The sequence below is a fragment of the Ensifer sp. 1H6 genome, assembly GCF_001976035.1.
GTDB lineage: Bacteria > Pseudomonadota > Alphaproteobacteria > Rhizobiales > Rhizobiaceae > Ensifer > Ensifer canadensis.
In genome coordinates, this window is sequence record NZ_MOAI01000005.1 from 114,834 (window position 1) to 172,504 (window position 57,671).

47 protein-coding genes and 4 pseudogenes (2 of these 51 cut by a window edge) are annotated in these 57,671 nt (G+C 62.7%); 21 read left to right on the top strand and 30 right to left on the bottom strand.

Annotated features, from left to right (window positions below):
- The 5 genes from BKP54_RS07860 to BKP54_RS07880 form a co-directional block, all read right to left on the bottom strand.
- Positions 1-798 carry the 5' portion of an ABC transporter ATP-binding protein gene (locus BKP54_RS07860; RefSeq protein ID WP_025428560.1) on the bottom strand. The gene continues 15 nt to the left of window position 1, outside the view, so only the first 798 of its 813 coding nucleotides appear in the window; the start codon lies at positions 796-798; the stop codon falls past the left edge of the window.
- Positions 795-1,646, bottom strand: a complete 852-nt coding sequence (locus tag BKP54_RS07865; RefSeq protein ID WP_057211290.1) for an ABC transporter permease — start codon at positions 1,644-1,646, stop codon at positions 795-797. Before BKP54_RS07865 ends, BKP54_RS07860 begins: the two co-directional genes overlap by 4 nt.
- Positions 1,643-2,593 carry an ABC transporter permease gene (locus BKP54_RS07870; protein WP_256435857.1) on the bottom strand — a complete coding sequence of 317 codons (951 nt, stop codon included), beginning with the start codon at positions 2,591-2,593 and terminating at the stop codon, positions 1,643-1,645. The genes BKP54_RS07865 and BKP54_RS07870 overlap by 4 nt, the downstream gene beginning before the upstream one ends.
- Positions 2,594-2,914: 321 nt before the next feature.
- Positions 2,915-4,459 (bottom strand): ABC transporter substrate-binding protein, encoded by a 1,545-nt coding sequence (locus tag BKP54_RS07875; RefSeq protein ID WP_057211286.1) that lies wholly within the window; start codon positions 4,457-4,459, stop codon positions 2,915-2,917.
- A 209-nt stretch (positions 4,460-4,668) separates the two neighbouring features.
- On the bottom strand, positions 4,669-5,349 hold the full coding sequence (locus BKP54_RS07880) for a YoaK family protein (protein ID WP_025428564.1): 681 nt from the start codon (positions 5,347-5,349) through the stop codon (positions 4,669-4,671).
- A 250-nt stretch (positions 5,350-5,599) separates the two neighbouring features.
- Here BKP54_RS07880 and BKP54_RS07885 point away from each other — a divergent pair, with 250 nt between their 5' ends.
- From BKP54_RS07885 to BKP54_RS07915, 7 genes are all read left to right on the top strand, one after another.
- The gene (locus tag BKP54_RS07885; RefSeq protein ID WP_082523803.1) at positions 5,600-6,703 is read left to right on the top strand and encodes a LacI family DNA-binding transcriptional regulator; all 1,104 of its coding nucleotides are present in this window, start codon (positions 5,600-5,602) and stop codon (positions 6,701-6,703) included.
- Positions 6,700-7,722, top strand: coding sequence for an ABC transporter substrate-binding protein (locus BKP54_RS07890; protein WP_025428566.1), 1,023 nt, complete (start codon positions 6,700-6,702; stop codon positions 7,720-7,722). The genes BKP54_RS07885 and BKP54_RS07890 overlap by 4 nt, the downstream gene beginning before the upstream one ends.
- Positions 7,723-7,832: 110 nt before the next feature.
- Positions 7,833-8,660, top strand: coding sequence for an ABC transporter permease (locus tag BKP54_RS07895; RefSeq protein ID WP_025428567.1), 828 nt, complete (start codon positions 7,833-7,835; stop codon positions 8,658-8,660).
- Positions 8,657-9,436, top strand: coding sequence for an ABC transporter permease (locus tag BKP54_RS07900; protein WP_025428568.1), 780 nt, complete (start codon positions 8,657-8,659; stop codon positions 9,434-9,436). Before BKP54_RS07895 ends, BKP54_RS07900 begins: the two co-directional genes overlap by 4 nt.
- Complete coding sequence (locus BKP54_RS07905) at positions 9,429-10,457, top strand: ABC transporter ATP-binding protein (protein WP_057211284.1); 1,029 nt, start codon at positions 9,429-9,431, stop codon at positions 10,455-10,457. Before BKP54_RS07900 ends, BKP54_RS07905 begins: the two co-directional genes overlap by 8 nt.
- 6 nt (positions 10,458-10,463) lie before the next feature.
- Positions 10,464-11,387, top strand: coding sequence for a nucleoside hydrolase (locus BKP54_RS07910; protein WP_057211283.1), 924 nt, complete (start codon positions 10,464-10,466; stop codon positions 11,385-11,387).
- Entirely contained in the window at positions 11,384-13,165 is a 1,782-nt protein-coding gene (locus tag BKP54_RS07915) for an adenine deaminase (protein WP_128090387.1), read from the top strand. The genes BKP54_RS07910 and BKP54_RS07915 overlap by 4 nt, the downstream gene beginning before the upstream one ends.
- Before the next feature lie 358 nt (positions 13,166-13,523).
- Here BKP54_RS07915 and BKP54_RS07920 read toward each other — a convergent pair whose 3' ends face one another.
- Positions 13,524-14,705 carry a M20 aminoacylase family protein gene (locus tag BKP54_RS07920; RefSeq protein ID WP_057211281.1) on the bottom strand — a complete coding sequence of 394 codons (1,182 nt, stop codon included), beginning with the start codon at positions 14,703-14,705 and terminating at the stop codon, positions 13,524-13,526.
- Positions 14,706-14,898: 193 nt separating this feature from the next.
- Between BKP54_RS07920 and BKP54_RS07925 the strand changes: the two genes are divergently transcribed.
- On the top strand, positions 14,899-15,579 hold the full coding sequence (locus tag BKP54_RS07925; protein WP_057211279.1) for a phosphoribosyltransferase: 681 nt from the start codon (positions 14,899-14,901) through the stop codon (positions 15,577-15,579).
- Positions 15,580-15,605: 26 nt separating this feature from the next.
- Here the strand turns inward: BKP54_RS07925 and BKP54_RS07930 are convergent, their stop codons facing one another.
- The 11 genes and pseudogenes from BKP54_RS07930 to BKP54_RS07975 all read right to left on the bottom strand — a co-directional run bounded on the left by BKP54_RS07930 (position 15,606) and on the right by BKP54_RS07975 (position 24,701).
- Complete coding sequence (locus BKP54_RS07930; protein ID WP_225906303.1) at positions 15,606-16,031, bottom strand: DUF411 domain-containing protein; 426 nt, start codon at positions 16,029-16,031, stop codon at positions 15,606-15,608.
- Positions 16,032-16,151: 120 nt separating this feature from the next.
- The gene (locus BKP54_RS07935; RefSeq protein WP_057211277.1) at positions 16,152-16,424 is read right to left on the bottom strand and encodes a copper-binding protein; all 273 of its coding nucleotides are present in this window, start codon (positions 16,422-16,424) and stop codon (positions 16,152-16,154) included.
- 26 nt (positions 16,425-16,450) lie between these two features.
- Positions 16,451-16,935, bottom strand: a pseudogene (locus tag BKP54_RS07940) (plastocyanin/azurin family copper-binding protein).
- A 38-nt stretch (positions 16,936-16,973) separates the two neighbouring features.
- Positions 16,974-18,323 (bottom strand): copper oxidase, encoded by a 1,350-nt coding sequence (locus tag BKP54_RS07945; RefSeq protein ID WP_057211386.1) that lies wholly within the window; start codon positions 18,321-18,323, stop codon positions 16,974-16,976.
- A gap of 14 nt (positions 18,324-18,337) precedes the next feature.
- Positions 18,338-19,787: pseudogene (locus tag BKP54_RS07950) on the bottom strand (TolC family protein).
- Positions 19,784-20,014 carry a hypothetical protein gene (locus BKP54_RS34960; RefSeq protein WP_063963374.1) on the bottom strand — a complete coding sequence of 77 codons (231 nt, stop codon included), beginning with the start codon at positions 20,012-20,014 and terminating at the stop codon, positions 19,784-19,786. The pseudogene BKP54_RS07950 and the gene BKP54_RS34960 overlap by 4 nt, the downstream one beginning before the upstream one ends.
- A gap of 92 nt (positions 20,015-20,106) precedes the next feature.
- Positions 20,107-20,535 (bottom strand): hypothetical protein, encoded by a 429-nt coding sequence (locus tag BKP54_RS07955; RefSeq protein WP_113567519.1) that lies wholly within the window; start codon positions 20,533-20,535, stop codon positions 20,107-20,109.
- A 90-nt stretch (positions 20,536-20,625) separates the two neighbouring features.
- Positions 20,626-21,096 (bottom strand): Cu(I)-responsive transcriptional regulator, encoded by a 471-nt coding sequence (cueR, locus tag BKP54_RS07960; RefSeq protein WP_025428581.1) that lies wholly within the window; start codon positions 21,094-21,096, stop codon positions 20,626-20,628.
- Between the two features lie 108 nt (positions 21,097-21,204).
- Positions 21,205-23,642, bottom strand: a pseudogene (locus BKP54_RS07965) (heavy metal translocating P-type ATPase).
- Positions 23,643-23,837: 195 nt separating this feature from the next.
- Complete coding sequence (locus BKP54_RS07970) at positions 23,838-24,353, bottom strand: DUF4396 domain-containing protein (protein ID WP_057211269.1); 516 nt, start codon at positions 24,351-24,353, stop codon at positions 23,838-23,840.
- 150 nt (positions 24,354-24,503) lie between these two features.
- A complete protein-coding gene (locus BKP54_RS07975; RefSeq protein ID WP_057211267.1) occupies positions 24,504-24,701 on the bottom strand; it encodes a heavy-metal-associated domain-containing protein in 198 nt (65 codons plus the stop codon).
- 433 nt (positions 24,702-25,134) lie between these two features.
- Here BKP54_RS07975 and BKP54_RS07980 point away from each other — a divergent pair, with 433 nt between their 5' ends.
- Positions 25,135-26,427, top strand: coding sequence for an NCS2 family permease (locus tag BKP54_RS07980; protein ID WP_025428585.1), 1,293 nt, complete (start codon positions 25,135-25,137; stop codon positions 26,425-26,427).
- A gap of 131 nt (positions 26,428-26,558) precedes the next feature.
- On the opposite strand, the gene BKP54_RS07985 is transcribed toward BKP54_RS07980, so the two are convergent.
- Together BKP54_RS07985 and BKP54_RS07990 are read right to left on the bottom strand one after the other, a co-directional pair.
- On the bottom strand, positions 26,559-26,879 hold the full coding sequence (locus BKP54_RS07985; RefSeq protein WP_025428586.1) for a 2Fe-2S iron-sulfur cluster-binding protein: 321 nt from the start codon (positions 26,877-26,879) through the stop codon (positions 26,559-26,561).
- A gap of 68 nt (positions 26,880-26,947) precedes the next feature.
- Positions 26,948-28,201 (bottom strand): cytochrome P450, encoded by a 1,254-nt coding sequence (locus BKP54_RS07990; RefSeq protein WP_057211383.1) that lies wholly within the window; start codon positions 28,199-28,201, stop codon positions 26,948-26,950.
- Between the two features lie 112 nt (positions 28,202-28,313).
- Here BKP54_RS07990 and BKP54_RS07995 point away from each other — a divergent pair, with 112 nt between their 5' ends.
- Entirely contained in the window at positions 28,314-29,162 is an 849-nt protein-coding gene (locus BKP54_RS07995) for an AraC family transcriptional regulator (RefSeq protein ID WP_057211266.1), read from the top strand.
- Between the two features lie 71 nt (positions 29,163-29,233).
- On the opposite strand, the gene BKP54_RS08000 is transcribed toward BKP54_RS07995, so the two are convergent.
- Genes BKP54_RS08000 through puuE form a run of 3 tightly spaced genes read right to left on the bottom strand, consistent with a single transcriptional unit; the run spans position 29,234 to position 32,196 of the window.
- The gene (locus BKP54_RS08000; protein WP_057211263.1) at positions 29,234-29,719 is read right to left on the bottom strand and encodes an ureidoglycolate lyase; all 486 of its coding nucleotides are present in this window, start codon (positions 29,717-29,719) and stop codon (positions 29,234-29,236) included.
- A 29-nt stretch (positions 29,720-29,748) separates the two neighbouring features.
- Entirely contained in the window at positions 29,749-30,771 is a 1,023-nt protein-coding gene (gene alc, locus BKP54_RS08005; RefSeq protein ID WP_084814347.1) for an allantoicase, read from the bottom strand.
- A gap of 9 nt (positions 30,772-30,780) precedes the next feature.
- Complete coding sequence (puuE, locus tag BKP54_RS08010; RefSeq protein WP_084814348.1) at positions 30,781-32,196, bottom strand: allantoinase PuuE; 1,416 nt, start codon at positions 32,194-32,196, stop codon at positions 30,781-30,783.
- A gap of 170 nt (positions 32,197-32,366) precedes the next feature.
- Between puuE and uraH the strand changes: the two genes are divergently transcribed.
- From uraH to xdhC, 4 genes and pseudogenes are all read left to right on the top strand, one after another.
- On the top strand, positions 32,367-32,738 hold the full coding sequence (gene uraH, locus BKP54_RS08015) for a hydroxyisourate hydrolase (RefSeq protein ID WP_025428592.1): 372 nt from the start codon (positions 32,367-32,369) through the stop codon (positions 32,736-32,738).
- 6 nt (positions 32,739-32,744) lie between these two features.
- Positions 32,745-34,226 carry a xanthine dehydrogenase small subunit gene (gene xdhA / locus BKP54_RS08020; RefSeq protein WP_057211257.1) on the top strand — a complete coding sequence of 494 codons (1,482 nt, stop codon included), beginning with the start codon at positions 32,745-32,747 and terminating at the stop codon, positions 34,224-34,226.
- 12 nt (positions 34,227-34,238) lie between these two features.
- The gene (xdhB, locus tag BKP54_RS08025; RefSeq protein ID WP_057211255.1) at positions 34,239-36,590 is read left to right on the top strand and encodes a xanthine dehydrogenase molybdopterin binding subunit; all 2,352 of its coding nucleotides are present in this window, start codon (positions 34,239-34,241) and stop codon (positions 36,588-36,590) included.
- 5 nt (positions 36,591-36,595) lie between these two features.
- Positions 36,596-37,460 (top strand): annotated as a pseudogene (gene xdhC / locus BKP54_RS08030) (xanthine dehydrogenase accessory protein XdhC).
- Between the two features lie 3 nt (positions 37,461-37,463).
- Here xdhC and BKP54_RS08035 read toward each other — a convergent pair.
- Complete coding sequence (locus BKP54_RS08035) at positions 37,464-37,841, bottom strand: helix-turn-helix domain-containing protein (RefSeq protein ID WP_025428596.1); 378 nt, start codon at positions 37,839-37,841, stop codon at positions 37,464-37,466.
- 99 nt (positions 37,842-37,940) lie between these two features.
- On the opposite strand from BKP54_RS08035, the gene BKP54_RS08040 reads away from it, so the two are divergent.
- Positions 37,941-38,921 (top strand): zinc-binding dehydrogenase, encoded by a 981-nt coding sequence (locus BKP54_RS08040; protein ID WP_025428597.1) that lies wholly within the window; start codon positions 37,941-37,943, stop codon positions 38,919-38,921.
- 34 nt (positions 38,922-38,955) lie between these two features.
- On the opposite strand, the gene BKP54_RS08045 is transcribed toward BKP54_RS08040, so the two are convergent.
- Positions 38,956-39,870: a LysR family transcriptional regulator gene (locus BKP54_RS08045; protein ID WP_025428598.1), complete on the bottom strand. Its 915-nt coding sequence runs from the start codon at positions 39,868-39,870 to the stop codon at positions 38,956-38,958.
- 147 nt (positions 39,871-40,017) lie between these two features.
- Between BKP54_RS08045 and BKP54_RS08050 the strand changes: the two genes are divergently transcribed.
- Together BKP54_RS08050 and guaD are read left to right on the top strand one after the other, a co-directional pair.
- Complete coding sequence (locus BKP54_RS08050) at positions 40,018-41,256, top strand: urate hydroxylase PuuD (protein ID WP_025428599.1); 1,239 nt, start codon at positions 40,018-40,020, stop codon at positions 41,254-41,256.
- Positions 41,253-42,608 (top strand): guanine deaminase, encoded by a 1,356-nt coding sequence (gene guaD, locus BKP54_RS08055; protein WP_057211253.1) that lies wholly within the window; start codon positions 41,253-41,255, stop codon positions 42,606-42,608. The genes BKP54_RS08050 and guaD overlap by 4 nt, the downstream gene beginning before the upstream one ends.
- A gap of 107 nt (positions 42,609-42,715) precedes the next feature.
- Here the strand turns inward: guaD and BKP54_RS08060 are convergent, their stop codons facing one another.
- Entirely contained in the window at positions 42,716-43,537 is an 822-nt protein-coding gene (locus tag BKP54_RS08060) for an IclR family transcriptional regulator (RefSeq protein ID WP_025428601.1), read from the bottom strand.
- Positions 43,538-43,706: 169 nt separating this feature from the next.
- On the opposite strand from BKP54_RS08060, the gene gcl reads away from it, so the two are divergent.
- From gcl to BKP54_RS08080, 4 genes are all read left to right on the top strand, one after another.
- On the top strand, positions 43,707-45,491 hold the full coding sequence (gcl, locus tag BKP54_RS08065; protein WP_025428602.1) for a glyoxylate carboligase: 1,785 nt from the start codon (positions 43,707-43,709) through the stop codon (positions 45,489-45,491).
- Positions 45,492-45,517: 26 nt separating this feature from the next.
- Positions 45,518-46,333 (top strand): hydroxypyruvate isomerase, encoded by an 816-nt coding sequence (gene hyi, locus BKP54_RS08070; RefSeq protein WP_057211251.1) that lies wholly within the window; start codon positions 45,518-45,520, stop codon positions 46,331-46,333.
- A 5-nt stretch (positions 46,334-46,338) separates the two neighbouring features.
- On the top strand, positions 46,339-47,223 hold the full coding sequence (glxR, locus tag BKP54_RS08075) for a 2-hydroxy-3-oxopropionate reductase (protein ID WP_057211249.1): 885 nt from the start codon (positions 46,339-46,341) through the stop codon (positions 47,221-47,223).
- 123 nt (positions 47,224-47,346) lie between these two features.
- Positions 47,347-48,615 carry a glycerate kinase gene (locus tag BKP54_RS08080; protein WP_057211247.1) on the top strand — a complete coding sequence of 423 codons (1,269 nt, stop codon included), beginning with the start codon at positions 47,347-47,349 and terminating at the stop codon, positions 48,613-48,615.
- 39 nt (positions 48,616-48,654) lie between these two features.
- On the opposite strand, the gene hpaH is transcribed toward BKP54_RS08080, so the two are convergent.
- From hpaH to BKP54_RS08105, 5 genes are all read right to left on the bottom strand, one after another.
- Positions 48,655-49,470, bottom strand: a complete 816-nt coding sequence (hpaH, locus tag BKP54_RS08085) for a 2-oxo-hept-4-ene-1,7-dioate hydratase (protein WP_057211245.1) — start codon at positions 49,468-49,470, stop codon at positions 48,655-48,657.
- Between the two features lie 146 nt (positions 49,471-49,616).
- A complete protein-coding gene (locus BKP54_RS08090; protein WP_025428607.1) occupies positions 49,617-50,228 on the bottom strand; it encodes a LysE family translocator in 612 nt (203 codons plus the stop codon).
- A 148-nt stretch (positions 50,229-50,376) separates the two neighbouring features.
- Positions 50,377-51,036 carry a response regulator transcription factor gene (locus BKP54_RS08095; RefSeq protein WP_057211243.1) on the bottom strand — a complete coding sequence of 220 codons (660 nt, stop codon included), beginning with the start codon at positions 51,034-51,036 and terminating at the stop codon, positions 50,377-50,379.
- 317 nt (positions 51,037-51,353) lie between these two features.
- The gene (gene pbpC, locus BKP54_RS08100) at positions 51,354-53,435 is read right to left on the bottom strand and encodes a penicillin-binding protein 1C (RefSeq protein WP_057218119.1); all 2,082 of its coding nucleotides are present in this window, start codon (positions 53,433-53,435) and stop codon (positions 51,354-51,356) included.
- 8 nt (positions 53,436-53,443) lie between these two features.
- Positions 53,444-57,671: the 3' portion of an alpha-2-macroglobulin family protein gene (locus BKP54_RS08105; protein WP_084814354.1), read on the bottom strand. 1,223 nt of this gene lie beyond the right edge of the window; the window shows 4,228 of its 5,451 coding nt (coding positions 1,224-5,451); its start codon lies off the right edge, out of view; it ends in the stop codon at positions 53,444-53,446.

Below are 57,671 nucleotides of genomic sequence, written 5' to 3' on the forward strand. Positions count from 1 at the left end.
TCCAAGGGCCTCGTCGAACATGCGCGCGGCATCGACAAGCGTCTGCGTATAGTCGTGCGACGGGTTGCTAAACACGTCGACAACGGCGCCCTCTTCAAGCGCGATGCCGTCGCGCAGCACCATCACACGCTCGACCACTTCGGCAACAACAGGCAGGTCATGGCTGATGAAGAGCAGCGCCATTCCCGTTTCACGCACAAGCCCGTCGAGCAGCTTGAGGATTTCGGCCTGGGTGGTGACGTCGAGCGCGGTCGTCGGCTCGTCGGCGATCAGAAGTTTTGGGCGGCAGGCAAGCGCCATGGCGATCGCAACACGTTGGCGCTGGCCGCCCGACACTTCGTGCGGATAGGCGTTGGCAATGCGCTCCGGTTGCGGCAGGGCGACCTTGTCGAGCAGGTCGAGCACTTCGCGGTCGACCGCTGAACGCGTCGCGCGTCCCTGTTCGCGCACGAGCCTGCGGCGCACCGGCTCGGCGATCTGCTTGCCGATTCTCATCAGCGGATCGAGGGCTGTCAGCGGCTCCTGAAAGACGACGGCGGTTGCGACCCCGCGCAGCCGGTTCAGGCGCTTGTCTTCAGTGCCGACCACCTCCTGGCCATCGAGCACGATCGAGCCGGTGACGGAGATGTTCGCCGGCAAAAGGCCGGTAATGGCCATAGCGGTCATCGACTTGCCCGAGCCGGATTCGCCGATCAGTCCCATTCGCTCGCCGGAGCCGATGGAGAACGACAGGTCCGAGACCAATGTCTTGCCGCTAGCGCGGACGGTCAGGCCCTGAACGGAAAGCAAGGCGCTCATCGCGATCTCCCGCGTGTCGGGTCGCCGACGTCCCGCAGGCCGTCGGCAAGCAGGTTCATGCCAATGACCAGTGCGACGAGGGCAATGCCGGGTGCAATCGCGCCGACGGGGGCGGTATAGACCGTGCCCTGTGCCTCCTGCAGCAGCCTGCCCCAGGATGCGTTCGGCGGCGGTGCGCCCAGGCCGAGATAGGAGAGCGACGCTTCCGCGATCACTGCCAGGCCGAATTGCAAGGCGAAGTTCACCGAGAGCGTCGGCCAGATGTTGGGCAGTACATGGCGCACGACGACGCCGGGCCACGAGGTGCCGGAGGTCCGGGATGCGACGATGTAGTCCTGGCGCAGCACACGCTTGGCAAGGATCCGCGTCAAGCGGGCGACGATCGCCGAAATCGCCAGGCCAAGTGCCAGGGTCGCCGACCACAGGCTAGCACTGTCGCTGGCCGCGACCACCAGCATCGCCAGCAGCAGCGTCGGGAACGCGATCAGAATATCCAGGGTGGCGGCCATGACATCGTCGAGCAGGCGCGTCGCGAAAGCGGCGAGGATGCCGAGCGTCACGCCGATCGAGGCGCCGATCGCAACAGCGCCAGTACCGACGATCAACGCCGTGCGCGCGCCGATCATGATTTGCGTCAGGTAATCGCGGCCGAGCCGATCCGTTCCGACCCAATGCAGCAGCGACGGCGCTTCGAGCCGGCCGCCGGAGGCATTGAGCGGGTCATAGGGTGTCCAGAACAGGGTGAGGAGTGCAACCGCGACATTGAGGCCGACAAGGGCAAGCCCGATGGAAAGCGACAGCGAGTGTCTGCGGGCGGGTCTACCCGTCGAAAGGTCAAGCGCGGTCATGGCGCAGCTCCTGTCGCCCGTTCGCGCAAGCGGGGATCGATCAGCCGCTGAAGCAGATCGGCGGCAAAGCCGATCAGCAGCACCAGCAGGGTGGAGATGAACAACACGCCCTGGACGTTGGGGTAATCGCGCTGTTCGATCGCCAGCAGCAGCATCGAGCCAAGGCCGGGCAGGGCGAACACCCGCTCGACCACGACCGCGCCAAGCAGGGTCGTTGCAAGCTCGATGCCCAGGATCGAGACGATCGGCACGGCGCCGTTGCGAATGCCGTGCCGGATCAGCGCCTGCGAGAAACTGGCGCCGAGCGCACGCGCCGTCCGCAGATAGTCGCTGCCGAGAACATCTTGGGTTGCGGATCGGATGTAGCGGATCAGCGAGGCGGCCATGACCAGCCCGATCGTCAGCACCGGCAGCGCGAGCGCATAGAGAACCTGGCCCTCGTTCTGCCAGCCGCGCCGGGGATAACCGCCCGACGGAAAGATCCGAAGATTGACCGCAAAGACGGTGACAAGCAGGATTCCGACCCAGAAGACCGGGATGGCGATGCCAAGCTGCGACACGGTCGATATGGCCGCGCCGTACCAGCGGTTGGCCTTGACTGCCGAAACGATCCCGAGCGGCACGGCGATCATAACGGCGAGCCCAAAGCCCAGCAGCGCCAGCGGCACCGTTACGGTTAGACGGGCGGCGATTTCCTCGATAACGGGCTTGCCGCTGACGAAGGACGTTCCGAGATCGAAGCGCGCAAGGCTGCCGACGAAGCGCAGGAACTGCTCCCAGAGCGGTAAGTTGGAGCCGACCTGTTCGCGCGCGGCCTCGATCTGCTGCTGATCGGCGCCGACGGAAAGCAGGGCGTTCGCCGGGTCGCCCGGCAGCAGGCGCAACAGCACAAACAGCACCACCGCCGCAATCAGCAGCGACAGGATCAGGATGGCGAGGCGGCGCAGGACATAGGCGAGAATGGTCGGCTTCCTTTCGTCCGACGGGTGTAATACCCGGGGCCGGAGCGCTGGCTTTTGCACAAAATCAACGAGGAGGCTACTGCATAATCCCTTATACCCTCATCGATTTCACGGGAATGATGCAGCACGTTTCGAACGCTGATGCGTCCTTGGCGCGCCATGACTGTCGTGTTGCTTGGAAAAGATCTGACGTAGCGTTGTCGACGCAATGAATCGCCGTCAGCTGCAAGGCAAAGGGAGCCCCCAACTCGCTCGGGGGCTCCTTACATGTACGCGACTATAACGGATCGCTTGGGAAACGAGCGATCAGTTCCCGCTCTTCTTGATGTTGTAGGCGAAGAACTGTGAGTTCAGGCCGTTGACGGGGTAACCGGTGACGGCGGAACTCGAAACCACGATCTGCGGATAGAGATAAAGCCAGTTGCTTGCCGCGTCCTCGGCGATGATGCGGTTTGCCTCCGTCAGCTTGGCGGTCTGCTCGTCGGTGTTGGCCGCAGCTTCCGATTCCTTGATCAGGTCGACAACCTTCGGGTTGTTGTATCCCCAGTAGAAGTCGGGATTGCCGTAGAACACGATGTCGCGGTGGTTGACGTGTTCCTGCAGCGTCGCCTGGAAGTCATGCGCCTTGTAGACCTTGGTGTACCACTCGTTGGCGGTGATGATGTTGATTTCGACCTTGATGCCGACCTTCGCCAGTTCGCTCTGCAGGAACTGGGCAACGATCGGATGCGGATCATAGTTGGGCGTGTCAAGCTTGAACGAGAAGCCATCGGCAAAACCGGCTTCCTTCAAAAGCGCCTTGGCGCTTTCGACGTCATAGGCATCGACGCCGGTCAGGTCGACGTACCACGGATCGGTCGGCGGCACGAAGGAACCGATCAGCGTGCCGTATTCGCCCCAGATCGACTGCAGCAGCTTCTTGTCGTCGATGGCGCGGGCGATGGCCTTGCGAACCTTGACGTTGTTGAACGGCTCGACCCTGTCGTTGAACGCCAGAAGCTCCTTGGTGGTCGACTGGCCGGCGGTCACCGTGTAATCAGGATTGTCCTTGAACTGGGCGATCGAATCCGGGCTCTGGACGCTGGTGATGACATCGACGGCACCGGTCAGGAGCGCATTGTTCAGCGCAGTGGCATCGGTGAAGTACTGGAAGACGACTTCGCCATTGGTCGGCGCCGTGCCCCAGTATTTGTCATTGCGGGTCAGCGCCAGCGAGGAGCCGCGGCGCCATTCGTCCAGGCGGTAAGGGCCTGTGCCATCTTCGCCGGCGTTCAGGTCCTTCGCCGCGTCGTTGACGATCCAGACGTAGCTGAGGTTATAGGGCAGCGAGATGGAGCGGGCGGAGAGCTTGACCACCACCGTCTGGTCGTCGGGGGTCTGGATCTCGCTGATCGTCGCCAGGCTCTTCTTGCGCGAGCTCTTGGAATCCGGTGCCACGACGCGCTCGATGCTGTGCTTCACATCCTGTGCCGTCAGCGGGTCGCCGGAATGGAAGGTCACGTTCGGCCGAAGCTTGAACGTATAGGTCAGGCCGTCTTCGCTGACCGCCTGCTCGGCCACGAGGCCGGGAGCGACGTCGCCCGCGTCGGTCAGCGTGAACAGGGCCTCGTAGACATTGCCGTTGAACGCCTCGTTGATGCCCTGGCCGGCGCCGGCGGTGTTGTCCAGGTTCTGCGGTTCATAGAGCGAGCCGATGACGATGGAGGCATCCGGATCGAAGTTTGCGAACTGCGCGAGCGCTGCCGTGCTCGTTGACAGAACCATGGCCAAGGCCGCGGTGGCGAGGATCGAACGCCTGCCTTTCCGGCCCGGTCCTGAAAGTCTGCCAAAGTCGATCGTGTTGCCAGTCATTTCCCTAACTCCTGCATATATGCTCATCACGCGAGGTCGCGCTTGCCATCCGAATGTACACATCGGGCGGTTGCGGAGCATCATACAAATTCCCTACCAATTTAGTGGGAATTTTGGTTCGTTTTGTTTGGCGAAGTTGAAATTTGCACCCGCTGTTGGCATCGGCAAGCGAAGGGCGTTCCTAAAACCGGAGGGCCGCTCCCGCCGGTTCAGCGCTGCGCATATCGCTGCGACCACCGCCGCGGAATCATCAACACCAGCGTGAACAACAGACCGGAGAGGATTGTCGGGGCCCAGAGCGAGAGCTGTCCGAAGCGGTACTCGAGCATGGCGCCGACGATCGCCCCGCCAAGCATGCCGATCCAGGGCACGATCTGGATCGTCCATTGTATGTTGCCTGTGCCGATGATCCACCGGCCCAAACCACGGCCGAAGCGGGACAGGGCGCCCGTTACATAGGTGAGACTGATCGGCAGGCCCTCGATATGCTCGACAGAGGCGTTCACGACGCCCATGGCAAGGACGATGAGATAGAAGCGCAGTTCGTTCGGCAGGTGGTCGCCACCGGCGGCGGTAAGGGCGAGGGTGACGGTGACGCCGAAAAGAACGCCGCCCGCACGAAACCTGCTTGAAACGATCGTTCCCATGGCATTGCCGACAACGAAGACCGCGAGCGAGCCGAGAAGGATGAGCGACCGCAGGATGTTGCCTTCGGCGACGGCTGTCGCGGCTCGTGTCGTGTTGCCGCTCATGAAAGAGACGAAGTCGCCGACTGTCAGCAGGCCGATGGCGTCGGTCATTCCGGCCAGAAAGGAAATGAGCGCGACCACGAGAAGCGCGGTCCCGGTTCGCTGGCGCCGCACGATCCGGCGCCTCCGCTGAAACGTCATGATGGTATCCTGCAGGGTTTTGCTGGGGCCGTTAAGTGATGTCGGTGAACAGGTGGCATTTGACCGCTTCGCTTTACTGTCAGCATTTCAGACTGAACCAATGGACGCGAGTCGGTGGCCGCTTGTCCACAGTCCACGGTCCGATTGGATCCACAATTTCATCCTGTGCCGGCAAAAGGATTCGACAGTTGCGGCATTCTGATATATCGCATGATTAATCGTTTAATCACCGATAACGGAAACCACGGCCTTGGCGCGTTCCGGACCAAAACTGACGAGGATTGCCAGAGCACTGGGCGTCTCCGCGGCGACGGTCTCCAACGCGCTCTCCGGTAAGGGGCGTGTCTCTGCCGAAATGGCCGAAAAGATCCGCGCGACGGCCGCCGAACTCGGTTATGTGCCGAGCCTCGCGGGCAGGGCGCTGCGCACCGGCCGCACCGCCGTCATCGGTCTGGTGCTTCCCGATATCGCCAATCCGCTCTTCCCGCAGATCGCGCAGGCAATCGAACTGGCTGCCTCTTCGGCCGGTTACGGCGTTCTGATCGCCGACTCCCGTGGGGACGTCACCACCCAGACCAAGGCCATCGAGCGGCTGATTGATCGCGATGTCGACGGCATGGTCATCGTGCCGCGGCGAGGGACCCGCATCGCCGATGTCGGCTGTCCCGTGGCGGTCATCGATACGCCGTCCACGCCAGGCAATACTGTTGCCGCCGACCATTGGGGCGGGGGCCGCCAGATCGCCGAGCATCTGAAAGCGCTCGGCCACCGGAGCGTGCTCGTCATCGGCAACAATCCGGCCTCCAACGTGCAGAATGACCGCATCGGCGGCATTCGCTCGGCGCTTGCCGAGGACGCATTCGTCGAAACCCTGTGGATCGAACCGCTCGAGCGCGAGCAGGGCAAGGGCTGTCCGCTCGGCCTTGCCGAGAAGGTCGCGCAAGGTTTTACCGCCTTTGCCTGCGTCTCCGATCTTCATGCGCTGAGGGCGCTGACCGAACTGCAGCGCGCCGGCATCAACGTTCCGGAGAGAGCAAGTGTTACCGGCTTTGACGATCTCATTTGGTCGCCTGTGGTAACGCCGGCACTGACCACGGCGCGCATGGACATGACGCGGATCGCCGCGATTGCCGTCGAAGCACTTGTAAAAGCGATCGGCGAGCGCGACCCGACCGATGCCGCCATCGGCGCACCGGTGACCGCCGCTAACGCCGAGGTGCCGATGCAGCTGGTCGTGCGCCAGTCGAGCGCCGCGCCGCCTAGAACACAGTTCCAGCCTGCCCAGACGATCGCCAACGCAAGTACGATTGCCGACGCCAGAACCTCAGCCCCCGAAGGAGAACACCAGCCATGAAGAAGATCCTGCTCGCCTCCAGCGCGCTTTTACTCGTCGCTGCACATGCCGCTTCCGCCCAGGAAAAGACGCTGACCATTTCCGTCTACGGTTTTGCCCAGGACGCTTTCAAGGAACTGGTCTACACGCCCTTCGAAGCCAAATGCGGCTGCAAGCTGGTCGTCGAGACCGGCAACAGCGTTGAGCGCCTCGCAAAGATGGAGGCCAACAAGGCAAGTCCGGTCGTCGATATGGCCGTCGTCTCCATGGCTGACGCTCTTTCGGCCTCGCGCGCCGGCCTGATCGAAAAGATCGACAACACGAAGCTCACGAACTTCAACAAGCTCTACGACCTTGCCAAGGACCCGAACGGCGACGGCATGAGCGTCGGCTACACCTTTTACGCAACTTCGATCGTCTACCGATCCGACAAGATGGAAGTGAACTCCTGGGCCGACCTGCTCGACGAGAAGAATGCCAGCCATGTCGCCTTCCCGAACGTCACCACAAACCAGGGCCCGCCAGCGCTCTACATGGTCGGTGAGGCGATCGGCAAGAATACGCCGGATCTGAAGGAAGCCATCGCCGCCGTCGGCGCGAAGAAGGACGAGATCGTCACGTTCTACGTCAAGTCTTCGCAGCTCGTGCAGCTGATGCAGCAGGAAGAAATCTGGGCAGCACCTATCGGTCGCTTCTCCTGGGAGGGTTTCACCAAGCTCGGCCTGCCGATCAAGTGGGCGACGCCGAAGGAAGGCCAGACGGGCGGCATGAACGTCATGGTTCTGACCAAGGGTGCCAAGAACCAGGATCTGGCGCTGGAATTCATGGACTTCTGGCTCTCGACCGAAATCCAGACGGCACTTGCCGAAAAGCTGGTCGACAGCCCGGCCAACAAGGACGTCAAGGTCGCGCCGGAAATCGCTGAAAACCTCACCTATGGCGAGGAAACCGTGAAGAGCCTCAAGCTCATTCCGTCGGCCGTCGCTCTCGACAACCGCGAAGCCTGGCTTTCCGAGTGGAACGCCCAGGTCGGCCAGTAACAGCCATCGACAAACGCCCCCATCGCCGTGATGGGGGCAGTTTTGCGGGTCGGCCGGCAACCTTTGAGCCGATCCCGCAGTGAATGAACGCGACGAAAGGAAGACCAGGGATGTTTCAGAACCGCGCCGAGGCACTGGCGCTCGCTTTGCCGGCGGCGGTCTTTGCGGCGATCGTCTTTCTGGCGCCCGTCGTCATTCTGCTCGCCGAAGGCTTTCGCAGCGCCGACAGCTGGTCGCTTACAGCGTATGTCGATTTCTTCACCGACCCGCTGAACCGCACGGTCTTCCTGCGCACGTTCCGGCTCGGTCTGATGGTGACTGCCGTCTCGGCCGTGCTCGGCTACGCCGCTGCCTTTGCGATCGTCAATCTTTCACCGCGCAGCAAGGGGCAGATGATCGGCCTTGTCGTGCTGCCGCTTATGATTTCGTCGGTCGCCCGCACCTATGCCTGGATCGTCATTCTCGGGCGCACCGGCATCGTCAACCAGGCGCTGCAGCTCATCGGCCTTTCGGACGAACCGATCCGCTTTCTCTTCACCGAGACAGCCGTGTTTATCGGCCTGTTGCAGCTGTTCCTGCCGCTGATGATCCTGTCGCTGATCAGCGCGCTCGAGAACATGCCGAAGGATGCCATTCCGGCGGCGCGCGTGCTGGGTGCCAACTGGTTCCAGGTGTTCTGGAAGGTCATTCTTCCGCTCACAAAGGAAGGTCTCGTCATTGGCGGTACCCTGGTCTTCACCGGTTCGCTGACTGCCTATATCACCCCGGCAATCCTCGGTGGCTCCAAGGTGCTGATGCTCGAGACGCTGCTCTACCAGCGCGTCACCGTCGCCAATGATTTCGTCTCGGCGAGCGTCATTGCCTTCATCCTGATCGTCATGAGCTTTGCCGCCAATCTACTCCTGAAACGGCTCGCCACCGCGAGGAACAAGCGATGACCCCCCGCGTCTTTTCTCCCCTCGTCCTGTTTCTGGTGATCGCCTTCCTGATCGGGCCGTTCTTCATCATCGTCGCGGCATCACTGTCGGGCGGCGAGACCCTGGCTTTCCCGCCACAGGGCTTCTCGCTGAAATGGGTCGCCAAGGTCTTCACCGTCGAAAGCTTCCGTGAAAGCTTCGCCGTGTCGATGTTCCTTGCCATCGGTGGTACCGCGATGGCGCTGGTGCTTGGCATTCCCGCTTCCTACGCGCTTTCGCGCTACAAGCTGCCCTTCGGCGAAACCATCCGCACGATCGTGTCGTTGCCGATCATCGTGCCTGGTATCATCGTCGGCCTGGCGCTGCTGCGCTATATCGTCGTACCTTTCGGCTTCAACATCACGCTGGCGCTCTTCCTTGCGCATACGGCGCTGGTGCTGCCCTATGCTGTGCGTGTCGTCTCAGCGAGCCTCAACAATCTGCGCTCCGATATCGAGGAAGCGGCAGTGCTGCTCGGCTCTTCGCGCGCCGGAGCCTTCTTCCGGGTGGTGATGCCGAATATTCGCAGCGGCATTCTCGCCGCCTTCATTCTCGGCTTCGTCACGAGCTTCAACCAGGTGCCGGTCTCGCTGTTCCTGTCCGGTCCTGGCGTTCGCACGCTGCCGATCGACATGCTCTCCTATATGGAGATCACCTATGACCCGTCGGTGGCCGCTCTTTCAGCGCTGCTCGCCTTCATGTCCATCGGCATCGTTTTCCTTGCCGAACGCTTCCTAGGATTTTCCCGCTATGTCTGACGCTTCCTTCCTCAGCCTCGAAAAACTCACGCTCGCCTATGGCGATACCGTTGCGGTGAAGGATCTCGACCTGTCGATCCGCAAGGGCGAACTGGTGGCGTTCCTCGGTCCATCCGGCTGCGGCAAGACGACGACGATGCGCTCGATTGCCGGGCTGCTGACGCCCGCCTCGGGCCGCATTAGCCTCGACGGTGTCGACATCACGCGGGTTTCCGCCAACAAGCGTTCGGTCGGGCTCGTCTTCCAGTCCTATGCGCTTTTTCCGCATCTGTCGGTTTTCGAAAACGTCGCCTTCGGCCTGCGCCTGAAGAAGCAGCCGGCAAACGACATCGAGACGCGTGTGACCGCCGGCCTCAAATCCGTCGGCTTGTCGAAGTTCGCCACGCGCAAGCCGGCCGAGCTTTCCGGCGGCCAGCAGCAGCGCGTCGCGCTTGCCCGCTCGATGGTGATGGAACCGAAGGTCCTGCTGCTCGACGAGCCGTTGTCGAACCTCGACGCCCGGCTGCGGCTGGAGATGCGCACCGAGCTGCAGCGTGTGCAGAAGGAAACTGGCGTGACGATGATCTTCGTCACGCACGATCAGGGCGAGGCGCTGTCGCTTGCTGACCGGATCGTGGTGATGCTCAACGGCGCCATCGAGCAGATCGGCACGCCCGAGGATATCTACAACCGTCCGGTTTCCCGCTTTGTTGCCGACTTCGTCGGCTTCGAGAACATTTTTGCGGTCGAACGCGGCAAGCTCAAAGCCGCAAACGGCCCGATCGCCCTTTCCGAATCCCTGCCGCCTGACACGGCAGGGCTTGCGTGGCGTCCGCGCATGGTGACCCTTGGTTCTGGTCCTTTCCAAGGCACTGTGCGCGGAGCCTCTTTCTCAGGCAGCACACGCGAATACCTGCTCGATACGCCGCTCGGCGCGATCAAGGCCGAGGAGGATGCCGGCCTCGCCGCGCATCAGCCGGGCACGGAACTTACCTTCGATTTGCCGGTCGCCAAGGCGGCCCGGCTCGAGCGGTTCGGGTAATCAGTAATGGGCATCTGGATCGATACGGATATGGGTTTCGACGACATCGCTGCGGTGCTCGTCGTTCTCCATGCCAATGAGACGATTGACGGCATCTCGCTCGTGTTCGGCAACACGCCGCTCGAGCAGGTCAAGCGCAATGCAGCGAGTGCGGCGATGGCATTCGGCTGGTCGTTTCCCATCCATGAGGGCCGCGCCTTGCCGGTGCTCGGCAAGCTCGAAACCGCGGAGCGGATCCTCGGGCAAACCGGCATGCCGACCGTCGGCCTGACGCTTCCGGCGGCCCCGCCGCTGCCGACGAGCGACGCCTTCGCCGCGCTCTGCCGCTGGTTGGAGGAAGCCGAGGGACCGCGTCGTATCCTGGCGCTCGGGCCGCTGACCAACCTTGCCGCGCTCTGCCTTGCCCGCCCGGATCTGGCCGCGAAGATCACCGACCTGACCTGGATGGGCGGTGGCGTGACCAGCGGCAACCATACGGCCTCCGCCGAGTTCAACGCTTTCGCCGACCCGGAAGCACTGGCGATCGTGCTGGCGCACGAATTGCCGCTGCGCATGGTCGACCTCGACCTTTGCCGCAAGGTCTTCGCCTATCCCGATGATATTGCACCCATTCGTGCCACGGGCGGTGTCAATGCCACGCTGATCGCCGATCTGCTGTCCGGCTATGTGTCCATTGGTACCAGCCGCGGCCGGCCGGGCATGGCGATCTACGATCCGACCGCTGCGGTTGCATTCGTCAATCCGGGGGCGATTTCCTTCCGCAAGGCGCGCATCGATGCGGAGCTTGCAGGCTCGCTGACGCGTGGGCGCACCGTGGTCGAGATGCGTGAAAGCCACGCAGCCTTCAATGCCGAGTATGCGACTGACGTGCATGCGGAAACGGCGCGCGCGCAAATCCTCGGCGCCCTGATGAAGGAAGCCGCCAAGTGACGCGTCTGCAGGAACCGATGGACCTGATGGATCCGGCGCTGCGCACGCGCGCGGTTGCCGCGGCACGGGGTGCGGACGCATTCGATATGCTCATCACCGGCGGCGTCGTCGTCGACATGGTCACCGGTGAAAGGCGCGCTGCCGATGTGGGCCTTGTCGGTCTGCTGATCGCCAGCGTGCATGCCCCCGGTAGCCGCAGCGACGCCGCCTCGATGGTCGATGCCTCCGGCGCCTTCCTGTTGCCGGGCCTGATCGACACGCACATGCATGTCGAAAGCTCGATGGTCACGCCCGCAACCTATGCCAATGCGGTGCTGCCGCGCGGCGTCACGACCGTAGTCTGGGACCCGCACGAATTCGGCAATGTCTGCGGCATGGCCGGCGTTCGCTGGGCTGCAGACGCCATCGTGGACCTGCCGTTGCGCTGCGTTCTGCTGGCGCCTTCCAGCGTGCCATCAGCGCCTGGCCTGGAATTGGCGGGCGCCGACTTCGATGCCGATGCCATCGCCACGATGCTTTCCTGGCCCGAGATCGGCGGCATCGCCGAGATGATGAACATGCGCGGCGTTATCGATGGCGATCCGCGCATGCACGCAATCGTCCAGGCAGGGCTTGCCGCGGGCAAGCCGGTCAACGGCCACGCGCGCGGCCTTGCCGGTGCGGACCTGCAGGCATTCGTGACCGCGGGCGTCAGCTCGGACCACGAACTGGTTTCTTCGGACGACCTGATGGCCAAGCTTCGCGCCGGGCTCTCGATCGAACTGCGCGGCTCGCACGATCACCTATTGCCCGAGTTCGTCGAGGCGCTGAATACACTCGGCCATCTGCCGCAAACCGTGACGCTTTGCACTGACGATGTCTTTCCTGATGATCTCGATCGCTCGGGTGGGCTCGACGACGTCGTGCGGCGGCTCGTGCGCTATGGCCTAAGGCCCGAATGGGCGCTTCGCGCCGCGACGCTGAACGCCGCGACCCGCCTCGGCCGTGCCGACCTCGGCCTCATCGCCCCCGGACGGCGCGCCGATATCGTGATCTTCGAGGATCTTACCGATCTCGAGGCCCGTGCCGTGATCGCCGGCGGCAAACAGGTCGCCGTTGCCGGACGGATGATCGATGCCCTGCCGAGGACCAATGTAGAAGCGCTTGCCGGCACCATGAAAATCGAGCCATTGAGCGAGACCGATTTCGCCATTGCGTCGACCGGTTCAAAGGTGAGGGTCGCTACGGTCGATCGCCCGCGCTTCACGCAGTGGGGCGAGGTTCTGGCCGCGGTCGAGAATGGCTTCGTCGTTCCGCCGCAAGGCGCAACGTTGATCGCCGTCGCTCATCGCCACGGCCGCGCCGACAGCAAGCCGCGCGTCGGCCTGCTTACCGGTTGGGGAGAGTGGCGCGGTGCATTCGCGACCACCGTTTCACACGACAGCCACAACCTGACAGTCTTCGGCGGCAATGCCCGCGACATCATGGAGGCGGCCAATGCCGTCATCGCCGCCGGTGGCGGCATGGCTGTCGCATCGGCGGGCAAGATCGACGCGGTCCTGCCGTTGCCGCTCTGCGGCCTCGTCTCCGATGCACCGTTGGCCGATGTGTCTGCCGGCTTTGCCGCCCTGCGCGATGCTGTCGGGCGGATCGTCGATTGGCAGCCGCCTTACCTCGTCTTCAAGGCCTGCTTCGGGGCAACGCTTGCCTGCAATGCAGGGCCGCACCAGACCGATCGCGGCATCGCCGATGTGCTAACCGGAAAGCTTCTCGAAAATCCGGTGCTCGAAGTCCTCTGAGGCATCAAGCACGGCGACGATTGTCGCCCTCAGACTGCTGACAACGTCAGTACGAGGAGTAAGGAAGGCTCGGCGTTAGCCAAATTCTCCTTCATTCCTGTGCCTGTCACAGGAATCTGGCCAGCCCAAGTCCTTGGGCTGAACGGTCTTTTGACCTGACGGACGTCAGCTCGCTCCGGCACGGGGCAGGAATGAGGCAGAACTGAGCGAGCCTTTCGTCAACCAGGCATTCTCAAGCTTTGTCATCATGCTCAGGCGTCGATTGACGCCCCGCTGATCCCTTCGGCAACCACCGGCCTCTACCGAAGGGGCGCGACGTTTCGGAGCAGCGGACATTCTGAGCGACGGCGTTACATGTTCAGAGGCCGGCCGAAGCACTCAGTTCCTGTTCCACCAATGTCGTCCAGAAGGTGGTGCCCGGACCAATCGCGTCGTCGTTGAAGTCATAGGCCGTGTTGTGGTGCAGTGCGCCGTCGACGGCGGGTCCGTTGCCGAGCCAGACGTAGCAGCCGGGAGCTTCGAGACCAAAGAAGGCGAAGTCGTCGCCGGCGGTCGATGGCGGAAACTGCGTGCGGGTCTTTTCGCCGAAGACGGCACGGGCTGCCGAAAGGGCGCGTTCGCTGGCGCCGGCGTCATTGACCACGGGCGGAATGCGACGCTCGAACGCGTAGTCGACCTTGATGCCATACATCTCGGCCGTACCGCGCGCCAGCCGGCCGATCTCTTCCTCGAGCTGATCGCGAACAGGAGGCGTGTAGGCGCGCGCCGTGCCGCCGATCTCGACCGTATCGGGAATGACGTTGAGCGCCTTCGGGTCGCCGGCGCGAACGGAGCAGGCGCTGACGACGGCCGGCTGTAGCGGATCGACGACGCGGCCGACGATCGATTGCAGTGAGGCGAGGAACGTGCCGGCTGCCGTCACCGGGTCGCGGCCGAGATGCGGCTTGGCGCCGTGGGTGCCGACGCCGCGGAAAGTCAACCGCCAGCTGTCGGACGAGGCGAGCTGCGGTCCGGCGACGACGGCCATCTCGTCGGGGTGAAGGCCGGGCATGTTGTGCAGGCCGTAAACCGCGTCGCAGGGGAAGAGCCGGAAGAGGCCATCCTCGACCATGCGCTTGGCACCGCCACGACCTTCTTCGGCCGGCTGGAAGATGAAATGCACCGTGCCGGAAAAATTGCGCGTCCTGGCGAGATGGCGGGCGGCGCCAAGCAGCATGGCGGTGTGGCCGTCATGGCCGCAGGCATGCATCTTGCCGGCTTCCTTCGATTTGTATGGCCGCTCGGCCAACTCCGGCATGGCGAGGGCATCCATATCGGCGCGAAGGCCGATGGAGCGGGTGCCGTTGCCGATCTGCAGCGTGCCGACGACACCGGTTTTTCCAAGGCCCCGGTGGATTTTAAGCCCGGCTTCTTCAAGCAGTTTCGCGACCAGATCGCTTGTGCGAACCTCCTCGAAGCCAAGCTCCGGATGGGCGTGGAGATCACGACGGAATTCGGTGAGGAAGGGCAGATCGTTGGTGATCCCATCTGGCACGCGCATTGTCTGGCAGTTCCTTGCATGTCTGTCGGAGAAGGGCCGTCGAATTCCCCAGATTTGCGTCTGCCGGGGCGCCCTTTCGGTTTGATCGAAGTGGTAAACGGTATAGACGAAAACCGCCGGAACCAGAACAGTGCGCCGGCGTTTTCATTGCCTTTCGTTCGAAGCCTTGGTGGCGCAGAAGAGGACAGTACCGATGCAGCCGCATGAATTCTGGCAGGATGTGTTCCCGCCGAAAAGTTTCGATACTGGAAGCGGTTATCGGGATTTCTTCCCGGCAACTCTCGAAGACGGTCGCCAGATCCTGTTGCCGATCCGGCAGCTCTCCGATGGCAAACACGCGCTGGCCTCGCTGATCATCAACCAGGCGAGTTTTGCGGTCGAAGAAGCGCTGGCAACGGAACTGGCCACCAGGCTCGCGCCGTTAAAACCGGATGTCATCGCCGGTCTGCCGACGCTGGGGCTGACCCTCGCAGCTGCCGTCGCCCGCAAGCTCGGCCATGCCCGTTACGTGCCGCTCGGAACGTCGCGCAAATTCTGGTATGTCGACGATCTCTCTGTGCCGCTGTCGTCGATCACCACGCCCGACCAGAAGAAACGGCTCTACGTCGATCCGCGCATGCTGCCGCTGCTTGAGGGCAAGCGCGTTGTGCTCGTCGACGACGTCATCTCCAGCGGCACGTCGATCGTTGCCGGCTTGACGCTGATGGAGACTTGCGGCGTCGAGCCGATCGCAATCGGTGCAGCCATGCTGCAGACCGAGCGTTGGCGACAGCCTCTGGCCGATCTTGCGCCGCGTTGGCCGGAGTGCGTGGTCGGTGTGTTCCGCACGCCGTTGCTGGCCCGAGGGGAAGACGGCGCCTGGCGCGCCGCCTGAGCCTTATCGCCGATAAAGTGCCCGCGCTATTGCGCCGGCCGGACCTCGTAATAGACGGTCGCAGCAGTGCCGGCGGTCTTGGCGATGGTGTAGACGTCGTAGGACGCCTGCGGATCGTTGCCCATGCCAAGCGAACCTGCGGGCATGCCGGGCACGGCAATGCCAGCAATGTCCGGCTTTTCGGACACAAGCTTCTGTACTGCCTCAAGCGGCACATGCCCTTCTACGACATAACCGTCGATGACGGCGGTGTGGCACCCCTCCATGTCGGCCGGCACGCCGAGCCGGGACTTGATCGGCGTCATGTCGGCTTCGTCGCGGATATCGACCTTGAAGCCTGCTGCCTCCATGGCTTCCGCCCATTGTTCGCAGCAGCCGCATTGCGGATCCTTGTAGATCGTCATCGGGCCTGCTGCGATCGCCACACCGGCCGTGAGCATCGTCATGCCCATGATCGCACCGGCGATGAAATGTCTGCGGTTGAGGTCCATCATCGGACGCTCCTTTCTTTTCAGTTCGGCCTCGTCGTCCAAGGCCCGGAATTGTCGTTATACCGGGCCTTGGACATTGGATTACTTGATCTCGGTCACAGTGAGCTTGCCATCGACCCGGTCGGCGACGAATTCGATCGCAGTGCCTTCCTTGAGCTTGGCTAGTATCGCATCATCCTTGACCCGGAACACCATGGTCATCGCAGGCATGTCGAGGTTCTTGAGATCTTCATGGGCGATGGTCACCTTCTTGGCCGAGGCGTCGAGCTTCTTGACCGTCCCCTTGGTGAATTCCGCAGCCTGCGCGGAAGCGGCGATGGCGAGAGCGGCAAACAATGTGAGGAGCGTTTTCATAGTGTCATCCTTTCAGTGGGTTACAGTTATTTCTTCACGACTTCGAGCGGCCCATGCATGCCGGCGTCGTAGTGGCCGGGGACCAGGCAGGCGAACTGGAACGTGCCGTTGTTGGTGAAGGTCCAGACGATCTCGCCGGATTTGCCGGGCTCGAGCCGGATGGCGTTCGGATCAGCGTGTTCCATGTCCGGAAACTTCTCCATCGCGGCCTTGTGCTCCTGAATCTGCGCCTTGTCGTCGAGCACGAACTCATGTTCGAGTTCGCCGACATTCTTGATGGCGAAGCGCACGGTCTGCCCCTGGCGGACTTGATGCTTGCCGGCGTGAAGATCATCTTGCCGTCGTCGGTTTCCTTCATCGTCACGCGTACGGTCTGGGTCGCCTTCTTGGCGTCGCCCGGTTTGCCGACCGACATGACATCATGACCGCCGGCGTGAGAGCCGCTGGCCAGCATCGGCGAGGCGAGCGAGGAAGCGGCGAGGAACGCCAGCGCGAAAAGTGTCGTCTTCATCTTTGTTTCCTTGGTTGTTTTGGAAGAGGTCATTGCGGTCAGCCCTTTTTTGCGGGCGGCGGCGTGATCATTGTCTTGGCATCGGTTGCCCGGTTGGTTTCCGGCAACGCGCCGGTCCATTCCCAGGCCTGCGTTCCCGGCGGGTTTTCGTACCAGCCGGGGTCGCTGTAATCGCCGGCGGAGATGCCTTCGCGCACCTTCACCACCGAGAACATGCCGCCCATCTCCAACGCGCCGTGCGGGCCCCAGCCCGTCATCATCGGGATGGTGTTGTCGGGAAGCGGCATTTCCATTTCGCCCATGTCGGCCATCCCGGCCGTGCCCATGGGCATGTAGTCGGGCTTGATCTTGCGGATCTTGGCCGCGACCTGGGTCTTGTCGGCGCCGATGAAGGTCGGGATGTCGTGGCCCATCGCATTCATCGTGTGGTGCGATTTGTGGCAATGGATCGCCCAATCGCCTTCGTACTTGGCGTCGAACTCGTAGGCGCGCATGGCGCCGACGGGGATGTCGATCGAGACCTCCGGCCACCGAGCTTCCGGGCGAACCCAGCCGCCATCGGTGCAGGTCACTTCGAAATCGTAGCCGTGCATGTGGATCGGATGGTTGGTCATCGTCAGGTTGCCGACGCGCACCCGCACCCGGTCGTTCTTGGCAACAACCAACGGATCGATGTCCGGGAAGATGCGGCTGTTCCAGCACCACATGTTGAAGTCCGTCATCTCCATGATGCGCGGAACATAGGTGCCGGGGTCGATGTCATAGGCGTTGAGTAGGAAGACGAAGTCGCGGTCGACCCGCATGAAGGCCGGATCCTTCGGGTGAATGACGAAGAAGCCCATCATGCCCATGGCCATCTGCACCATCTCGTCGGCGTGCGGGTGGTACATGAAGGTTCCGGACTTCACGAGATCGAACTCGTAGACGAACGTCTTGCCCGCAGGGATATGCGGCTGAGACAGTCCACCGACGCCATCCATCCCCGAAGGCAGGATCATGCCGTGCCAATGGATCGTCGTGTGCTCCGGCAGCTTGTTGGTGACGAAGATGCGCACCCGGTCGCCTTCGACCGCCTCGATCGTCGGCCCGGGAGACTGGCCGTTATAGCCCCAGAGATAGGCGGTCATGCCGTCGGCCATCTCGCGTTCCACCGGTTCGGCGACGAGATGGAATTCCTTGACGCCGTTGTTCATCCGGTGCGGCAGCGTCCAGCCGTTGAGCGTAACGACCGGGTTGTAGTCCGGCCCGCTCGTCGGCACGAGCGGCTTCTGGGTGGCGGCGTTGTCCATGCCTGCCGCCTCCGGCAGGCCGGATGTCGAGGTTTGCGCCCAGGCGGTGGTAGAAACGAGTGCCGCGCCGGCACCGAGGATTTGTCGTCTGTTGAACATGGTCATCGTTCCTTTCAATCCGCATCCGCTGCGGCAGGAGCGGCGGTTTCGACCGCAGTGCCTTCTTCCCCGCCGCCATGGATGGCCGTCATCAGATCGGCGTCCGCCAGCCAGAAATCGCGTTTGGCGTTGATGGAGAGGATCACCGAGTCCACCTTGGCGCGCGTGTCGGCGAGCATTTCGAAGGTGCTGGTGATCATGCCGTTGTAGCTGAGGGTGGCCTCTTCCTCGATCTTGCTGCGCAAGGGCACGACGTTGTTGCGATAATGTCTGGCGATATCGTAGCGCGATCGATAGGCCTGATAGGCCGAGCGAGCTTCCGAGCGGACGTTGACGGCCTTCTCGGCAAGCAGGTTGGCAGCGCGCATATGCGCCAGTTCCGCCTTGCGCAAGCGCGCCTGGCCGGTGTCGAAGATCGGGATGGAGAACTCCAACTCACCCTGGCCGGTGGTCTCGACCTTGGTGTCCCCGTCTTCGCGTTCGCGCTCGGCTTCTGCCCCTGCGACGAGCGTGAGTTCGCTGACGAAGCGTGTCGCGTCGGTCAACCGATAGGACTTTGCCACGGCCTCAAGCTCGAGGCGGGCCATCTGCAGGTCGACACGGCGCTTGAGCGCTTCGCCCTCGATGCTGTTCCGGTGGGCGAGGGTCTTCGGCAGGTCGCAGTCGGTTCGGGACCTGGTAGTCGGCGTCCGCTCCCCAGAGACCCATTTTCCGGGTGAGGCTTTCCTTGGCAAGTCGTGCCGCAAGCCGGGCTTGCGCCACCTGGCCGGCGAGTTCGGCATTGAAGACGTGCTCGCGTGCCTGGTCACCCTTGCCCATAGAACCGGTTTCGCCCAGCTTGGCGGCGAGTTCGGAGGATGCGTCGGCTGCGGCCTGCGCCCGGTTGAGCTGCCCGACCGTTTCCCAGGCCGAAACCGTCTCGACCCATGCGCGCCGGGTTTCTGCCGCAAGCGCAAGCGTTCGAAGGGCCGCCGCAAGTTGCGCCTGGCGAAAGCGGGTGTCGGCAACGGCGATGGTCTTCTCCCGCGTCATTAGCGCCAGGATATTGGTGGTGATCAGCCCCTCAATGGCGCGATAGGCTTGAAGCTCCGGCGCCCCGATCCCGGTGGTACCGATCGAAACAGTCGGGTTGAGGAGCATCGTTGCCTGCCAGGCATCCGCCGACGCATCGCCCAGATCCGCATAGGCGGCCTGCAGGCCCCTGTTGTTGAGAAGCGCGATCTGCACGGCGGTGTCGGCATCGACCGATTTGCGTGCCAGCAGGGCTTTCACCTGTGCTTCAGCCTTTGCGGCCTGCTCGCGGTTCTGGATCCAGACGCTTCTCTTCGCAGTGCCTGCGCTGACCTTGGCCTCGACCGCGGTAAAGCCGGCGTCCTTTGCCGAATATTCTGCGGTTGTGGTGCAGCCGGCAAGCGCCAGCGGCAAGCCGATGATCGCGGCGAGCTTGAACCTTTGCCTGCTCATGATGCGCCTCCCTTGGCGGGAGACTGGGCGTCGTTGAGCGGCACCCAGCGTTTTGGACCGACAGGCTCACGGTGGACATAGCCGGCAACAGGGCTTCGGTAAGCCTGACCGCCGGCGCCAGTGGAACTTTGCGAGGGATCGGCGAGGCTTGTGACCTCGGCAGGCATCGTGGTGGCGCATCCGCCCAAAAGGATGGGCAGGAGCGCCATGGGAAACAGACGTTTCATGGTTCAACCTGAAATGTGAATGATGGATATCGGCGTCCGACCGGCAAAGCCGGGCAGGCCAAGACCGCGCGTGCGGTCAGCTGTTCACGAAATCAGGCTCTTGGAGGGCGATGCAGACCAGCGGGCTCGCCTGGGCTGAGTTGCGACTGCAGGCCGAAGCTTAAAGCGGAGCGTGGAAGACCGAAGCGGGCTTCACCGGCGTCGGCAAGAACGGCAACGGACGCACAGAAGGTCTTGCAGCAATCCTTCTTGTCGGCCTTGCTGCTATCGCCGATGGGTTTTGCCTTGCCGCTTTCGGCACTTGGGCAATGCTCGTTCAGCGCTGAGGCACTGATATCGACCGAGGCATCTGTCTGCATCGCCGCGTGCTTTTGCATCGCCGCGTGCATCTGCATGGCTGTGTGTGATGCGACATGGGTCATGCCGGCGGCGCTGGAAAAGGGCAGCACAGCCAGCGACAGCATCGTCACCAGCTTGAGCATCGTCAGCAGACGCTGATATGCAGTTCGTACCTTTTCCATCATCAATCCGTAGAAACGCTGTCGATTCCTGTCAATGCTACCGGCGGGACCGAGGCTCACGAATGCGTGAGCCTCGGTCAGTTTCGGTCTTCAGGCCTGTCGGCGATTGCGGACCGGGTCGATGCCGGCCGGGCCGAAGCGCGCGGGCTCGAGGGCCTTGCCCGGTTCGTTGGCCATGTCGGCGAGATCGTCGAGGATCGGGCAATCCGGTCGTCCGTCGCCGTGGCAGTTGGCGGCCAGATGCTTGAGCGTCCGGCTCATAGCCTTCAACTCCTCCGCCTTGCGCTCGAGGATATCGACGTGTTCGAGCGCGATCTTCTTCACCTCACTGCTGGCGCGCGAACGATCGCGCCAGAGTGTCAAGAGGTCGGTCATCTGCTCGACGGTGAAACCGAGATCGCGGGAGCGGCGGATGAAGCGCAGGGTGTGGACGTCGTTGTCGCCGTAGTTGCGATAGCCGGCCTCGCTGCGATCGGCCGGAGGAATGAGGCCGATCGTTTCGTAATAGCGGATCATCTTCGTCGAGACGCCGGAGGCGCGTGCGACTTCGCCGATGTTCATGGCTTCACCTTTCAAGAGGCGCGCAGAGCGCGGGCATTCATCTCGAATATAGGAACTCTCCCCGGCGGACGCCATGCGGGCGTGTCCCGCCGGGGAGAGGCTTTGATGTTATCGCGCCGCTGGCGTTTGCGCGACGACGCCGCGAAAACCCCTCAGCCGAAGCGCGTTTCCGAGCACGAAGACGCTGGAAAGCGCCATGGCACCGGCGGCGAAGATCGGCGACAGCAACAGGCCATAGGGCGGATAAAGCGCGCCCGCTGCAACCGGGATCAGGACCGCGTTATAGGCAAAGGCCCAGAACAGGTTTTCTTTGATGTTGCGGATCGTTGCCTTCGACAGCGCGATCGCGTTGGGCACGCCCAGGAGATCGCCGGACATCAGCACAACATCGGCGCTTTCGATCGCGACATCGGTGCCGGTACCGATCGCAAGTCCGACATCGGCTTCGGCAAGAGCAGGCGCATCGTTGATACCGTCGCCGACGAAGGCGACGGCGCGACCGTCTGCCTTCAGGCGCTTCAGAGCAGCAATCTTGCCGTCGGGCAGCACCTCGGCGATCACTTCGTCGATCCCGAGCTTGGCGGCGATCGCTTCGGCCGTCCGGCGGTTGTCGCCGGTAATCATCGCCACCTTGAGACCGAGATCGTGCAACATGCGGATCGCCTGCGGCGTCGTTTCCTTGATCGGGTCGGCAACGGCGATGATGGCGGCAAGCTTGCCGTCGATTGCTGCATAGAGCGGGCTCTTGCCTTCCGACCCGAGGCGGGCTGCCTGGTCGGCAAACACCGAGACGTCGAGCTTCAGCCGGGTCATCAGCCGATCGGCGCCGACATGGATGCTCCGCCCATTCACCGTGGCGCTCGCGCCGAATCCGGGAACAGCCTCGAAGTTCGCGGCGGTCGGAATGGCGATGCCTTCGGACTTCGCCGCTTCGACGATTGCCTCGGCGATCGGGTGTTCCGATCGGGTTTCGACGGCGGCGACGAGTGCAAGCACCTCGCTGCGCTCAAAACCGGCTGACGTGTCGAGATCGGTCAGTTCCGGGCGACCCTTGGTGAGCGTGCCCGTCTTATCGACGGCAATGATCTCGGCATTGCGCAGTGTCTGCAACGCCTCTCCCTTGCGGAACAGCACACCCATCTCGGCGGCACGACCGGTGCCGACCATGATCGAGGTCGGGGTCGCTAGGCCCATCGCGCAGGGGCAGGCGATGATCAGCACCGCGACGGCGTTGACGAGCGCGAAGGTCAGCGCGGGATCCGGGCCGAAGACGAGCCAGATCGCGAAAGTAAGGACTGCCATGGCGATGACGGCCGGAACGAACCAGGCCGTCACCTTGTCGACCAGCGACTGGATCGGCAGCTTGGCGCCCTGGGCCTGTTCGACCATGCGAATGATCTGGGCAAGCACAGTGTCGGCACCGACCTTGGTGGCGCGGAAGGTGAAGGAGCCTGTTTTGTTGATGGTGCCGCCGACGACGTCGCGCCGGCGATCTTCTCGACGGGAACCGGCTCGCCGGTGATCATCGATTCGTCGACGTAGGAATTGCCATCGACAACGGTACCGTCGACTGGCACGCGGTCGCCGGGGCGCACCAGCACGGTGTCGCCGGCATGCACGTCGGCGAGCGGAATCTCGATCGTTTCCCCATCGCGAACGACGCGCGCCGTCTTTGCCTGCAGGCCCATCAGGTGCTTGATCGCTTCCGAGGTGCGGCCCTTGGCGCGGGCTTCAAGCACCCGACCGAGCAGGATCAGCGTCACGATGACGGCCGCGGCTTCATAATAGACGTTGGCCGTGCCCTCGGGCAAAAGCCCAGATGCGAAGGTGGCAACGACCGAATAGCCCCAGGCGGCGGCCGTGCCGATGGCGACGAGCGAATTCATGTCGGGCGCGAGACGCAACAGGGCCGGTATGCCCTTCTGGTAGAAGCGCAAGCCCGGGCCGAAGAGCACGAGCGTCGTCAACACGAACTGCAGATACCAGCTCTCCTGCATGCCGATATTGATCATGACGAAGTCGTGCACGGCCGGGATGAAGTGCGAGCCCATTTCCAGGACGAAGATCGGCAGCGTCAAGGCTGCGGCAACCAGCAACGCGCGGCTGAGACGCCGGCTTTCGCGCTCGCGCTTTTCGGCCTCCTCATCGGTGTTCGCATCGCCGGTGATGCGCTTGGCGTCATAACCGGCGGCGCGCACGGCCTCTTCGAGACTGGCGACTGTTGCAATGCCCTTGGTGAGGCGCACCGAGGCGCGCTCGGTCGCCAGGTTGACGCTGGCGTCAGCGACGCCGGGCACCGCTTTCAATGCCTTTTCGATACGGGCGACACAGGAGGCGCAGGTCATACCTTCGATTGCCAGCTCGATCGATTCCTCAGCGGCGCCATAGCCGCTGTTTTCGATTGCCTTGACGATGTCGGCGGTCTTGGTCGATCCATCGAACCTGACATCGGCCCGTTCCGTGGCAAGGTTGACAGAGGCGGATGTCACCCCTGGGACTGCTCGGATGGCCTTCTCGACGCGCGCGACGCACGAGGCACAGGTCATTCCCTCGACCGGTATGCTGGCCGTCAGGGCGTTGCCGGCGATTGCTACGGCGCTCTTCGTTTCGATGGTGGTCACGGATCCCATGATCGTGCTCCTTTTCCTTTTCTTTTATCGGAAGATGGGGCTTCCAACGATGGGAAGGTCAAGGGCGGTTTGAAACATTTCTTCATGCAGCAAGGCATCGCATTCAAATGCTCAGTGCTGGTGATGCGAATGCACGACGGCGTGACCCTTGCCACGTGCAATCAGCCAGCGATTGACGGGAAACGCGGCGGCCCCGGCAACAAGGAGCGCGACCGCAAGGCTCGCCCAGAAGAGGAGAGACGTTACGCCTGCATCCATCGCTCCGGGGATGAACAGCATCAGGGCGTTGTCGACGATTTCCATGATGACGATGGACGCCGTGTCGGCGGCAAGCGCCAGCTTCAGGACCACCGCGAACGGCATGCCTGCCTTCAGCAGCGGAAACATGGTCAGGCCGTAGCCGAAGACAAAGGCAAGGAAGACGGCGAGTGCAATGGTCTGGACATTGCCCCAACCAAGCGCCGAGCCGATGACCATGCCGAGCACCTCGCCGATGGCGCATCCTGTCAGGCAATGCACCGTGGCAGAGAGCGCGAGACAGTTGAGTGACATGCTTTCGGGTTTCGAGGGACTGGCGGTCACGCTGCGGTGATCATGTCGGTGCCCGTCGTGTTCGTCGTGTTGCATGCTCGGTCTCCGTGAAGATGGGGAGCCGGCAAGCTAGAGCTTCCCACCGTTGTAGGGTCAAGGCGTGCGGCGGCGTCAAACGACAAACGCCCCGGCTTTGGGAGCCGAGGCGCGCCAACCGGTGACTGGAGGCACCGTTGCGATCTTGATTTAGAGCTGGCGGCCCTCATAGCCTGCCGTCTTCAGCGCGTCGGCAATCGGGCCGGATGCGGCGGCGGTGTCGACGCTGATTTCGCGCGCGCCGAGATCGATCTTGACGGTTGCCTGCGGATCAACGCTCAGGATCGCCTTTTGCACGACGCCGGCGCAATGTCCGCAGGTCATGTTGTCGATCTTGTAATTCTGCATCGCTTGTCTCCTTCTTTTCGATGTGAGACAAACATGAGGTTTCCCACCGTTGGAAGGTCAAGAGGCCATTCCACTATATTTATTCGGCGTGCTTCGGCCGCCGAACCCGGTGGCGAAAGTGCCAGGAATCGGCCTGCCAATCGGCCGCAACTGCTCCGAAAAATTTGAAAGTCTTTCCTTGTCGAACCCTGGAATAGACGGCTAGCAGTCGGCCGCCGGACGACGCACAATCCGAAGGCTGTGCACAAGGGCATTCGCGTCGTCTCAAGGGGGCGGACGATCGCCCGCCCGGCACGGACCGGAAATGGTCCGTGATGCGATCGCACCGGATAATTCGGGGATGATCGAAATGCACTGGTCGGGTACTGGAGGAGACTGTGGCCCGATCTCTGTCGTTCGGCTGCGTCGTCGCGACGCCGCCAAGGGAGGAAATATGTTTGAACGACTATTCAAGTTAAACGAGCATGGGACGTCCGTGCGCACTGAGGTGATCGCCGGCGTCACGACATTCCTGACGATGTCCTACATCATCTTCGTCAACCCCGACATTCTGTCGTCCACGGGCATGGATAGGGATGCCGTCTTCGTCGCGACCTGTATTGCCGCGGCGCTCGGCTCGGCCGTCATGGCGCTCGTCGCCAACTGGCCGATCGGCATGGCGCCAGGCATGGGCCTCAACGCCTTCTTTGCGTTTACCGTCGTCGCAGCCCTCGGCTTTACCTGGCAGCAGGCGCTGGGTGCCGTGTTCATCTCGGGCATGATCTTCCTGATCCTGACGGTAACAGGGGTCAGAAGCTGGTTGATCGCCGGTATCCCGCATTCGCTCAGAAGCGCGATTGCGACCGGTATCGGTCTTTTCCTCGGCATCATCGCGCTGAAGAATGCCGGCATCGTCGTCGACAATCCGGCGACGCTGGTCGGTCTCGGCGACCTGAAGCAGACCGGACCGCTGCTGGCGATCCTTGGCTTCTTCGTCATTGCAGTGCTCGATTCGCTCAAGGTCCGCGGCTCGATCCTGATCGGCATCCTCGTCGTCACCATTCTGTCGATGCTACTGGGGGTGAGTGAGTTCAAGGGCATTGTTTCCGCGCCGCCGAGCATCGCGCCCACCTTCATGCAGCTCGATATCATGGGCGCGCTCCATGGCGGCTTGCTCCACGTGATCCTCGTCTTCGTGCTCGTCGAAGTCTTCGATGCCACGGGTACGCTGATCGGTGTGGCCAAGCGCGCCAAGCTGGTGGAAGAAGGAAAGCCAAGCCGCCTCGGCCGGGCGCTTCTGGCCGACAGCACCGCCATCGTTGCCGGCTCGCTGATCGGCACCAGCAGCACCACCGCCTATGTCGAAAGCGCCTCCGGCGTCCAGGCAGGCGGTCGCACGGGCCTGACGGCGCTGACCGTCAGCGTGCTCTTCCTTGCCGCCCTGTTCTTCTCGCCGCTGGCAGCGGCCGTTCCGTCCTATGCGACGGCACCGGCTCTGCTCTATGTTGCCGGCCTGATGATGCGCGAACTGACGGAAGTTGACTGGGACGACCTGACGGAAGCGGCGCCTGCCGCACTCACGGCACTGGCCATGCCCTTCACCTACTCGATCGCCAACGGCCTTGCCTTCGGCTTCGTGAGCTATGTCGTGCTCAAAGTGTTCACCGGCAAGTGGAGCGTCATCCATCCGGCAACGCAGCTGGTCGCAGCGCTCTTCATCGTGCGCTTCGCCTTCTTCGCCGAATAGGAAAAAGGCCGGGGCAGACAACGCCCCGGCCTCACATAACTTCCCCCGCGAAGCTGGCCGGACTGCAGGCGTTTCCTGCGGCTCCGGTCTTTTTGCGTTTGGCGGTGGTTGGTGGCGCGAGCGCTCCTCGATCAGTATTGCCCGGCCGGCAGATGCACCACGAGGCCGTCAAGCGCGTCGGAAACAGTGATCTGACAGCTGAGCCGGCTTCTTTCGTCCGGATTGACGACGCAATCCAGCATATCCTGCTCCTGATAGTCGGGCGATGGCAGCCGGCCGGCCCATGTCCCGTCGATATAGCAGTGGCAAGTGCCGCAAGCGCAGGAACCGCCGCATTCGGCGGCGATGGCATCGATGCCGTTCTGCACGGCTGCCGACATCACCGACTGGCCGATTTCGGCCTCAACCTCGGTCGATTTCCCCTCGGCATCCACAAAGACAATCCTGGGCATTGCATGGTCTCCACTCAAATCTGAAATCGTTCGAATTGCTTCGCGCTGGAGGGCGCATCTGTTGGCGTTCAGGCCGGCTTGATGGCGATCTGCAGCCGCTTGGGGCCGCGCACCGAAAGGCCTCGCTTGTATTCGGGCTCTTCGTCGACAAGCTCGATCGTCGGGAAGCGCCGCAACAAGGTGCTGAAGATGATGTCCATGTCGAGCCGGGCGAGATGGTTGCCGAGACAGAAATGCACGCCACCGCCAAAGGCCAGATGCCTGTTGGGGGTGCGACCGATGTCGAACGCATTGGCGTTTTCGAACTGCTTGGGATCGCGGTTGGCAGCGCCGTAAAGCACTCCGAACTTCGTGCCGCGCGCGAAAGTCCGCCCGCCGATTTCCACGTCCTCGATGCAGTGGCGATGGAAGAACGGCAGCGGTGACTCGTAGCGGAACATCTCCTGCACGGCCGTCTGGATCAATGCAGGGTCCTTTCGCAGCCGCGCCATCTGTTCGGGAAACCGCAGCAGCGCATGCATGCCGCTTCCAAGCACGTCGATGGTCGATCCATGGCCGGCCATCAGGATCAGCATGCAGGTCGAGATGAACTCGTCTGAATTCATCGCGCCGGCACGTTCGGCCTCGATCAGGACCGAGATGAGGTCGTCCTTGGGGTTTCGCTCGCGCTCGTGTTTCAGAACCGTCAGGTATTCGTAGAATTCGGTGGTGTTGGTCTCGGCGATGCGCTTGCGTTCATCCGACCGGTCGACGTCGAAAAACTGGACGATGTTCTCCGACCAGATGCGCAACTGGGGACAGTCTTCGTCCGGAACGCCGAGCAGTCGGCCGATGATGTGACCGGGCACGTGGGCGGCGAGATCATCGACGAAATCGATCTGGCCGCGATCGGCGAGGCTGTCGATCAGCCTGTCGACATAGGCCTGGATCTGATCGCGTAGCTTGGCAATCATCGCCGGCGTGAACAGTTTGAAGACCTGTCTGCGCAGCCGGTCGTGTACGGCGCCATCGCTGTCGAGCAGGCTAAACTGCACAAAGCGGGAGTGGTGCGGCATGTCGTGCCAGTTGCCGGCGCGCTGGATCCTGGCGATTTCCTCTGATGTCGCGATGTCCTCGAGCGAGCGAACCATACGCTTGTCCATGACGATTGCCGAGACATCCTCGAAGCGCGAGGCCAGCCAGATGTCGAAGTCCTCGTAATAGTGCAGACCGTCCTTGTCGCGCAGCGCCTTGTAGGTCGGATAGGGATCGCGCGCGAAATCGGGGGACAAGGGAGTAAACGCGACCTCCACCTGGCTCTCCGTCGATAAGGTCTCTGCCATTTGCCGCACTCCCTGCAAAAACTGCATGATAGCGTCATCAGGCAGTACTGGGAAATGCAGCAATCTCGCGAGATAATGGACAAAACTCGCATCGCCATGCAGAGTGTCGCGCATGTTGGCTGAGCGCGAAGAGATCTATTTTCACACACCGGCACGTTTTGCAGGCGCGTTCCCCTACAAGGCGCTGGTTGCCGGCGCGCGGGTGGCGTTGCCGGAGGAGTCGCCGATACGCAAGCGCTTCCATCAGCACGTGCTCGTTCACACCACCTCGGGGCAGGGGCTGATAGAAGTGCGCGGGCAGCGGTTCGTCGCCGAGGAGGGCCTGTCGGTCTGGCTCGACACGTCGCAGGCCTATGAACATCGCTGCGCGCCCGACGCCCGTGAATGGCGATATCTCTGGATGGGTGTCGAGGGACATGGGTTGGACGAGGTCTATGCCTTCCTCAATGTGCAGCAGTCGCCGTTGTTCGAGCCGTCGGATCGCGAGGCGGCCCGCGTCGCGTTCCAGGCCGTCATCGGCTATCTCGACGATCGCTCGTCGGCAACGGATGCGCTGGTCAGTGCGGCGATTGCCGGCCTGATCGCCAACCTGAGTGCGCCGCGATTGGTGGGTGCTGCCGCACCCGACGATTCTGCCTCACGCGATCGCATAACCAGTGTGCTTGCCGCAGTCCGAAAAGACCTTGCCAAAGCCTGGACGATCGATGAGCTTGCGGTCCTCGCGCATCTCAGCCCATCGCAACTGTTTCGGAGATTCAAGGACACCATCGGTACGACGCCGATGGACTGGCTGCGCCATGAGCGCATCAACCAGGCAAAACGTCTGCTGGTCGAGCCGGAGGCGAAGGTTTCGGCAGTCGCGGCGCACTGCGGCTATCCCGATCCCTATCATTTCTCCCGCGATTTTCGCCGTTTGACCGGCTACACCCCGACGAGATTCAGGCGTGACGGTGGGTACTAGGGCTCGTGAACGAAAGGATGACGGGACCCACTCCGGTAGAGCGGGTCCGTCCTCTGGTGTCAAACCCGCCGTCAGCGCAGCAGGAATGGTTGCTCGAAGAAATGCTCCTCGAGATTGACGCCTTCGCCGCCGCGGTCGACCACGGCAAAGTCCGAGACGTCTTCCAACGGCGTCAGGATGCCGTGCCAGACATTGCGGGCGATATTGACGCCCTGGCCGGGCGCGGTCCGGAAGGCGATCGGTTCGCTCGGACCTTCAGCCGTCTCCTCCGAAACGACAACCAGGAACGGATTGTCGGTCAGGGGAATGAAGGCCTGACTGCCGAGCGGATGCCGTTCGACCATGGTCAGCTTCAACGGCAGCGGATAGGGCTCGCCGCGCACGAGGCTGATCATCGGCCGGGCCTTTTCGCCGGCGGTTTCGATCTTGGCGAGATCATGGTAGCGGGTGCATTTTCCACCGTTGATGGGAAAGCTGTGGGCGTTTTCAGTCTCGATCACGTCGCCGAATGGCGCGAATGCCTCGCGTGTCAGCGGCTTTATCTCGATCTCCTTCATGTGACGCTCCTCCGTCCTATGTTGGTCGTTTACGGGGTGCCGGCCCTTGCAATGCGCCCGAAGACACGCAGCCGGCTGACGCCGCCATCGGGGTAGATGTTGAGACGAACATGGGTGGCGCAACCGACCTCTTCGATCAGGTCAGGGCCGTACTCATGAATGCTGTCGGCGCTCAGTTTCTGGCGCGGGAGCACGTCCCGCCAATAGAGCGAAGATGCTGTTAGCGCCGCATCGACCGTACAGTCCGTCTCGCCGTGGTCGGCCGCCTGCACCGAACAGGCGTCGGGATAGTTGCCCTTGAAATGGGCGGTATCGACGATGATGCGTTCGATCGACGTGCGTGCGGCCAGCCTGACGATGATCCAGTCGTTGCCGGGTTCGCGCCGCCGTCGCGTCTCCCAGCCGTCGCCCATGTTGATCCCCCGCCCGGGTGCCAGCAGTCGTTGATGGCCGTAGTGGCCGTTGGAGAAGACGACGATCCGGCCGCCGAGCAGCGAGGATGCGAGATCGACCACGTCGTCGCCGATCCGATCCCGGTCGAGGGCGGGCGTGCCATAGACCCGCAACCGGGCAACGCCACCGTCGGGATAGATCCGCAGCCTGATATGGCTCCAGGTCCCATCTGCAAGGGCTGCGAAGTAGTGATGGGCGCTTGGACCAAGCGGGCTCATGCCCAAGAGCTCGGTCCAAGCGGTTGCTTCATCCGGCCCATCAGGCGCCAGACAGGCGTCGATTGCGCAGGCGGAGGGGTAGTTGCCGGTAAAATGCGTCGTATCGACGTCGAAGCCGGCGATCCGGCCGGTGGCGGCAAGCGCGACGATCGCATGGTCGTGGCCGGGACCGCGTCGACGCCGCGTTTCCCAGCCATCCATCCATTTGCCGTGTTCGTCGTAGACGCCGGGATGAAAGACAGCGGGACAATCCTGCAACAGCCGTTCGAGCGGGGCGAAGAACTCGTCGGTGGCAAACACCGGCCTTGCCCCGAGGCCGGCGGAGGCGAGATTGATCGCCTTGCGCGCGAAGTCAGGCAGGCCGACGCTGTCGATCGTCATCGCCTGCACTCAGCTCGGCAGCATGTCTTTGAGGCGGAGAAGAGCAATCCTTTCCACCTGCCGGCAGGCCGTCTCGAGCTCGCTGTCGCGATCGTTCTCGATCCGGGTTTCGAAGGCCGCCAGGATGTCCTCCTTGCTGCGGCCTCTGACCGCGATGATGAAGGGAAAGCCGAATTTTTCGACATAGGCGCTGTTGAGTTCGGTGAAACGCGTGCGTTCAGCATCGGTCAGGGCGTTAAGGCCGGCGGAAGCCTGCTCGCTGGTCGAGCTTTCGGTCAGCCGCTTTGCCTGCGCCAGCTTGCCGGCGAGATCCGGGTGGGCGTTGAGCACGGCAAGACGCTCTTCCGGCCTCGCCTCGCGGAAGACTGCAGTGAGCGCTGCAGCAAGCCCGATCGCCGTGTCGTTGGCGGCCGATAGCTCGCTGGCAAAGGCGCGCCTGGCGATCCAATCGGAATGTTCGAAAACGCCACCGAAGCGAGCGACGAAATCAGCCTCGGAAAGCTGCGATGGACGGTCGTCCCAGGCCTTGAAGGGATAGGTCTTTGCCCAATGCCGTGCGATATCGACGCGACGAGCTAACCAGACCTTTTCGTGGCCCTTCACGTAGTCGATGAAACGCGCAAGCGCTGCGGCGCGACCCGGCCTGCCGACAAGGCGGCAGTGCAGGCCGATGCTGAGCATCTTTGGTGCGCCGGCCGCACCTTCCGCATAGAGCACGTCGAAGCTGTCTTTGAGATAGCTGAAGAACTGGTCACCGCTGTTGAAGCCCTGCGCCGTTGCAAAGCGCATGTCATTGGTGTCGAGCGTGTAGGGAATGACCAGCTGGTGGCGGCCCGCATGTTCATGCCAGTAGGGCAGATCGTCGGCATAACTGTCCGAGACGTAGTCGAAGCCGCCAGTCTCGGTCACCAGATCGAGCGTGTTGTCCGAACAGCGACCGGTGTACCAGCCGCGCGGCGGTTCGCCGGTGACGATCGTGTGCAGCCAGATCGCCTCTGTGATCTCTGTCCGCTCCCGCTCAGGGCTGAATTCCTTGTGCTCGATCCACTTCAGACCGTGCGAGGCGATCTCCCAGCCGGCGTCTTGCATCGCGGCCAGCTGCGCCGGGGAACGCTTCAGCGCTGTTGCGACGCCATAGACTGTCGCGGGCACGCCCTTTTCCGTGAACATGCGATGAAGCCGCCAGAAGCCGGCGCGGGCGCCGTATTCATAGATCGATTCCATATTCCAGTGGCGCTGTCCGGGCCAAGCCTGCGCACCGACGATTTCCGAGAGAAAAGCCTCTGATGCGGCGTCGCCATGCAGCACGCAGTTCTCGCCGCCTTCCTCGTAATTGATCACGAATTGCACGGCAATCCGCGCCTCGTCGGGCCAGACGATGGTGGGGTTCGGGCCATGGCCGTGAAGATCGCGGGGGTATCTCATGCAAGCAGTCCTCCAGACATTTGTCTCTGCACCTCGATTCCTAACGGGATTTTTCCGCCGTCATTCCCCCCAAAAATTTTGAAAGTCTCGAATGATCCGCCCGCTTCTCAATGCACTGGCTCACCGGGATACTGCGAAATGGAAAGATGACTTCGGGAGGAGCAAGACGCATGCAATCTCATGGTGGAAACGACGGCCGTCTGACGACCCATGTACTCGATACGGCCAGTGGCAAACCGGCCAAGGACCTGCGCATCGAGCTGTATCGCATCGAGGGCGAGCGCCAGACGCATCTGCGCTCGGTCAGGACGAATGATGACGGACGCTGCGATCAGCCGCTGTTGAGCGGATCGCTGATGCAGGCCGGCACCTACGAGCTGCATTTCCACGCCGGCGACTATCTTGGGTCCGAAGCTGCGCGCGGCGCCAACCCGTTTCTCGATGTCATCCCGATCCGTTTCGGTATCGACGATCAGGCGGCGCACTATCATGTGCCGCTGCTCTTGTCGCCCTACGGCTATTCGACCTATCGCGGGAGCTGATCAGCAATGACCATTCAGATACGCAACACGATCCGTTTTCTCCTGAACCACCGCCTTGTCGAGCTTTCCGACGTTTCTGCGGTGCAGACATTGCTCGATTTCCTGCGCATCGATCGCAACCTGCGCGGAACCAAGGAAGGCTGTGCCGAGGGAGACTGCGGCGCCTGCACGGTGCTGGTCGGCCGCCTGCTCGGCGGGCAGCTCAAGTATGAATCCGTCAATGCCTGTATCCGCTTTGTCGGTTCGCTCGACGGCTGTCACGTGGTGACGGTGGATTCGCTGGCAACACCGGGTGGTCCACTCCATCCCGTCCAGCAGGCGATGGTCCAGACGCACGCGTCGCAATGCGGCTTCTGCACGCCTGGCTTCGTGATGTCGCTCTACGGGCTTTGGATGGAAAACGCCAAGCCGTCGGTCACCGAAATCGAGAAGGCGCTGCAGGGCAACCTGTGTCGCTGTACTGGCTATGCCGCGATCATTCGCGCGGCCGAGGCGATTTCGACCATCGGCGATCTGGGGAAGGATCCATTGTTTGCCGAACGCGATCGTATCGCCGGCGAACTCGCAGCCCTTCAGGATGGCCGCCGCGTGGTGATCGGCGAGGGAGCGGAACTGTTCATGCTGCCGGCTTCCGTCGATGATTTTGCCGATGTGCTCGAAGCCAATCCGAAAGCGACGATCGTTGCCGGCTCGACCGACGTCGGCCTCTGGGTCACCAAGTTCATGCGCGATATCGCGCCGGTCGTGCATCTCACGCACCTGGAAGAACTTCGTCGCATCACCGTCGACGACAAGGGTGTGACGCTTGGCGCTGGTGTCAGCTATGCCGAAGCCTATCCCGTCATTACCGAACATTTCCCGCAATTGCGCGAGCTTTGGGACCGGATCGGCGGACAGCAGGTCCGCAACATGGGTACGGTCGGTGGCAACATCGCCAACGGATCGCCGATCGGCGACACGCCGCCGGCATTGATTGCGCTCGGCGCGTCGGTGACGCTGCGCAAGGGCGCTCGCCGCCGTACCGTGGCGCTCGAAGATTTCTTCATTGCCTACGGCAAGCAGGATCGCGAGCCCGGTGAATTCGTCGAAGCGGTTCACATTCCTTTCCTCGAAGCTGACACCAGCTTTGCCGTCTACAAGATCACCAAGCGTCTGGATGAAGACATCACCGCCGTCTGCGGCGCATTCCGCCTGACATTCGACGGTGCCGGTGAAGTCGCTGACGCGGTGATCGCCTTTGGCGGCATGGCCGGAACACCGAAGCGGGCTGTTCATGTCGAGGCGGCGCTGAAGGGCAAGGCCTGGCAGGAGCCAACGGTCGAGCAGGCGATCTCCGCCTTCGATCAGGACTTCACGCCGCTTACCGACTGGCGCGCCTCGGCGGAGTATCGCCAACTGGTGGCCAAGAACCTGTTGCGCCGCTTCTATCTTGAAACGCAGGCGACCGGAAACATCCGGATCGACCGCAACATTGCCGTAGCCGTCTAGGAGGTGAGACCCATGAATGTGATGCAGCCCATCGACCGCATCCGCGGTGGCGTCCACGAAAACGAACGGCACGAGTCCGGCCACAAACATGTGTCGGGAACGGCCGAGTATATCGACGATATTCCGGAGCCGGCCGGCACATTGCACGGCTATCTCGGTCTGTCCCAGCGCGCCCATGCCGATATCCTGTCGATCGATTTCGACGCGGTCAGCGCCAGCGAGGGCGTCATCGGTATCCTCACAGCTGACGACATCCCGGGTGAAAACGACATCAGCCCCGCCCACAAGCACGACGATCCGGTGTTTGCAACCGGCAAGGTCGAGTTCTACGGCCAGCCGATGTTCGCCGTCATCGCCACGTCGCGTGAAGCCGCGAGGCGTGCAGCCGTCAAGGTCGAGGTCGAATACCGCGATCTGCCGCATGTGACCGACGTGCTTGAGGCTGCTGCCGCGAACTATCCTCTGGTCATCGATCCGCTGAAGCTGGAGCGTGGCGACATCGAAGCCGGTTTTGCCAAGGCGAAGAACATCGTCGAAGGCGAGATGCGCATCGGCGGTCAGGACCACTTCTATCTCGAAAGCCAGATTTCCTTTGCCATTCCCGGCGAGGACGATGAGGTCCTGGTTTATTCGTCGACCCAGCATCCGAGCGAAACCCAGCACATGGTGGCAACCGTGCTTGGCGTGCCGTCCAACGCCGTGACTGTCAATGTGCGCCGCATGGGTGGCGGCTTCGGCGGCAAGGAAACGCAGGCCAACATCTTCGCCGCCGTGGCGGCCCTGGCCGCAAAGAAATACCGTTGCGCCGTCAAGGTCAGACCTGACCGCGACGACGACATGTCGGCAACCGGCAAGCGTCACGACTTCCACGTCGACTACAAGGTCGGCTTCGATGACGAGGGCCGGATCGAGGCGGTCGATGCGGTGTTTGTGGCGCGCTGCGGCTTTTCCGCCGATCTCTCTGGACCCGTGACCGATCGCGCGCTCTTTCATGCCGACAACTGCTACTTCTATCCGAACGTCCGTCTTCGTTCGAAGCCGTTGAAGACCAACACCGTCTCGAACACTGCGTTTCGTGGCTTCGGCGGCCCGCAGGGCATGGTCGGCGGCGAGCGCATGATCGAGGATGTCGCCTATGCTGTCGGCAAGGATCCGCTCGAGATCCGCAAGCTCAACTTCTATGGCGGCGAGGGCCGCAATCTCACGCCCTATCACCAGACGGTCGAAGACAACATCATCGGGCGCATCATCGAGGAGCTCGAAACGTCGGCCGATTACGCTGCGCGTCGAGAGGCCGTGATCGCCTTCAACCGCGAAAACCACATCATCAAGCGCGGCATCGCGCTCACCCCGGTCAAGTTCGGCATCTCCTTCACCAAGACCGAGTACAATCAGGCAGGCGCCCTGGTGCACGTCTATACCGACGGGTCGATCCACCTCAACCATGGTGGTACCGAGATGGGGCAGGGGCTTTACACCAAGGTTGCCCAGGTGGTGGCCGACGAGTTCCAGGTTGATCTCGATCGCGTCAAGGTAACGGCGACGACGACGGGCAAGGTGCCGAATACGTCGGCGACAGCAGCGTCCTCCGGTTCGGATCTCAACGGCATGGCGGCCGCCAATGCGGCGCAGCAGATCAAGGCGCGGCTGGTGCGCTTTGCCGCCGAACGCTGGAATGTTGCCGAGGCCGATGTCGCCTTCGAGCCGAACACAGTGCGGATCGGCGCGGAACGCTTGCCCTTTGGCGAGTTCATCAAGCTTGCCTATGGCGCCCGTATCCAGCTGTCCGCCGCCGGTTTCTACAAGACGCCGAAAATCCACTGGAACCGCTCGGAAGGCCGCGGCCGTCCGTTCTTCTATTATGCCTATGGCGCGTCCTGCTCCGAAGTCAGCGTCGATACGCTGACCGGCGAATATCAGGTCGATCGCACCGACATCCTTCACGATGTCGGCCGATCGCTGAACCCGGCACTGGACCTGGGTCAGGTCGAAGGCGCGTTTGTTCAGGGCATGGGCTGGCTCACGACAGAGGAACTGTGGTGGGACGCCAAGGGTCGGCTGCGCACGCATGCGCCGTCGACCTACAAGATCCCGCTTGCCTCCGATCGACCGCGCGTGTTCAACGTTCGCCTGGCGGAATGGTCGGTCAACCGGGAGGAAACGATCCGGCGGTCAAAGGCCGTCGGGGAACCGCCGTTCATGTTGGGCATTTCGGTTCTGGAGGCGTTGTCGATGGCAGCGGCGAGCGTTGCGGAGTATCGTATTCCCCCGCGCATCGACGCACCGGCGACGCCGGAGCGGGTGCTGATGGCGATCGAGCGGCTGCGAGCCGCCGCAAGGCAAGGGGCTGTAGCACAGGGTTGATGGCGATGGTTGCGAGCCGAGAGGATATCAGGGACTTCCTGCGTCGCGAACCGGACTGCGTTCTGGTCGAGGTGACGGGTGCCGCAGGCTCGACGCCGCGCGACACCGACGCCTGGATGCTGGTGGCGCCGGACGGCCTCTTCGGCACCATCGGCGGCGGCCAGCTCGAATATATGGCGATCGACCACGGTCGTCGCGCGATGAAGCGCGGCGATGGCGCCGACACGATGACGGTCCCGCTTGGCCCCGAGATCGGTCAGTGTTGCGGCGGGCGCGTCGCGCTCGCCTTCACGCGCATCGATCGGGAGAAAGCCGCCATGTTGATTGAACGCAGCGATCTGGAGATTGCCAGCCGCCCCCCATGTCTACGTCTTCGGCGCCGGGCATGTCGGTGATGCGCTGGCGATGGCGCTATCGCTTGTGCCGGTGCGCACCATTCTCGTCGACACCCGCGAGGACGAGCTTTCGGCCGCCGATATCCACGGTATCGAGACCTGCCTGACCGCGATGCCCGAGGCGGTGGTCCGCGATGCGCCGCGCGGCAGCGCCTTCGTGATCCTCACCCATGACCACGCGCTCGACTTCCTGATTGCAGCCGAGGCGCTCAGGCGTGACGACGCTTCCTATGTCGGCATGATCGGCTCGAAGACCAAGCGTTCGACCTTCAAGAACTGGCTGTCGCGGGAAATCGGCCGGCCCGATCTTTTCGATCGTCTTATCTGCCCGATCGGCGGCACGGCCGTGAAAGACAAGAGGCCGGCGGTGATAGCGGCCCTGGCCGCAGCCGAGATCATGACCGCCGCGCTCAATCATCATTGGGAGGCGCCGGCTGTCTCCTCGGTCAAGCCAGGCAAGCGCGTCGGCGCCTGACGCTCAGGCGCTTTGGCGCGGCCGGATGATGCAATCGCCGACTTGGTCGAATTCACCCAGTTCTTCGGCGTGACGCTGACCCCATTCGCACAGGGCAAGCAGGACCGGCTCGAGGCTCTGGCCCAGTGCCGTTGCCGAATATTCCACCCTTGGCGGCACTTCGCGAAAGATCTCGCGATGAACGAGGCCGTGTTCTTCCATCTCGCGAAGCTGCTGGATCAGGACTTTCTGGCTGACGGCCGGTACGAGCCGTCGCAACTCAGAGAGGCGCCTCGGACCGTCGAACAGGTGATAGAGGATCACTGCCTTCCATCGCCCGGAGATCACCTTGAGCGCACGCTCGGATGGCAGTGATGGCAGTCTCTTGATGATATCGGCCATGGTTACCAATCGGTCAGTATGGAACAAAAGGGTGTGTAGAGCCAAACGGGAGTCTAAGGCTAATTATGGATCAAAGCCAGTCAAATGAGGTTGAGATCCATGAAAGCAATCCGGTACCGCTCCTTCGGGAGCCCTGAAGTCCTTGAGCTGATCGATATGCCGAAGCCGGTGCCCGCGCACGGCGAAGTGCTGGTGCGGGTCGGGGCGATCGGGCTCAATTTCTTCGAAGTTCTGATGCGGCAGGACCGATACGCGGTGACACCTGGTTTGCCGATGGTGCCGGGTGTCGAGATCGCGGGCATTGTCGAGGCGCAGGGCGAAGGCGTGAAAACGCCGGCGGTCGGCACGCGTGTCGCCGTGCCGATGTTCGCCTCCGGCCGCGGGGCGGGCGGGTGCGCCGAATATGTCGCGATCGACGCTGACGCACTCGTGCCGATCCCCGGCGACGTTTCGTTCGAAGTGGCGACAGCGCTGATGATCCAGGGGCTGACGGCGCTTCATCTCGTTCGGCAAAGCAATCCGCAGGGAAAGACCGTGCTGGTGACTGCTGCGGCCGGCGGTGTCGGCTCGCTGCTCATTCAGCTTGCAAGAGAGGCTGGTGCAAAAGCGGTAATCGCGCTTGCGGGCGGCAGCGAGAAGGTCGCGTTCACACGCTCGCTCGGCGCGGACCTTGCAATCGACTACAAAGCAGCGGATTGGCGGTCGGAGCTTGGACAGCATCAGGCAGGTGGGTCAGTCGAGACGATCTACGACATGGTCGGCGGATCCTTCACCAAATCCGCGCTTGGTGTTCTGGCGCAAGGCGGTGAGCTCGTCTTCGGCGCGATGGGGCGCTTCGAACTCGAAGCCGCTGACGTCGAACAAATGCTTTCGGGCAATCAATCCCTGCGTGGGTTCGCTCTATTGCCGTTGCTCACGCCGTCCGCCCTGAAAACCGATCTCGGCGATCTGTTCCGTCGCGTGGAGGACGGGCGGCTCAAGGTCCATCTGGGTGGTCGGTTTCCGCTGGAACAGGCGGCAGAGGCGCACCGTGCCATGGAAACACGAAGCACGACCGGTAAGATCGTGCTCGTGCCTTAACCGATCAAGCAGAGCGCTGTTTTAGGCGGGGCTGTTAGGCGAGCATCTTGCCGATCAGCCGCTGACAGCGCTCCGCCATATAGTCGATCATCAGCCGAACCTTCGGGTCCTGGAAGCGCTTGTGCGGATAGATCGCCGCCAGTTGCACGCCGAGCGGCGGTGTCGAGGCAAGGATTGGCACCAGCTCGCCGGTGTTGATGTAGCTCTTCACCTCGAAGAGAGGCTTGTTGATGATGCCGCGACCATCGAGCGCCCATTGGGTCAACACATCGCCATCATCCGAATCGTAAGGCCCGGTCACTTCGAGCTTCCTGACACCCTCAGGCGTCTGCAATGTCCAGAAGTACTCCTTGGAACCGGGATAGCGCAGCAGCAGACAGTCATGTTTGTCGGCGATAAGCTCGTCGGGTGTTTGCGGCACGCCGCGCTTCTCGAAATAGGCCGGTGCGCCGCAGACGACGCGCTCGCAGTTCATGATGCCACGCATGCGCAGGTTCGAATCTTCGAGGATGCCGAGCTTGAAGGCGACATCGACGCCTTCCGACAGGATATCGACATTGTGGTCGGAGAGCCTGAGCCGCACCTCGATATCCGGATATTTGTCGTGAAACTCCGGAATGCCCGAGGCGATCAGCCGCCGACCTATCCCCAACGGAGCGGTAATCTTCAGCGCACCCTTCGGATTGTGCGACAGATCCGCGATGGCGTTCTCCGCCTCATTGACAGCTTCGAGAATCTTGACGGCACCGTCGTAGAACACACGGCCGTGCTCCGTCGGGGTCAGCTTGCGCGTCGTCCGATTGAACAGCCGAACGCCCATGTGGCGCTCCAACTCTTTGATTCTATTACTGGCAACCGCCGGCGTTACGCGCTGGTCGCGACCAGCTGCCGACAGGGTTCCAAGCTCTACGACGCGTACGAAGACGCGAACATTGTCCAGATATGACATGCCTCCCGATCTCTCCTCCGGGCGCTATCTAACGCATCCATTCCGTCGCGATTTTATAGATTTTTTTGAAAGTGTTGGTGAACCAGCGACGTTCCCGCGGCCTCCAGCAATGACACATAATGCGCCACGGAGAAATGGGAGAATTGCATGTACGAGTATGCCATAGCCTGGGATTGGCTCACCTTTGCCATGAGATGGCTACACGTCATCACCGGTATCGCATGGATCGGTTCGTCGTTTTATTTCGTCGCGCTCGATCTTGGCCTGAAGAAAAGACCCGATCTGCCTGTTGGAGCCTACGGCGAGGAATGGCAGGTCCACGGCGGCGGCTTCTATCATATCCAGAAGTATCTGGTGGCTCCATCAAACATGCCGGAGCACCTGATCTGGTTCAAATGGGAATCCTACGTCACCTGGCTTTCCGGTTTCGGCATGCTGTGCATGGTCTATTACGCCGGCGCTGACCTTTACCTGATCGACCCCAATGTGCTCGACGTATCGAAGACGACGGCGATCGCCATTTCGCTGGCATCGATCGGCTTCGGCTGGCTTGCCTATGATGCGATCTGCAAGTCGCCGGCCGGCCGCGACAACACCAAGCTGATGGTGCTCCTGTATTTCATCCTCGTCGGCATGGCCTGGGGCTATACGCAGCTTTTCACCGGCCGCGCCGCCTTCCTGCATCTGGGCGCCTTCACCGCGACGATCATGTCGGCGAACGTCTTCTTCATCATCATCCCGAACCAGAAGATCGTCGTTGCCGACCTGATCGCCGGCCGCACGCCGGACGCCAAATACGGCGTCATCGCCAAGCAGCGTTCCACGCACAACAACTACCTGACGCTGCCTGTGCTGTTCCTGATGCTGTCGAACCATTATCCGCTGGCCTTCGGCACCCAGTACAACTGGATCATCGCCTCGCTGGTGTTCCTGATGGGCGTCACCATCCGCCACTATTTCAACACCCGTCACGCCGACAAGGGCAATCCGACCTGGACGTGGCTTGCGACCGCGCTGCTCTTCATTGTCATCATGTGGCTGTCGACCGTGCCGAAGATCCTGAGCGGCGACGAGGAGGCGAAGGTTTCGGCGGCGCAGCAGCCGTTCGTTACCGCCGAGGCCTTTCCGAAGGTTCGCGACACCGTGCTTGGCCGCTGTTCCATGTGCCACGCCAAGGAGCCCGGCTGGGAAGGGCTGGTCGTGCCGCCGAAGGGCGTGACGCTGGAGACCGACGGCGAGATCGCCGCCCACGCACGCGAAATCTATCTGCAGGCCGGCCGTTCGCACGCGATGCCGCCGGCCAATGTCACCGGCATATCGGACGAGGAGCGCAAGCTCCTCGTCGCCTGGTATGAGACGGTCGTAAAGGGAGAGAAGGTTCAATGACCGATTTGCTGATCCGCGGCCGCGTGCTGACGTTTGTCGAGGCGCCCAAAGGCATCGACGACCACGCCTCCTATCGCTACTTCGAAGATGGCGCCGTGCTGGTTCGCAACGGCAAGATTGCCGATATCGGCGAGCATTCGGACGTTGCCCGCAGGGCCGGGCCAGCAGTCAAGGTTGCCGATCATCGACCGAACCTGGTGTTGCCGGGCCTGATCGACACGCATCTGCATTTCCCGCAGACGCAGGCTATCGCGTCCTATGGTGCGCAATTGCTCGAATGGCTGAACACCTACATTTTCGTCGAGGAACAAAAGTTCCGCCAGCCGGAGCATGCTCAATTCATTGCCGGCCGGTTCATGGACGAACTGCTTTCCAACGGCACCACCACGGCCGTTGCCTATTGTTCGGTGCATCCGGAGAGTGTCGATGCCTACTTCGGCGCTGCGGAAAGCCGCGGCATGCTGATGATCGGCGGCAAGGTAATGATGGATCGCAATGCGCCCGATGCGCTGCGCGACACGCCTCAACTCGGATATGACGAGACGAAGCAACTGATCGGCAAGTGGCACGGCCGCGGCCGCGCCCACTACGCCATCAGCCCGCGTTTCGCCATCACCTCGACGCCGGAACAGATGGAGATGAGCCGGGCGCTCGTCGCCGAACATCCGGAATGCTACGTCCAGACGCATCTGTCCGAAAACAAGGACGAGATCGCCTTTGCGACGTCGCTCTACCCGGAAGCGAAGGACTATACCGACATCTATGCACGCTACGATCTTTTGACCCGCAAGACGTTGCTCGGGCACTGCATTTACCTCAGCGATCGCGAGATCTCGGTTCTCGCCGAGACCGGCGCCGTCGGCACTTTCTGCCCGACCTCGAACCTGTTCCTCGGTTCGGGCCTCTTTGACCGCGACCGTTTCGACAAACTCGGCGCGCGCTGGTCGGTGGCAACGGACGTCGGCGCCGGCACCAGCTTCTCGATGCTGGAAACCATGGATGAGGCCTACAAGGTTCTTCATCTGCAGGGTCAGCGGCTTTCGCCGTTCAACTCGTTCTACATGATGACGCTCGGCAACGCGCGGGCGCTCGATCTCGACGACCGCATTGGCTCGCTGCATATCGGCGCCGACGCCGATATCGTCGTGCTCGACAGTCGCGCCAAGCCGTCGATGGAGCTGAGAATGCGCGTGGCCAAGACGCTCGCCGAGGAACTCTTCATCCTGCAGACGATGGGCGACGACCGATCGGTGGCCGAAACCTATGTTGCCGGCAAGCCGATGAAACATCTTGCCAGCAACCAGGCAGCCGAGACAGAAGCCACAGGCGGCCGGAAATTCGAGACGGTCTGAACCATCGCGGAAGCGTGGTCTCCCAACGTTCGACGCTGAACGTTCCAATCAACGCCGTACGCAAGCCTCCCCCACAAGGGGAGGCTTTCTTGTCAAAGATCTCCTTATCAGAGATCTTCGGGGCGCTTGCCGCCCATGGCCCGGGTCAAGGCATCGGCGCGCTCGCGCACGACCGGTCCCAGCACCAAGAGCTTGTCGTCATTGACGCGCACGGATGGTCCTGAGATCGAGATCCCGGCGATCGTTTCCCCATATTCGTTGAAGATCGGCGCTGCCACGCAGCGCATGCCGAGCGTGTGTTCCTCGTCGTCGATCGACCAGCCGCGCTGGCGGATCTTCTGGATGTCCTGCAGCAGCGCCGACAGGTTGTCGCGTGTCTTGTCGGTGAAATGCGCCAGGTCGCGTCCAGCCAGCAGATGCGCGACATCCTTGTCGGCCCAGGTCGACAGGATCGCCTTGCCGATTCCGGAGGCATGGATCGGCCCGCGCCGGCCGGGGCGGAAGAAGGCCCGCATCGGGGCATGGCTTTCCACCTGCGAGATGAAGACGACATCGCCGCCTTCTTCGATGCCGATATTGGCAGTCTCACCGCTTTCTTCCATCAGCTGTTTCAGAAACGGACGGCTGATGGTGCCGAGCTTGCGGAAGCGCAGATAGGCGTTGCCGATCTCGAATGCCTTGAGGCCGATCGTCCAGGCGCCGGTGTCGGGGTCGTTCATCACCATGCCGTGGTTGGCCAGAGACGTCAGCAGCCGGTGCACGGTCGATGGCGCCATGCCTGTGACATCGGACAAGTTCGTCAATGTCGAGCCGTCGCTTTCGGCAACGACCGCCAGCAGCGTCAGGCTACGGTCGAGCACCTGCACGGAGCCGGGCGCTGCGTTTTCGCCCGCCTTTCGGCCGCGTTTTCCCTTGCCTGTCGCATCCATGATCCATCCTCCAGCAGCCGAGTCATTCCTATCATCCTCTAGCAGGACCAGGATTGATTGTTTCGAAATTCGTGAAGATGTTTATTTCCATCTGGTGGAAATGAATTCCATTTAAATGTTGAACATTGATGACAATGGGGTATCGTCTCATCAAATAGGAGGAGTTCCCATGGCTAAGATGCGTGCCGTTGATGCGGCTGTTTACGTTCTTGAGAAAGAGGGCATCGATTGTGCTTTCGGCGTGCCCGGTGCGGCAATCAATCCGTTTTATTCCGCTCTGAGGGCGCGCGGCTCGGTTCGCCACATCCTTGCCCGCCACGTAGAGGGCGCCTCGCATATGGCGGAAGGCTACACCCGCGCCAAGCACGGCAACATCGGCGTTTGCATCGGCACGTCAGGCCCGGCCGGCACCGACATGATCACCGGCCTTTACTCGGCTTCCGCCGACTCGATCCCGATCCTCTGCATCACCGGGCAGGCGCCGCGCGCCCGCCTGGACAAGGAGGATTTCCAGGCCGTCGATATCTCCAAGATCGCAGCACCTGTCACCAAGTGGGCTGTCACCGTCATGGAGCCGGCGCTGGTGCCATTCGTCTTCCAGAAGGCTTTTCACCTGATGCGCTCCGGACGACCGGGGCCGGTGCTGATCGACCTGCCGGTCGACGTCCAGCTGGCCGAGATCGAATTCGATCCCGAGACGTATGAGCCGCTCGAGCCCTACAAGCCGAAGGCGACGCGCGCGCAGGCCGAGAAGGTCATTGCGATGCTGAACGAGGCCGAGCGGCCGTTGATCGTCGCCGGTGGCGGCATCATCAATGCCGACGCCTCGGATCTCTTGACCGAATTTGCCGAGATCACCGGCGTTCCTGTCATTCCGACACTGATGGGCTGGGGTACGATCCCGGACGATCATCCGCTGATGGCCGGCATGTGCGGCCTGCAGACGTCGCATCGCTACGGCAATGCCAGCATGCTCGCCTCCGACTTCGTGCTCGGCGTCGGCAACCGTTGGGCAAACCGCCACACCGGCAACATACCGACCTATACCGAGGGTCGAAAGTTCGTTCACGTCGATATCGAACCGACGCAGATCGGACGCGTCTTCGCGCCGGATTTCGGCGTCGTCTCAGACGCGGGGGCAGCGCTGAAGCTCTTCCTTGACGTTGCGACGGAATGGAAGACCGCCGGCAAGCTGCGCGACTGGTCGGGCTGGGCGCAAGAATGCCGCGAGCGCAAGCGGACCATGCTGCGCAAGACCCATTTCGACCAGACGCCGCTAAAGCCGCAGCGCGTCTATGAAGAGATGAACAAGGCCTTCGGCCGCGACACCTGCTATGTGTCGACCATCGGCCTCAGCCAGATCGCCGGCGCGCAGTTCCTGCACGTCTACAAGCCGCGCAACTGGATCAATTGCGGCCAGGCCGGTCCGCTCGGCTGGACCCTGCCGGCTGCCCTTGGCGTGCGTGCCGCCGATCCCGATAGGCCGATCGTCGCACTTTCCGGCGACTATGATTTCCAGTTCATGATCGAGGAACTGGCGGTCGGCGCCCAGCACAAGCTGCCCTACCTGCATGTTGTCGTGAACAATTCCTACCTCGGCCTCATCCGCCAGGCGCAGCGCGGCTTTAACATGGACTTCGAAGTCAGCCTCGCCTTCGACAACATCAATGCGTCTGAAGACGCGGAGAAGGGCTATGGCGTCGACCATGTCGCCGTTGCCGAGGGTCTCGGCTGCAAGGCGATCCGGGTGCGCAGCCCCAACGAGTTCCAGGAAGCGTTCGACCGCGCCCGCGCCCTGATGGATGAGCACCAGGTTCCCGTCGTCATCGAGTTCATCCTCGAGCGCGTCACCAACATCGCCATGGGTGCGGACATCAACTCCGTCGTCGAGTTCGAGGAACTGGCGGCGCGTGGCGAAGATGCACCGACCGCGATCGAAGCGCTTCTCGATTGAAAACTATCACAAGGAGGAAAAATCGCATGGCGAAGTTCGCTGCGAACCTGACAATGCTGTTTACCGAGGCGCCGTTCCTCGATCGCTTTGCCCTTGCTGCAAAAGCCGGCTTCGAAGGCGTCGAGTATCTCTTCCCCTACGAGTTCGAGAAGGTCAGCCTGCGCGCCGAGTTGCAGCGTTACGGTCTGAAACAAGTGCTGCACAACCTGCCGGCCGGCAACTGGGCCGGCGGCGAGCGCGGCATCGCCATCCTGCCCGACCGGATCGACGAGTTCCGCAAGGGCGTGGCGAGCGCCATCGACTATGCGACCACGCTTGATTGCAAGCAGGTCAACTGCCTGGTCGGCATCGCGCCGGACGGGGTCTCGGAAGCCGTGCTGCGCACCACGCTGGTCGCCAACCTCAAGCTGGCCGCGAGCGAACTGGGCAAGCAGGGCATTCGCCTGCTGATCGAGCCGATCAACCACTTCGATATTCCCGGCTTCTACCTCAACACGGTCGAGCAGGCCGCTTCGATCATCGACGAGGTCGGCAGCGACAACCTCTTCATCCAGTACGACCTCTACCATCAGCAGCGCACGCAAGGCGAACTCATCGGTACCTACAGGCGCTTTGCCGGCCGCATCGCCCACGTCCAGCTTGCCGATAACCCGGGCCGCAACGAACCGGGTACGGGCGAGATCAACTATCCCTACGTCTTCGATGCGCTCGAAGAGGCGGGCTACGACGGCTGGATCGGCTGCGAATACAAGCCGCGCACGACCACGGTCGAGGGCCTTGGCTGGCTTGGCACCGAGCGCAAGCGCACGCAATCCGCAGACATCATCAAGATCAGGAGTTAAGCACAATGGCAACGATCGGCTTTATTGGACTGGGCATCATGGGTACGCCGATGGCACGCCATCTGCAGGATGCCGGGCATACGATCATCACTTCGAAATTTGCGATCCCGCCGCGGCAGGAACTGCTCGACAATGGCCTGACGTTTGTCGAGACGCCGAAGGCACTTGCCGAGGCGGTCGACACGATCATCCTGATGCTGCCGGACACGCCTGAAGTGAAGGACGTTCTCTTCGGCGAGAACGGCGTCGCCTACGGCCTTTCCAAGGGCAAGTTGGTCATCGACATGAGCTCGATCTCGCCGATCGAGACCAAGGAATTCGCCAAAAAGGTCCGCGAAACCGGTGCGGAATACGTCGACGCACCAGTCTCCGGCGGCGAAGTCGGTGCCAGGAACGCTTCGCTTTCGATCATGGCCGGCGGCTCTCAGGAGAGCTTCGACCGGGCCTTGCCGTTGTTCCAGCTGATGGGCAAGAACATCACCCTCGTCGGCGATTGTGGCGATGGCCAGGTGACCAAGGTCGCCAACCAGATCATCGTTGCGCTGACGATCGAGGCGGTGTCCGAGGCGCTCGTCTTCGCGTCGAAGGCCGGCGCCGATCCGGCACGGGTTCGCGAAGCGTTGATGGGTGGTTTTGCCTCCTCGCGTATTCTCGAAGTGCATGGCGATCGCATGATCAAGCGCACCTTCGATCCGGGCTTCCGCATCTCGCTGCACCAGAAGGATCTGAACCTGGCGCTGCAGGGCGCAAAATCCCTCGGCATTTCGCTACCGAACACGGCAGCGACGCAGGAGCTGTTCAACAACTGCGCCGCCAATGGTGACAGCGGGCTTGACCATTCCGGCCTGGTGCGTGCCCTTGAGCGCATGGCGAACCATCAGGTCGCCTGAAGCACCGCTACGACAGCATGAAAATACGCATGATCGACCGGCGGCCCGTTCCGTCTGCCGATCGTGCCTCCGGGCGGCGGAAGGAGGAGCCGCCGCCCGAGATCTTGGATGAAGGGGAGAGACATGGCAGCCATTGCCGATCCGCGCACGTTTCTGGAAACGCTGTTCACATCGGCGGTTGCCGCTGCCGACCCGGCACTGGTGATTGCCGCCAACCTGCCGGAGCGGCCGAAGGGCCGGACCGTCGTCGTCGGCGCCGGCAAGGGTGCGGCGCAGATGGCACAGGCCTTCGAGCGACATTGGGATGGTCCGCTTTCCGGCGTCGTCGTCACCCGCTACGGCTACGCAGCCCCTTGCCAGCGTATCGAGGTGCTGGAAGCATCGCATCCGCTGCCGGATGAAAGCGGTCTGCAGGCCTCTCGGCGCCTGATCGCCGAGGTCAGCGGCCTGTCGGAAGACGATCTGGTCGTTGCTCTTGTCTGCGGTGGTGGATCGGCCCTGCTGCCGTCACCACCTCCAGGCCTTTCGCTGGACAATGAAGTCGCCGTCAACCGGGCGCTGCTCGCCTCGGGCGCGCCGATCAGCGCCATGAATGCGGTGCGCAAGCACGTCTCATTGATCAAGGGTGGCCGGCTCGCGGCCGCGGCCTATCCGGCGAAGGTCGTTTCACTCATCGTATCTGATATTCCCGGCGATGACCCGGCGCTGGTCGCCTCCGGTCCGACCCTGCCCGACGCAAGCACTCGTGCCGACGCCCTGAAGATCATCGAGCGCTATGGCCTGCAATTGCCCGAAAAGGTTCTGGCGTGGCTCGCCGATCCGGCTGCCGATGCGCCGTCGCCGTCCGACCCGCGTTTCGCTGCCAACGAAGTACGCCTGATCGCATCCGCTTCCGTCTCGCTCGAGGCGGCTGCCGCCAAGGCGCGGGAGGCCGGCATCGAGGCAATCATTCTCTCCGACGCGATTGAAGGCGAGGCGCGTGACGTCGGCAGTGTTCACGCGGCAATCGCCCGTGAGGTCGCAGGCCGCGGCCGCCCCTTCGCGAAGCCCGTTGTCGTTCTTTCCGGCGGCGAGACGACCGTTACCATGCGCGGGGCAGGCAAGGGCGGACGCAACAGCGAGTTCCTGCTGTCGCTGGCCCTTGGCATTGATGGCGCCGTTGGCGTTGCGGCGCTTGCCGCCGATACCGATGGCATCGACGGTTCCGAGGACAATGCCGGCGCCTTTGCCGACGGAACGACGATCGCCCGGCTCGCCGCACAGCGGCTCGACGCCTCAGCACTCCTGCAGCGGAATGATAGCTGGAGTGCCTTCGACGCGCTCGGTGATATCTTCAAGCCCGGGCCGACCGGCACGAATGTCAATGATTTCCGCGCAATCCTGGTGCAATAGGACGCGAGGATGGGTGCCTAAGACATTGGTGCCGCTGGGTCAGGCGGCGCTTCGGGCGAAGTGGCAGCTGACCGTGCCGTGATTGCCGAAATCCGCAACGAAGGTGTCGCCGCTGCGCGCCTCCACCGCACGCACGAACGAGCCGGAAAGCACGATCTGGCCCGGTTCGATCGCGTCGCCATACTGCGCCAAGCGGTTGGCGAGCCAGGCGATGCCATGGGCGGGATGATTGAGAACGCCCGCCCCCAATCCGGCTTCTTCCACTTCGGCGTTGCGCGAGAGGATGGCGCCCATCCAGCGCATATCAACCGCGTCGGGGCGCATCGGTCGTCCGCCAAGGATCAGCCCGGCATTGGCCGCATTGTCGGCGATCGTATCGGCGATCCCTCGGGCTTGCTGTGTCTCGGGATCGCGTCTGACGATGCGGGTGTCGAGGATCTCAAGCGCGGGGATCACGAAGTCGGTGGCGTTGAGCACGTTCAGGATAGTGACGCGCGGCCCTTTGAGCGGCGCCTTCATCACGAAGGCGATTTCGGCCTCTACGCGAGGCTGGATGAAGCGATCGGCGGGAATGGTTGAACCATCCTCGAACAGCATGTCGTCGAACAGCACGCCGGAATCCGGCGTGTCGATATCAAGCGCCTGCTGCATGGCCTTTGACGTCAGCCCGATCTTGAAGCCGATGATCCGTCGGCCGAGGTCCCGCTTGCGCCGCACCCAGGCGGATTGAACCGCATAGGCGTCGTCTATCGTCATCCCCGGATGTTTGAGGGATAACAGGCCGACCTGGCTGCGATCGATTTCGGCCTGGTGAAGGCTCTCGGCTGCTTGCGAAATCTCGGCAGGGCTGAGCATGCGACCGTTTTCCTCTCGCACGGACGTCATCCATAGCCTTGCGATGGCATCCGAAGGACTTCGAGCTTTGCGCTGACGTTCAAGGCCCGGATATCATCGCCGAAACAATCGGGATAGGAAAGGGTTTGATCGCAAGACCCCTCGTGTCAGACGGACTGCGTTGCCAGCATCATGCCGAGGCCGATGAGGATCGAACCGCATGCCCGCGGGACCAGGCTGCTCTGGCCGGTGAAGCGACCAAGGGTCAGGGATGCGAGTATCACAGCGGCGACATCAGCGGCCGACAACGCCAGATTGACCAGCATGCCGAAGACCAGGAACTGCAGGGAGACCGGCATTGCCGCTGCCGGGTCGACGAATTGCGGCAGGAACGTCACGAAGAACAACGCCGTCTTAGGGTTGAGGATTTCGACGAGGATGCTGTCGCGCAGCACGCCGGGCTTGGCATCGGTCTTATGCGTATCATGCTTGCCGATGCCGAGCAGCATCGTGCCGCCAAGCCAGACCAGATAGACGGCGCCGGCAAGTTTGATTGCCGCATAGACAAACGGTGCATGGCTGAGAAGGGCGGCAAGCCCGAGGGTTGCGGCTGCAATATGCACATAGCAGCCGATATGGATGCCGAATGCGGCCAAAAAACCGGCTTTGCGGCCATGCGCCAAGGTCTGCGCCGTCATGTAGAGAATGGCGGGCCCCGGCATGCAGGCAAAGATCGCCGTAGCGACCGCAAACGAAATCCAGTGCTCGATCGAGGGCATCGCAGTTCCTCCGGTTTGCCGGCTGCCCCTCCGGCAGCGTGGCATTCGGCCCGACCCCGTCGGTGCGGAATCGGGTCGGCAGAGAACTACGCCAATGATGTGGTGGTTAAGGGAATGTCACCGCTGGAGCCGGCGCGGCATGCGGATTTCAGCCAATGGGCAGGCCGATGCGCACAGCGTAGGCGGCGAGTTCGGCAGCGCTATGCAGGCTGAGCTTGCGCATCAGGTTTTCGCGGTGCTTGCGCGCGGTGAGCGGGCTGATGCCAAGCCGTTCGGCAATCTCGCGAGCCGTCAGGCCCTGAGCCGCGAGCGAAAGGATCTGCATCTCCCGCCGGGTCAGGGGAATGGGCGAAAGCGCTTCGTCGGTCGCGGACGGCAAGGTCCGTCGCTCCGGGTGGCTGACGGCAAAGCGTATCGATTGTGCGAGGTAGATTTCGTTGGCGCCAAGCGCGTCAACGGCAGAGGCAAGCTCGGCCGGGTCGCCGTTCTTCGTGAGATAACCGCTTGCGCCCGCATCTATGGCGGCGCGGACCGTTCGCGGTTCGATATTGGCGGTCAGCACTAGGATCTTCATTCTCGGAGCCAGTTCCCTGATGTCGGCGATGAACTGGATGCCTGCCACGCCCGGCATGCCGAGATCGAGGGTCAGAAGGTCTGCCGGCTCACTTCTCGCAAGCGCCAACACGGCTTCGCCGTCGGCGGCCTCGGCAACCACGGATATGCCCGCCATCGTCGAAAGTAGCATCTTCAAGCCTTCGCGAACGATGGCATGGTCGTCGGCAACGATGACGTTCATGGCCTTCGACATTTCAGCAATCCTTCATTGATATCAGCAATTGTCCGCAACCATAAACAGGTTCGCGTGCGGAGGCGATGCAAACAGCGTGAGCGACTGCAACCTCTCCTGATAGAACTACTATTTCGTCAATCTTACGCGGTGCTGGTCGCAAATTTGGTCATTCCACTACCGGTTGCCATTGATCCGAAGGAGTGGATGCGGTGAGACCCGTTGGCGGGATGCACCGTAACCCTCCATACGCGGACAGTCGGGCGCCTCGGCGGTATTCTGACCGTTCACGCCGGGTCGAGCGACGTGCGCAAACTGCAGCCGACTGAGGGTCTCATCTATTCGATAAAGACGCGCACGCTGGCGGCCCGACCCACGGCGTCGATGACCGTGAGGGTGGAATAGCCGGCGCCATCGGGCTGCCATTGCGTCGTCCGCCGGCGGGTCGGATCGGGCAACGGCTTGCCATTTGCGAGCCACCGGAAGGGCGCGCGGCCGCCCTGCAGCTTCAAAGTAAGCGGTGACATGGTCTCATGGTCGATGCCAAGTTCGACACGCGCGCCCTCGGGCGGAAAGACGATCTGTGGCGCCGGCTCGCGCGCCGAGGCGTTGACGAGGCCGCTTGCGGTCATCGAGAAGCGGCGCTGGCTGATCGGCAGCTCGATTTGGGAGATGCGCACAGCGCCCGGCGGTGCATCCGGCAGCGGCGTGATCGGCAATCCGGATTTGGCAAAGCCTTCAAAGAGAATGGGCGCGGCCGCGCCATAGCCGGTCAGCCCCGGAACGGCGCCATTGTCCGGCCGCCCGACCCAGACCCCGAGCACATAACGGCCGTCGTAGCCGACCGACCAGGCGTCGCGATAGCCATAGCTGGTGCCGGTCTTGTAGGCGATGCCGCGCTGCCGGCTTCCCGCCGGCGGCAAGACGGCCGAGAGCACATCCGAGACATGCCAGGCGGAAACGGGCGAAAGCAGCGGTTCGCCGTCGATCAGACCGGCCGTGCCGGTGATGCCATCGCCGAGCCGCACCGGGAAGCCGCGATTGGCAAGACCCGCATAGAGCTGCACGAGATCGCGCAGCGTCAGGCCGACCCCGCCAAGGCCGATTGCCAGCCCGGGTGCCTCGCCTGCGGGCAGCACAGGCTTCACCTCGGCGCGGCGGAACCTGACCATCAGCCGGGCAGGGCCGACGACGTCGAGCAGGCGAATGGCCGGAACGTTGAGCGACAGTTGCAACGCCTGGCGCACGCTGACGTCGCCTTGGTAGCTCATGTCGAAATTGCGCGGGCGGTAACCGAAGAAATCGGCCGGTCGATCCTCGATAATGGTTTCCTGGCTGACCAGGCCCTCCTCGAAGGCGAGACCGTAGATGAAGGGTTTTAGCGTCGAACCGGGCGAGCGGGTGATCCGCGTCATATCGATCCAGCCCGAGCGGCTCGCGTCGAAATAATCGGCCGAGCCGACTTCGCCGATGATCTCGCCCGTGCGTGCGTCGGCCATGATCATGGCGACGGACACTCTCGGTCCCAGTTTGGCCGCACCCTCGCGCGCAACCGCTTCGAGGCCGCGCTGGACATTGCGGCGCAGCGTCGTGTGATGCTGCACGGCCGTCGGTTGCTTGCGAAGCGCCGTCTCGGCCAGATGGGCGGCATAGGCCGGCAACTGAAGGCGGCGGTTCGGAATGGCCGTCATCGCGGCCCGTTCAGCTTCGCCTTCGCCGATCACGTCGGCAACCGCCATCCGGGTCAGGACGCGCTTGCGGGCAGCTTCGGCTGCGGCGTGGTTGCGGTCCGGCCGACGCTTTTCCGGCAATTGCGGCAGCGCCACCAGCAGCGCGGCTTCGCCTACAGATAGTCGCTTCGGTTCCTTGCCGAACCAGGCCAGGCTTGCGGCGCGCACCCCCTCAAGATTGCCGCCATAGGGCGCATGGCTGAGATAAAGGTCGAGAATCTGGTCCTTGGACAGCCGACGCTCGATCTGGATCGCGCGCGCAATCTGAAGCAGCTTGGCCGCAATGCTTCGTTGTTCGCGCGGTTCGATCAGCCGCGCCACCTGCATCGAAAGGGTGGAGGCGCCGGAAACGATGCGGCCGTTGGTGACGAACTGCAGCGCGGCGCGGCCGAGCGCCAGGAAGTCGATGCCGGCGTGCTCGCGAAACCGCTGGTCCTCATAGGCAACCAGCATCCGCAGAAACTGCGGGTCGACGTCACCGACAGTCGTGTTTAGCCGCCAGAGACCGTCAGGTGTTGCAAAGGCCCTGAGCAATTGGCCGTCGACGTCGAGAACCTCGCGAGACACGATGCCAGCCGCTCCCAGTGGCGGCGGAAATGCCTGGTCAGCCTTGTCGAGCGCAAAGGCAGACAGCCCCGTCAGCAACAGGCCGACGGGGATCGCGATCAGCAATTTTTGCCTTATCGACATTATCGGGCCTATTGGGCTGCCAGAACCTCCATACGCCCTGTCGCGGTGCGCGCCGAGAACTGCGGCCGGTACATGTCTTCGACGCTTGCGGCAGGATGATCGTAGACACCGGGGTTCACCGCGCGGACGACATAGGCGAGCGTCAGCTCGCGGCTATCGCCGGTAGCGCGGTCGAAGGCGGCGACGAAGCGATCGTTGCGGAACTCGGTATGCGTCGCGGTAATCTCGCCGAGCCATTCGAAGTTCGTCAGCTGGGCGCTGTCGACCAGGCTCGGGTTATCGATCTGGAAACCGGCCGGCAAAAGGTCCGAAACAAGCACGCGGGACGGCCAATCGTTGGTTTCGGTGACCTTCAGCACCACGACATAGCGCTCGTTCTGCCTGGCCTGGCTGACATTAGCTTCGGCACCATCGAGTGTGTAATAAGTGCGCTCGATGGCAAAGCCGTCACCGCCGGCCGACAGTGGCTGAGCCGGGGCGGCAACCGTGGTGACCACGGCGGAGACGGCGTCCGCCCCCTCGTTCTTGATCACCACCGGATGAGACAGAAGCGCATCGCCGGGCATCCGCGCGGCGTAGCCGCCGGTCTTCGACGCGCCATTGACGTCAAGCAGCATGTCCTCGTCGCCGCCCTGAACGGCACGGGCGGCAAGCAGCATCCAGGCCTGTTCCTGCGTGCTGGTATATTTCTTCTGCTCCCATTGCCGTGCCACGATCTTCGACAGTTCCGGAATGATCGGCGGAACCGGACGGCTTTCGGCGGCCAGAGCCAGGACGGCCGCGTCGTCGCGCAGCGAAGAACCGTAGTCGGAACGCGACAGGCTGACATTGACGAGGCCGGTCGACATGTTGGCCGAGGACGCAAAGATTTCCTTTGACCGCTGGGCATCGCCGTAGAGCGCCAGCGCCGCTGCGACCTGAGCCTTGGCCAATGGCGTTGGGAAATCATTGATCAGCGTGTTGGCGTAATAGCGGATGTCGTTGACGGCGGCCTTGCGGTTGCGTGCGAGCACATAGAGCGCATAGGCGATCTCGTTGCCGCGATCCTTGGCATTGGTGTCATAGCCGAGGCCGTTCTGCAGGTTTTCCAGTGCCTGCACCATCGCTGCCTCAGGCACGTCGTACTTCTGTTCACGTGCGCGTGTCAGGAAGTCGGTGACATAGGCGTCGAGCCAGAGGTCCCCATAGCCCGGCCCCCACAGGCCGAAGCTGCCGGACGACGACTGGTTGGAGAGCACGCGGTAGATCGCTTCCTGCACCCGCTTGGTCACTTCGCCGTCATCGGGAAGGCCGGACTGCTTCGCCAATTCACTCATATAGAGAAGCGGCAGCGCCCGGCTCGTCGTCTGCTCGGTGCAGCCATAGGGGTAGCGGTCGAGCGCCATCAGGATGGCGGGAATGTCGAAGGCCGCAGACCGGGTGACGCTCAGCGAAACCGACGCGCCCTGGAGCACGCTGTCTGCCAGCAACTGGCCGTCGATCGTCAGGCTGCTGCCCGCCGCAAGGTTGACCACCTGTCGCTGCGTGACCGGCAGTGTGGCCGGGCGCACCGGAATGTTGAGCGCCTGTTCGAGCGAAAGTCCGGAGGCGCCGGTGAGCTGGACAGTAACGAGCCCGTCGCCTGTGTGTTGGCCGACCAGCGGCAGCGTCAGAACCGATTTGCCGCCCTGTTCGAGGCGTACCGTTTCGCTGGCGCCGGTCTGTTCCACCGTCACCGGTCCGTTGGTGGTCAGTTGTACTTGGTAGTCACCGGCCGGAGCGTCGGTGTTGGCGATGTCGAGCCGCAGTTCGGCGCGGTCTCCCGGCGCAAGGAAGCGCGGCAGGCTCGCCGTCACGACGATCGGGTCGCGGATGACGACGTCGCGGACAGCATGGCCGACGCCGGACTTCGTCCAGGCGACGCTCATGATCCGCGCCGTGCCGTTGAACTGCGGAATATCGAAGCTGACGGTCGCCTTGCCATCGGCGTCGAGCTTCACCGGACCTTCGAAGAACGCCACCAGCTTTTCGGTGGGCGGGCTTCCCTGCAGCGCGACCTGGCCGCCGTCGCCGCCGGTGCGCAATTTGCCGGTCGCCCCAAGCGAGCCATCGATCAAGCGACCGTAGAGATCGCGCATTTCAAGACCAAGCTGGCGCTGGCCGAAATACCAGGCGGCAGGATCCGGAGCTTCATAGCGGGTCAGGTTCAGGATGCCGACGTCGACCGCGGCAATCGTGACATAGGCTTCTTCGTTGGCGCCGGCCCCTGCCACCTGCAGGCTGATATCGAGCGGCTTGCGCGGTTCGGTCTTTTCGGGCGCTTCGATGGCCACGGCAAGCTTGCGCTCAGCGGGATCAACGGTCAGCCATTTGATGCCAATCGCGCGCATAGGCATGCGGCTTTCCTGTGCATCACCAGGCCGATAGAGTGTCGCGGTGACATAGGCGCCGGCCCCCCAATCGGCGGTGACGGGCAAATCGATCTCGCCACCCTCGGCGACAATCGTCGCGCTCTTTGTCGTGATCAGGCCTTCCGTGCCGACGGTTACCAGCAGTTCACCGGCAAAACGCGGTGAAACCTTGAGCTTGGCGGTTTCGCCGACGGCGTAGTTTTCCTTGTCGAGCGCGATTTCGAGGCCATCGGGCGTTTCGGTCGATGTCGATGCGACATACCAGCCGGCATCGAATTCGACGCTCGATGTCGGTCCGTCGAGGGCCGCCGTCTCGACTTCGAGACGGTAGCGGCCCCAGCCGACGGGCACGGCGATCTCGCCTCCATCGGCGGTCACGTCGAGCGTGCCGTTCGCAACCTGCTTGGTGGTGACCACCGGCTCGTATTTCCAGGCGGTTCCGTCTCGGTACCATTGATAGTTGCGCTCGACGCTGATCAGCTTCCAGAGCGCACCCGGCATGGCGGCCCTGGCACCGTCGGGGTCGATGGCGATCACGCGGAACTTGCCGACGGAGTTTTCCTGAAGGTCGCCCGAAAACTCGGGTTTGATGCCGATCATCGCGCCTTCCGGCTTTACCGGCAGCGTCAAGGATCGTTCGACGGCGCGACCGCCGGCCTCGCGCATCCGCACGGTGACATTGGCGTTGAGCAGTTGCGTCGTCGACGGCACTTCGCTCAAAGCCACGTCGAAGGTCGACTTGCCGTCGTCATCGAGAGCCGTCAGGTCCTCAAGCGGCAGACGCGTGTCCTCGCTCGCCTCTTCGTCGGCAAGGCCGAAGAAATATCCCTTGAAGGCAGCACTTTCGCGCGTCGGCTTCAGAACCACTTCGCCCTCAAGCTCGAGGCCGGCGGCCGGTGCGCCATAGAGATAGCGTCCATCGACCACGACTTGTACCGGTTCGCCGACAGCGATCTCCTTTGCTTCGCTCGTCAGATCGAACTCCGTGCGGTCCGGCACGAAATCGTCGACTAGAAACTGCTTCTCGCCGATCGGCGAGGCCTTGGGATCAGTGAAGATCTGCATCGTCCAGGTGCCACGCATGGCGTTTTCCTGAACATCGAGATCGAGCGTGTGGCCGCCGAGCTTGCCGCCGTCGCTGATCATCCTGCGGTATTCGACGCCGTCAGGGCGCAGGAACACGAAGGTGAGCGGCAGATTCTCGATGGCCTCGCCATTAACGTCTCGGGCAAGTGCTGACGCGTGCACCGTTTCGCCGACGCGGTAGATGCCGCGCTCCGTCCAGGCGAGGACGTCGATGGCGCCGGGCGCCGCACGGCCGGTGACCCCACGATCCGACAGGTCGAATCCCGCCCTCGTCATGTCGAGGAAAACGAAGTCGTCTTCGCCGCTCTTGGCTGTGATTACGGCCGGGGTCAGGGCGGAGGTGCCGCGGATGAGACCAGCGGTGAAGGTGGCGCGGCCGTCGCCATCCGTCGTTGCCGTGCCGAGGATTTCGTTGTTCTTGGCGACAAGCTGCAGCTCGACACCTTCGATCGGCTTTGCGGTTGCGAGCGATCGGGCAAAGACGTTCAGGCCGTCGGTGCCGGCATAGGTCGACACGCCGATGTCGGAGACGACGAACCATTGGGTAGCGCGGGCGTCCCAATCCTGGCTGAGGCCGGTTTCGGATGCTGCGGTCAGCACGTAGACGCCGGCTTTGCGCTTCGGCAATGCTTCATCGACCGGGAAGCTGGTGACCACTTCCTTGTTGAGGACGCTGTCGATGGCGATCGAACCTTCCCAGACCAGTTCTCCGCTTTCGTCTTGAATGCGCTGGGCGCTGTAGCCGTCGATTTGCGTCAGG

Excerpts from the sequence above, each read along its gene's own strand:
- pbpC (WP_057218119.1), bottom strand. The coding sequence starts at position 53,435 with ATGTCGATAAGGCAAAAATTGCTGATCGCGATCCCCGTCGGCCTGTTG.
- BKP54_RS07930 (WP_225906303.1), bottom strand. The coding sequence starts at position 16,031 with ATGGGCATGACGATGCTCACGGCCGGTGTGGCGATCGCAGCAGGCCCG.
- uraH (WP_025428592.1), top strand. The coding sequence starts at position 32,367 with ATGCAATCTCATGGTGGAAACGACGGCCGTCTGACGACCCATGTACTC.
- BKP54_RS08080 (WP_057211247.1), top strand. The coding sequence starts at position 47,347 with ATGGCAGCCATTGCCGATCCGCGCACGTTTCTGGAAACGCTGTTCACA.
- xdhA (WP_057211257.1), top strand. The coding sequence starts at position 32,745 with ATGACCATTCAGATACGCAACACGATCCGTTTTCTCCTGAACCACCGC.
- BKP54_RS08060 (WP_025428601.1), bottom strand. The coding sequence starts at position 43,537 with ATGGATGCGACAGGCAAGGGAAAACGCGGCCGAAAGGCGGGCGAAAAC.
- BKP54_RS07955 (WP_113567519.1), bottom strand. The coding sequence starts at position 20,535 with ATGGAAAAGGTACGAACTGCATATCAGCGTCTGCTGACGATGCTCAAG.
- BKP54_RS07875 (WP_057211286.1), bottom strand. The coding sequence starts at position 4,459 with ATGACTGGCAACACGATCGACTTTGGCAGACTTTCAGGACCGGGCCGG.
- BKP54_RS07895 (WP_025428567.1), top strand. The coding sequence starts at position 7,833 with ATGTTTCAGAACCGCGCCGAGGCACTGGCGCTCGCTTTGCCGGCGGCG.
- hyi (WP_057211251.1), top strand. The coding sequence starts at position 45,518 with ATGGCGAAGTTCGCTGCGAACCTGACAATGCTGTTTACCGAGGCGCCG.
- BKP54_RS07900 (WP_025428568.1), top strand. The coding sequence starts at position 8,657 with ATGACCCCCCGCGTCTTTTCTCCCCTCGTCCTGTTTCTGGTGATCGCC.
- BKP54_RS07880 (WP_025428564.1), bottom strand. The coding sequence starts at position 5,349 with ATGACGTTTCAGCGGAGGCGCCGGATCGTGCGGCGCCAGCGAACCGGG.
- BKP54_RS07925 (WP_057211279.1), top strand. The coding sequence starts at position 14,899 with ATGCAGCCGCATGAATTCTGGCAGGATGTGTTCCCGCCGAAAAGTTTC.
- BKP54_RS08035 (WP_025428596.1), bottom strand. The coding sequence starts at position 37,841 with ATGGCCGATATCATCAAGAGACTGCCATCACTGCCATCCGAGCGTGCG.
- BKP54_RS07945 (WP_057211386.1), bottom strand. The coding sequence starts at position 18,323 with ATGTTCAACAGACGACAAATCCTCGGTGCCGGCGCGGCACTCGTTTCT.
- BKP54_RS34960 (WP_063963374.1), bottom strand. The coding sequence starts at position 20,014 with ATGAAACGTCTGTTTCCCATGGCGCTCCTGCCCATCCTTTTGGGCGGA.
- cueR (WP_025428581.1), bottom strand. The coding sequence starts at position 21,096 with ATGAACATCGGCGAAGTCGCACGCGCCTCCGGCGTCTCGACGAAGATG.
- hpaH (WP_057211245.1), bottom strand. The coding sequence starts at position 49,470 with ATGCTCAGCCCTGCCGAGATTTCGCAAGCAGCCGAGAGCCTTCACCAG.
- alc (WP_084814347.1), bottom strand. The coding sequence starts at position 30,771 with ATGACGATCGACAGCGTCGGCCTGCCTGACTTCGCGCGCAAGGCGATC.
- BKP54_RS07890 (WP_025428566.1), top strand. The coding sequence starts at position 6,700 with ATGAAGAAGATCCTGCTCGCCTCCAGCGCGCTTTTACTCGTCGCTGCA.
- BKP54_RS07970 (WP_057211269.1), bottom strand. The coding sequence starts at position 24,353 with ATGCAACACGACGAACACGACGGGCACCGACATGATCACCGCAGCGTG.
- BKP54_RS07990 (WP_057211383.1), bottom strand. The coding sequence starts at position 28,201 with ATGGCAGAGACCTTATCGACGGAGAGCCAGGTGGAGGTCGCGTTTACT.
- gcl (WP_025428602.1), top strand. The coding sequence starts at position 43,707 with ATGGCTAAGATGCGTGCCGTTGATGCGGCTGTTTACGTTCTTGAGAAA.
- BKP54_RS07905 (WP_057211284.1), top strand. The coding sequence starts at position 9,429 with ATGTCTGACGCTTCCTTCCTCAGCCTCGAAAAACTCACGCTCGCCTAT.
- BKP54_RS07985 (WP_025428586.1), bottom strand. The coding sequence starts at position 26,879 with ATGCCCAGGATTGTCTTTGTGGATGCCGAGGGGAAATCGACCGAGGTT.
- BKP54_RS07865 (WP_057211290.1), bottom strand. The coding sequence starts at position 1,646 with ATGACCGCGCTTGACCTTTCGACGGGTAGACCCGCCCGCAGACACTCG.
- guaD (WP_057211253.1), top strand. The coding sequence starts at position 41,253 with ATGACCGATTTGCTGATCCGCGGCCGCGTGCTGACGTTTGTCGAGGCG.
- xdhB (WP_057211255.1), top strand. The coding sequence starts at position 34,239 with ATGAATGTGATGCAGCCCATCGACCGCATCCGCGGTGGCGTCCACGAA.
- BKP54_RS07935 (WP_057211277.1), bottom strand. The coding sequence starts at position 16,424 with ATGAAAACGCTCCTCACATTGTTTGCCGCTCTCGCCATCGCCGCTTCC.
- puuE (WP_084814348.1), bottom strand. The coding sequence starts at position 32,196 with ATGAGATACCCCCGCGATCTTCACGGCCATGGCCCGAACCCCACCATC.
- BKP54_RS08050 (WP_025428599.1), top strand. The coding sequence starts at position 40,018 with ATGTACGAGTATGCCATAGCCTGGGATTGGCTCACCTTTGCCATGAGA.
- BKP54_RS07920 (WP_057211281.1), bottom strand. The coding sequence starts at position 14,705 with ATGCGCGTGCCAGATGGGATCACCAACGATCTGCCCTTCCTCACCGAA.
- BKP54_RS07975 (WP_057211267.1), bottom strand. The coding sequence starts at position 24,701 with ATGCAGAATTACAAGATCGACAACATGACCTGCGGACATTGCGCCGGC.
- BKP54_RS08000 (WP_057211263.1), bottom strand. The coding sequence starts at position 29,719 with ATGAAGGAGATCGAGATAAAGCCGCTGACACGCGAGGCATTCGCGCCA.
- BKP54_RS08045 (WP_025428598.1), bottom strand. The coding sequence starts at position 39,870 with ATGTCATATCTGGACAATGTTCGCGTCTTCGTACGCGTCGTAGAGCTT.
- BKP54_RS07980 (WP_025428585.1), top strand. The coding sequence starts at position 25,135 with ATGTTTGAACGACTATTCAAGTTAAACGAGCATGGGACGTCCGTGCGC.
- glxR (WP_057211249.1), top strand. The coding sequence starts at position 46,339 with ATGGCAACGATCGGCTTTATTGGACTGGGCATCATGGGTACGCCGATG.
- BKP54_RS07995 (WP_057211266.1), top strand. The coding sequence starts at position 28,314 with ATGTTGGCTGAGCGCGAAGAGATCTATTTTCACACACCGGCACGTTTT.
- BKP54_RS08095 (WP_057211243.1), bottom strand. The coding sequence starts at position 51,036 with ATGTCGAAGGCCATGAACGTCATCGTTGCCGACGACCATGCCATCGTT.
- BKP54_RS08090 (WP_025428607.1), bottom strand. The coding sequence starts at position 50,228 with ATGCCCTCGATCGAGCACTGGATTTCGTTTGCGGTCGCTACGGCGATC.
- BKP54_RS08040 (WP_025428597.1), top strand. The coding sequence starts at position 37,941 with ATGAAAGCAATCCGGTACCGCTCCTTCGGGAGCCCTGAAGTCCTTGAG.
- BKP54_RS07910 (WP_057211283.1), top strand. The coding sequence starts at position 10,464 with ATGGGCATCTGGATCGATACGGATATGGGTTTCGACGACATCGCTGCG.